Annotated in this window: 54 protein-coding genes and 1 other RNA gene (2 of these 55 cut by a window edge); 31 read left to right on the top strand and 24 right to left on the bottom strand. The window is 71.7% G+C overall.

The window, feature by feature from the left end; all coding sequences use genetic code 11:
• From prfB to ACLJQE_RS36670, 5 genes are all read left to right on the top strand, one after another.
• Positions 1-737, top strand: partial view of a peptide chain release factor 2 gene (gene prfB / locus ACLJQE_RS36690; RefSeq protein ID WP_410644166.1) — the 3' portion only. Its footprint begins 361 nt before the window's first position; only the last 737 of its 1,098 coding nucleotides appear in the window; its start codon lies beyond the left edge, outside the window; its stop codon occupies positions 735-737.
• Between the two features lie 112 nt (positions 738-849).
• A complete protein-coding gene (gene ftsE / locus ACLJQE_RS36685; protein WP_410644165.1) occupies positions 850-1,539 on the top strand; it encodes a cell division ATP-binding protein FtsE in 690 nt (229 codons plus the stop codon).
• A gap of 60 nt (positions 1,540-1,599) precedes the next feature.
• Positions 1,600-2,493: a permease-like cell division protein FtsX gene (gene ftsX / locus ACLJQE_RS36680; protein WP_410644164.1), complete on the top strand. Its 894-nt coding sequence runs from the start codon at positions 1,600-1,602 to the stop codon at positions 2,491-2,493.
• Between the two features lie 61 nt (positions 2,494-2,554).
• On the top strand, positions 2,555-3,037 hold the full coding sequence (gene smpB, locus ACLJQE_RS36675) for an SsrA-binding protein SmpB (protein WP_308673328.1): 483 nt from the start codon (positions 2,555-2,557) through the stop codon (positions 3,035-3,037).
• Positions 3,034-3,933 (top strand): amidohydrolase family protein, encoded by a 900-nt coding sequence (locus tag ACLJQE_RS36670; protein ID WP_410644163.1) that lies wholly within the window; start codon positions 3,034-3,036, stop codon positions 3,931-3,933. Before smpB ends, ACLJQE_RS36670 begins: the two co-directional genes overlap by 4 nt.
• 40 nt (positions 3,934-3,973) lie before the next feature.
• On the opposite strand, the gene ACLJQE_RS36665 is transcribed toward ACLJQE_RS36670, so the two are convergent.
• The 5 genes from ACLJQE_RS36665 to ACLJQE_RS36645 form a co-directional block, all read right to left on the bottom strand.
• Complete coding sequence (locus ACLJQE_RS36665) at positions 3,974-5,278, bottom strand: acyltransferase family protein (RefSeq protein WP_410644162.1); 1,305 nt, start codon at positions 5,276-5,278, stop codon at positions 3,974-3,976.
• Between the two features lie 96 nt (positions 5,279-5,374).
• A complete protein-coding gene (locus ACLJQE_RS36660; RefSeq protein WP_410644161.1) occupies positions 5,375-5,599 on the bottom strand; it encodes a hypothetical protein in 225 nt (74 codons plus the stop codon).
• A 118-nt stretch (positions 5,600-5,717) separates the two neighbouring features.
• Positions 5,718-6,359, bottom strand: a complete 642-nt coding sequence (locus ACLJQE_RS36655) for a response regulator transcription factor (protein ID WP_086849331.1) — start codon at positions 6,357-6,359, stop codon at positions 5,718-5,720.
• Between the two features lie 39 nt (positions 6,360-6,398).
• Positions 6,399-7,529: a sensor histidine kinase gene (locus ACLJQE_RS36650; protein WP_410644160.1), complete on the bottom strand. Its 1,131-nt coding sequence runs from the start codon at positions 7,527-7,529 to the stop codon at positions 6,399-6,401.
• Complete coding sequence (locus ACLJQE_RS36645) at positions 7,526-8,200, bottom strand: sensor domain-containing protein (RefSeq protein WP_410644159.1); 675 nt, start codon at positions 8,198-8,200, stop codon at positions 7,526-7,528. The genes ACLJQE_RS36650 and ACLJQE_RS36645 overlap by 4 nt, the downstream gene beginning before the upstream one ends.
• Before the next feature lie 152 nt (positions 8,201-8,352).
• On the opposite strand from ACLJQE_RS36645, the gene ssrA reads away from it, so the two are divergent.
• Positions 8,353-8,720: a transfer-messenger RNA gene (gene ssrA, locus ACLJQE_RS36640) on the top strand.
• Positions 8,721-9,121: 401 nt separating this feature from the next.
• The gene (locus ACLJQE_RS36635) at positions 9,122-9,334 is read left to right on the top strand and encodes a hypothetical protein (RefSeq protein ID WP_410644158.1); all 213 of its coding nucleotides are present in this window, start codon (positions 9,122-9,124) and stop codon (positions 9,332-9,334) included.
• Positions 9,335-9,338: 4 nt separating this feature from the next.
• Here ACLJQE_RS36635 and ACLJQE_RS36630 read toward each other — a convergent pair whose 3' ends face one another.
• Positions 9,339-10,577, bottom strand: coding sequence for a diguanylate cyclase (locus tag ACLJQE_RS36630; RefSeq protein WP_410644157.1), 1,239 nt, complete (start codon positions 10,575-10,577; stop codon positions 9,339-9,341).
• Positions 10,578-10,716: 139 nt separating this feature from the next.
• Complete coding sequence (locus ACLJQE_RS36625) at positions 10,717-11,934, bottom strand: MFS transporter (RefSeq protein WP_410644156.1); 1,218 nt, start codon at positions 11,932-11,934, stop codon at positions 10,717-10,719.
• 210 nt (positions 11,935-12,144) lie between these two features.
• Here ACLJQE_RS36625 and ACLJQE_RS36620 point away from each other — a divergent pair, with 210 nt between their 5' ends.
• The 3 genes from ACLJQE_RS36620 to ACLJQE_RS36610 all read left to right on the top strand — a co-directional run bounded on the left by ACLJQE_RS36620 (position 12,145) and on the right by ACLJQE_RS36610 (position 13,944).
• Positions 12,145-13,176 carry a type IV toxin-antitoxin system AbiEi family antitoxin gene (locus ACLJQE_RS36620; RefSeq protein WP_410644155.1) on the top strand — a complete coding sequence of 344 codons (1,032 nt, stop codon included), beginning with the start codon at positions 12,145-12,147 and terminating at the stop codon, positions 13,174-13,176.
• Positions 13,142-13,438, top strand: coding sequence for a hypothetical protein (locus ACLJQE_RS36615; RefSeq protein ID WP_410644154.1), 297 nt, complete (start codon positions 13,142-13,144; stop codon positions 13,436-13,438). Before ACLJQE_RS36620 ends, ACLJQE_RS36615 begins: the two co-directional genes overlap by 35 nt.
• A 74-nt stretch (positions 13,439-13,512) precedes the next feature.
• Entirely contained in the window at positions 13,513-13,944 is a 432-nt protein-coding gene (locus ACLJQE_RS36610) for a hypothetical protein (protein ID WP_410644153.1), read from the top strand.
• A gap of 4 nt (positions 13,945-13,948) precedes the next feature.
• Here the strand turns inward: ACLJQE_RS36610 and ACLJQE_RS36605 are convergent, their stop codons facing one another.
• Positions 13,949-14,731 carry an IclR family transcriptional regulator gene (locus ACLJQE_RS36605; RefSeq protein ID WP_410644152.1) on the bottom strand — a complete coding sequence of 261 codons (783 nt, stop codon included), beginning with the start codon at positions 14,729-14,731 and terminating at the stop codon, positions 13,949-13,951.
• Positions 14,732-14,919: 188 nt separating this feature from the next.
• Between ACLJQE_RS36605 and hutH the strand changes: the two genes are divergently transcribed.
• From hutH to hutI, 5 genes are all read left to right on the top strand, one after another.
• Positions 14,920-16,446 carry a histidine ammonia-lyase gene (hutH, locus tag ACLJQE_RS36600; protein ID WP_410644151.1) on the top strand — a complete coding sequence of 509 codons (1,527 nt, stop codon included), beginning with the start codon at positions 14,920-14,922 and terminating at the stop codon, positions 16,444-16,446.
• A gap of 2 nt (positions 16,447-16,448) precedes the next feature.
• Positions 16,449-18,101: a urocanate hydratase gene (hutU, locus tag ACLJQE_RS36595; protein WP_410644150.1), complete on the top strand. Its 1,653-nt coding sequence runs from the start codon at positions 16,449-16,451 to the stop codon at positions 18,099-18,101.
• Positions 18,098-19,294, top strand: a complete 1,197-nt coding sequence (locus ACLJQE_RS36590) for an allantoate amidohydrolase (protein WP_410644148.1) — start codon at positions 18,098-18,100, stop codon at positions 19,292-19,294. The genes hutU and ACLJQE_RS36590 overlap by 4 nt, the downstream gene beginning before the upstream one ends.
• Positions 19,295-19,395: 101 nt before the next feature.
• Positions 19,396-20,646 carry a formimidoylglutamate deiminase gene (locus ACLJQE_RS36585; protein ID WP_410644147.1) on the top strand — a complete coding sequence of 417 codons (1,251 nt, stop codon included), beginning with the start codon at positions 19,396-19,398 and terminating at the stop codon, positions 20,644-20,646.
• Entirely contained in the window at positions 20,634-21,779 is a 1,146-nt protein-coding gene (gene hutI / locus ACLJQE_RS36580; RefSeq protein ID WP_410644145.1) for an imidazolonepropionase, read from the top strand. The genes ACLJQE_RS36585 and hutI overlap by 13 nt, the downstream gene beginning before the upstream one ends.
• Before the next feature lie 6 nt (positions 21,780-21,785).
• Here the strand turns inward: hutI and ACLJQE_RS36575 are convergent, their stop codons facing one another.
• The 4 genes from ACLJQE_RS36575 to ACLJQE_RS36560 form a co-directional block, all read right to left on the bottom strand.
• Positions 21,786-22,652, bottom strand: a complete 867-nt coding sequence (locus ACLJQE_RS36575) for an esterase/lipase family protein (protein ID WP_410644144.1) — start codon at positions 22,650-22,652, stop codon at positions 21,786-21,788.
• A gap of 81 nt (positions 22,653-22,733) precedes the next feature.
• Entirely contained in the window at positions 22,734-24,152 is a 1,419-nt protein-coding gene (locus ACLJQE_RS36570) for an acyltransferase (RefSeq protein WP_410644143.1), read from the bottom strand.
• A 95-nt stretch (positions 24,153-24,247) separates the two neighbouring features.
• Entirely contained in the window at positions 24,248-25,042 is a 795-nt protein-coding gene (locus ACLJQE_RS36565; RefSeq protein ID WP_410644142.1) for a hypothetical protein, read from the bottom strand.
• Positions 25,039-25,248, bottom strand: coding sequence for a hypothetical protein (locus ACLJQE_RS36560; protein ID WP_003082038.1), 210 nt, complete (start codon positions 25,246-25,248; stop codon positions 25,039-25,041). The genes ACLJQE_RS36565 and ACLJQE_RS36560 overlap by 4 nt, the downstream gene beginning before the upstream one ends.
• A 41-nt stretch (positions 25,249-25,289) precedes the next feature.
• Here ACLJQE_RS36560 and ACLJQE_RS36555 point away from each other — a divergent pair, with 41 nt between their 5' ends.
• The 3 genes from ACLJQE_RS36555 to ACLJQE_RS36545 are packed head-to-tail and all read left to right on the top strand — an operon-like array spanning position 25,290 to position 28,284.
• Positions 25,290-25,997, top strand: a complete 708-nt coding sequence (locus ACLJQE_RS36555) for a dienelactone hydrolase family protein (protein WP_410644140.1) — start codon at positions 25,290-25,292, stop codon at positions 25,995-25,997.
• 47 nt (positions 25,998-26,044) lie between these two features.
• The gene (locus ACLJQE_RS36550) at positions 26,045-27,613 is read left to right on the top strand and encodes a sensor histidine kinase (protein WP_410644138.1); all 1,569 of its coding nucleotides are present in this window, start codon (positions 26,045-26,047) and stop codon (positions 27,611-27,613) included.
• A complete protein-coding gene (locus ACLJQE_RS36545; RefSeq protein ID WP_410644136.1) occupies positions 27,610-28,284 on the top strand; it encodes a response regulator in 675 nt (224 codons plus the stop codon). Before ACLJQE_RS36550 ends, ACLJQE_RS36545 begins: the two co-directional genes overlap by 4 nt.
• On the opposite strand, the gene ACLJQE_RS36540 is transcribed toward ACLJQE_RS36545, so the two are convergent.
• On the bottom strand, positions 28,229-29,365 hold the full coding sequence (locus ACLJQE_RS36540) for an FAD-dependent monooxygenase (protein WP_410644134.1): 1,137 nt from the start codon (positions 29,363-29,365) through the stop codon (positions 28,229-28,231). The genes ACLJQE_RS36545 and ACLJQE_RS36540 overlap by 56 nt on opposite strands.
• A 49-nt stretch (positions 29,366-29,414) precedes the next feature.
• Between ACLJQE_RS36540 and ACLJQE_RS36535 the strand changes: the two genes are divergently transcribed.
• Positions 29,415-29,963: a TetR/AcrR family transcriptional regulator gene (locus tag ACLJQE_RS36535; protein WP_410644132.1), complete on the top strand. Its 549-nt coding sequence runs from the start codon at positions 29,415-29,417 to the stop codon at positions 29,961-29,963.
• A gap of 112 nt (positions 29,964-30,075) precedes the next feature.
• Here ACLJQE_RS36535 and ACLJQE_RS36530 read toward each other — a convergent pair whose 3' ends face one another.
• The 4 genes from ACLJQE_RS36530 to ACLJQE_RS36515 form a co-directional block, all read right to left on the bottom strand.
• Entirely contained in the window at positions 30,076-30,861 is a 786-nt protein-coding gene (locus tag ACLJQE_RS36530) for an ABC transporter permease (RefSeq protein WP_410644130.1), read from the bottom strand.
• A complete protein-coding gene (locus ACLJQE_RS36525) occupies positions 30,858-31,772 on the bottom strand; it encodes an ATP-binding cassette domain-containing protein (RefSeq protein ID WP_410644128.1) in 915 nt (304 codons plus the stop codon). Before ACLJQE_RS36525 ends, ACLJQE_RS36530 begins: the two co-directional genes overlap by 4 nt.
• Positions 31,773-31,874: 102 nt before the next feature.
• Entirely contained in the window at positions 31,875-34,292 is a 2,418-nt protein-coding gene (gene hrpB, locus ACLJQE_RS36520) for an ATP-dependent helicase HrpB (protein ID WP_410644126.1), read from the bottom strand.
• Positions 34,289-35,119, bottom strand: coding sequence for a glutamate ABC transporter substrate-binding protein (locus ACLJQE_RS36515; RefSeq protein ID WP_410644124.1), 831 nt, complete (start codon positions 35,117-35,119; stop codon positions 34,289-34,291). Before ACLJQE_RS36515 ends, hrpB begins: the two co-directional genes overlap by 4 nt.
• A gap of 87 nt (positions 35,120-35,206) precedes the next feature.
• Between ACLJQE_RS36515 and ACLJQE_RS36510 the strand changes: the two genes are divergently transcribed.
• The 7 genes from ACLJQE_RS36510 (at position 35,207) to ACLJQE_RS36480 (ending at position 39,955) form a co-directional block, all read left to right on the top strand.
• Positions 35,207-35,713: a MauE/DoxX family redox-associated membrane protein gene (locus tag ACLJQE_RS36510; protein WP_410644174.1), complete on the top strand. Its 507-nt coding sequence runs from the start codon at positions 35,207-35,209 to the stop codon at positions 35,711-35,713.
• 66 nt (positions 35,714-35,779) lie between these two features.
• Entirely contained in the window at positions 35,780-36,526 is a 747-nt protein-coding gene (locus tag ACLJQE_RS36505; RefSeq protein WP_410644122.1) for a DsbA family protein, read from the top strand.
• A gap of 111 nt (positions 36,527-36,637) precedes the next feature.
• Positions 36,638-36,982 carry a hypothetical protein gene (locus tag ACLJQE_RS36500; protein WP_410644121.1) on the top strand — a complete coding sequence of 115 codons (345 nt, stop codon included), beginning with the start codon at positions 36,638-36,640 and terminating at the stop codon, positions 36,980-36,982.
• Positions 36,979-38,088, top strand: a complete 1,110-nt coding sequence (locus ACLJQE_RS36495; RefSeq protein WP_410644120.1) for a C40 family peptidase — start codon at positions 36,979-36,981, stop codon at positions 38,086-38,088. The genes ACLJQE_RS36500 and ACLJQE_RS36495 overlap by 4 nt, the downstream gene beginning before the upstream one ends.
• Before the next feature lie 3 nt (positions 38,089-38,091).
• A complete protein-coding gene (locus tag ACLJQE_RS36490; protein WP_410644119.1) occupies positions 38,092-38,472 on the top strand; it encodes a YbaB/EbfC family DNA-binding protein in 381 nt (126 codons plus the stop codon).
• Between the two features lie 5 nt (positions 38,473-38,477).
• A complete protein-coding gene (locus ACLJQE_RS36485; protein ID WP_410644118.1) occupies positions 38,478-38,984 on the top strand; it encodes a YbaB/EbfC family nucleoid-associated protein in 507 nt (168 codons plus the stop codon).
• A gap of 86 nt (positions 38,985-39,070) precedes the next feature.
• On the top strand, positions 39,071-39,955 hold the full coding sequence (locus ACLJQE_RS36480) for a ThuA domain-containing protein (protein WP_410644117.1): 885 nt from the start codon (positions 39,071-39,073) through the stop codon (positions 39,953-39,955).
• Positions 39,956-40,006: 51 nt separating this feature from the next.
• On the opposite strand, the gene ACLJQE_RS36475 is transcribed toward ACLJQE_RS36480, so the two are convergent.
• From ACLJQE_RS36475 to ACLJQE_RS36465, 3 genes are all read right to left on the bottom strand, one after another.
• Complete coding sequence (locus ACLJQE_RS36475) at positions 40,007-42,490, bottom strand: DNA topoisomerase (ATP-hydrolyzing) subunit A (RefSeq protein WP_410644116.1); 2,484 nt, start codon at positions 42,488-42,490, stop codon at positions 40,007-40,009.
• Between the two features lie 28 nt (positions 42,491-42,518).
• The gene (locus tag ACLJQE_RS36470) at positions 42,519-44,570 is read right to left on the bottom strand and encodes a type IIA DNA topoisomerase subunit B (RefSeq protein WP_410644115.1); all 2,052 of its coding nucleotides are present in this window, start codon (positions 44,568-44,570) and stop codon (positions 42,519-42,521) included.
• A gap of 134 nt (positions 44,571-44,704) precedes the next feature.
• Positions 44,705-46,165, bottom strand: coding sequence for a hypothetical protein (locus ACLJQE_RS36465; RefSeq protein WP_410644114.1), 1,461 nt, complete (start codon positions 46,163-46,165; stop codon positions 44,705-44,707).
• A gap of 107 nt (positions 46,166-46,272) precedes the next feature.
• On the opposite strand from ACLJQE_RS36465, the gene ACLJQE_RS36460 reads away from it, so the two are divergent.
• Positions 46,273-47,388: an LLM class flavin-dependent oxidoreductase gene (locus ACLJQE_RS36460; RefSeq protein ID WP_410644113.1), complete on the top strand. Its 1,116-nt coding sequence runs from the start codon at positions 46,273-46,275 to the stop codon at positions 47,386-47,388.
• A complete protein-coding gene (locus ACLJQE_RS36455; protein WP_410644112.1) occupies positions 47,385-47,972 on the top strand; it encodes a CE1759 family FMN reductase in 588 nt (195 codons plus the stop codon). The genes ACLJQE_RS36460 and ACLJQE_RS36455 overlap by 4 nt, the downstream gene beginning before the upstream one ends.
• Before the next feature lie 76 nt (positions 47,973-48,048).
• Here ACLJQE_RS36455 and ACLJQE_RS36450 read toward each other — a convergent pair whose 3' ends face one another.
• Positions 48,049-49,284, bottom strand: coding sequence for a DUF222 domain-containing protein (locus tag ACLJQE_RS36450; RefSeq protein ID WP_410644111.1), 1,236 nt, complete (start codon positions 49,282-49,284; stop codon positions 48,049-48,051).
• A 210-nt stretch (positions 49,285-49,494) separates the two neighbouring features.
• Between ACLJQE_RS36450 and ACLJQE_RS36445 the strand changes: the two genes are divergently transcribed.
• Genes ACLJQE_RS36445 through ACLJQE_RS36435 form a run of 3 tightly spaced genes read left to right on the top strand, consistent with a single transcriptional unit; the run spans position 49,495 to position 52,018 of the window.
• Positions 49,495-50,937 (top strand): serine hydrolase domain-containing protein, encoded by a 1,443-nt coding sequence (locus tag ACLJQE_RS36445; RefSeq protein ID WP_410644109.1) that lies wholly within the window; start codon positions 49,495-49,497, stop codon positions 50,935-50,937.
• Complete coding sequence (locus ACLJQE_RS36440; RefSeq protein ID WP_410644108.1) at positions 50,904-51,350, top strand: PGPGW domain-containing protein; 447 nt, start codon at positions 50,904-50,906, stop codon at positions 51,348-51,350. The genes ACLJQE_RS36445 and ACLJQE_RS36440 overlap by 34 nt, the downstream gene beginning before the upstream one ends.
• Positions 51,351-51,367: 17 nt before the next feature.
• Complete coding sequence (locus ACLJQE_RS36435) at positions 51,368-52,018, top strand: TetR family transcriptional regulator (protein ID WP_410644107.1); 651 nt, start codon at positions 51,368-51,370, stop codon at positions 52,016-52,018.
• 53 nt (positions 52,019-52,071) lie between these two features.
• On the opposite strand, the gene ACLJQE_RS36430 is transcribed toward ACLJQE_RS36435, so the two are convergent.
• The 3 genes in view from ACLJQE_RS36430 to ACLJQE_RS36420 are tightly spaced (at most 28 nt apart) and all read right to left on the bottom strand, a layout consistent with a single transcriptional unit that may run on beyond the window.
• Positions 52,072-54,531 (bottom strand): LamG-like jellyroll fold domain-containing protein, encoded by a 2,460-nt coding sequence (locus ACLJQE_RS36430; protein WP_410644106.1) that lies wholly within the window; start codon positions 54,529-54,531, stop codon positions 52,072-52,074.
• 28 nt (positions 54,532-54,559) lie between these two features.
• Positions 54,560-55,543, bottom strand: a complete 984-nt coding sequence (locus ACLJQE_RS36425) for an ABC transporter permease (RefSeq protein ID WP_410644105.1) — start codon at positions 55,541-55,543, stop codon at positions 54,560-54,562.
• A protein-coding gene (locus ACLJQE_RS36420) for an ABC transporter permease (protein ID WP_410644104.1) crosses the window boundary here: on the bottom strand, positions 55,540-56,453 show its 3' portion. It continues 37 nt past the right edge of the window; only the last 914 of its 951 coding nucleotides appear in the window; its start codon lies beyond the right edge, outside the window — the gene reads right to left on this strand; it ends in the stop codon at positions 55,540-55,542. Before ACLJQE_RS36420 ends, ACLJQE_RS36425 begins: the two co-directional genes overlap by 4 nt.

Here is a 56,453-nt window from a genome sequence, read left to right as displayed (position 1 = left end):
ACGACGACCGCAACGCCGTCGTCACCATCCGCTCCGAGGCCGGCGGCGTCGACGCGGCCGACTTCGCCGAGATGCTGCTCCGCATGTACCTGCGCTGGGCCGAGCGCCACGGCTACCCGACCGACGTCTACGACATCTCCTACGCCGAAGAGGCGGGCATCAAGTCGGCGACGTTCAAGGTGAGCGCCCCCTACGTCTACGGCACCCTCTCGGTCGAGCAGGGCACCCACCGGCTCGTCCGGATCTCACCGTTCGACAACCAGAGCCGCCGCCAGACGTCGTTCGCGCACGTCGAGGTGCTGCCCGAGGTCGAAGAGGTCGACCACGTCGACATCCCGGAGAAGGACATCCGGGTCGACGTCTACCGCTCGTCGGGCCCCGGCGGGCAGAGCGTCAACACGACCGACTCCGCGGTCCGCATCACGCACATCCCGACGAACATCGTCGTTTCCTGCCAGAACGAGAAGTCGCAGCTGCAGAACAAGGCGGCCGCGATGAAGGTGCTCCAGTCCCGGCTGCTGCAGCGCAAGAAGGAAGAAGAGCGCAAGGAGATGGACGCGCTCAAGGACGGCGGCTCCAGCTGGGGCAACCAGATGCGCTCCTACGTGCTGCACCCGTACCAGATGGTCAAGGACCTGCGGACCGAGTTCGAGGTCGGCAACCCGACCGCGGTGCTCGACGGCGACATCGACGGTTTCCTCGACGCCGGCATCCGCTGGCGGAAGCAGACCGCCTGATCGGCGCAGCGGGTGTTCGGGTGACCGCTCACCGTACGCAAACACCCGCTGCTCCACCCGGGTGGACCGGGCAACCGGGGCTTCACGACACCGGTGGGTAGTATGCCGAATCGTGATCCGGCTCGAAGAGGTTTCCAAGGTCTACAAGACCTCGACGCGGCCCGCGCTCGAGCGGGTGTCCGTCAACATCGAAAAGGGGGAGTTCGTCTTCCTCATCGGTCCCTCGGGATCGGGGAAGTCGACCTTCCTCCGGCTGCTGCTGCGCGAAGAGACGCCCAGCAAGGGCCGCGTGATCGTGTCGAACTTCGACGTCGCCAAGCTGGCCCGCCGCCGGGTCCCCCGCCTGCGGCAGACCATCGGCTGCGTCTTCCAGGACTTCCGCCTGCTGGCGAACAAGACCGTCGCCGAGAACGTCGCCTTCGCCCTCGAGGTCATCGGCAAGCCCGCCCCGACCATCAAGAAGGTCGTCCCCGAGGTGCTGGAGCTCGTCGGCCTCGACGGCAAGGCCGACCGGCTGCCCAACGAGCTCTCCGGCGGTGAGCAGCAGCGCGTTGCGATCGCGCGCGCGTTCGTCAACCGGCCGCTGGTGCTGCTGGCCGACGAGCCGACCGGGAACCTGGACCCCGACACCAGCCAGGACATCATGCTGCTGCTGGAGCGGATCAACCGCACCGGCACGACCGTCCTGATGGCCACCCACGATCACTCCATCGTGGACTCCATGCGGCGCCGCGTCGTCGAGCTGCAGCTCGGCCGGGTGATCCGCGACGACGCCCGCGGCGTCTACGGCATCGGTCGCTGACCCCCGCACCCGCGACCACCCCGCCCGCAACGCCCCCGACCCCAAGGACCTGCACCCGCCATGCGCGCCAGTTTCGTCTTCAGTGAGGTAGTCACCGGCCTGCGCCGGAACGTCACGATGACCATCGCGATGATGCTGACCACGGCCGTGTCGCTCGCCATGCTCGGCGGCGGCCTCCTCGCCGTGCGGACCATCGACAAGATGAAGTCCAACTTCCTCGCCGACGTCGAGGTTTCGGTCTACCTCACCGACGACATCAGCGCGACCGACAAGAACTGCACCCAGTCGCTGTGCCAGTCGCTGCGGACTTCGCTGCAGAGCAACAACGGCGTCGAGTCGGTCGTGTTCGAGAACCGTGACCAGGCCTTCGACCGGTTCAAGAAGATCTTCGAGAGCCAGCCGGAGCTGATCGCGCTCACCGGTCCCGAGTCGCTGCCGGCGTCGCTGCACGTGAAGCTGAAGGACCCGGACCGCAGCGACGCGATCGTGCAGGAGTACGGCAACAAGCCGGGCGTGCGGAAGGTCGACGACCAGAAGAAGTTCCTCGACCGCGTGTTCAACGCCTTCAACGGCGTCCGCAACATGGCCTTCGGTGCCGCGCTCATCATGGCCGTCGCCGCGCTGCTGCTGATCGCCAACACGATCCAGGTGTCCGCGTTCACCCGCCGCACCGAGGTCGGCATCATGCGCCTGGTCGGCGCGACGCGGTGGTACACGCAGCTGCCGTTCCTCCTGGAGGCGGTGGTCGCCGGCGTGGTCGGTGCGGTCCTCGGGATCATCATGCTGGCGCTGACCAAGGCGAGCTTCCTCGACTCGGTGTTCACCGGCGACGTCTTCCCGAAGATCACCATGCTGGAACTGCTGTTCCCGGTCGCACCGATCCTGCTCGGGGTGTCCGTGGTGATCTCCGCCATCACCGGTTACGTCACGCTGCGGCTGTACGTCCGGCACTAGCGTTGCGGTGCCCGTGCAAAACCGGCTGCTTGTCACTGTCGAAATCACGTAGAGTGGTCGTATGCCCAAGGAACGTGGCCAGAAGGTGATCGTGTCGAACCGCAAGGCGCGGCACGATTACGCCATCCTCGACACCTACGAGTGCGGTCTCGTGCTCGTCGGCACCGAGGTCAAGAGCCTGCGCGAGGGCAAGGCGTCACTGGCGGACGCGTTCGCGACGGTCGACGACGGCGAAGTGTGGCTGCGCAACGTGCACATCCCGGAGTACACGCAGGGCACGTGGACCAACCACATGCCGCGGCGCACCCGGAAGCTGCTGCTGCACCGGCGGGAGATCGAGAAGCTCATCGGCAAGACCAAGGAGAGCGGGCTCTCGCTGGTGCCGCTGTCGATGTACTTCAAGGACGGCAAGGTCAAGGTCGAAATCGCACTGGCCCAGGGCAAGAAGGCCTACGACAAGCGGCAGACGCTGGCGAAGCGCGACGCGGAGCGGGACATCCGGAAGGCGATGGGCCGCGCGCTGAAGGGCCGGTTCACGGAGTGACGCCCGGTCCGGCTTCCGACGCGGACGTCGCGCGCTGGACGGCATCGCTGGGTCTGCCGGGCCTGATCGACCTGCACGTCCACTTCCTGCCGAAGCCGGTGATGGACAAGGTCTGGGCCTACTTCGACCGGGCCTCGGCGCACTACGGCACCGAGTGGCCGGTGCACTACCGGACGTCCGAACAGGACCGCCTGGACACCCTGCGGTCGCTGGGCGTGCTGAAGTTCGCGCCGCTGGTCTACCCGCACAAGCCGGGGATGGCGGAGTGGCTGACGGACTGGGCGCTCGAGTTCGCCGCGCGGGTGCCGGACGCGGTGCCGACCGGGACGTTCTACCCCGAGCCCGGCGCCGGGTCCGCTGTGGACGGTGCGCTGCGCGCCGGCGCCCGGGTGTTCAAGGCGCACGTGCAGGTGGGTGCGTACGACCCGCGTGACGACCTGCTGAAACCCGTGTGGGGTGCGCTGGCCGACGCCGGCGTCCCGGTCGTCGTCCACTGTGGACACGGTCCGTTGCGGGGCGACTTCACCGGCCTGGCGGTGTTCGGCGAGGTCCTGGCCCGGCACCCGAGGCTGACGGCGGTGCTCGCGCACGCGGCGATGCCGGAGTTCGGGGCGGCGTTCGACCTGATGGCGAAGTACCCGCGGGTGCACCTGGACACCACGATGGTCGGCGTGCCGTTCGCCGAGGCGATGTCGCCGCTGCCGCCGGACTGGACGGCCCGGCTGGCCGCGTGTGCCGACCGCGTCGTGCTCGGCACGGACTTCCCGAACATCCCGTACCCGTACGTGACGCAGCTGCAGGCGATCGCCGGCTGGGCCGCCGCCGACGATCGCCTGGGGGAGCCGTTCCTGCGCGCGGTCCTGCACGACACCCCGCTGCGGCTGCTCACCGCTTGAGTCTCTTACCGGCCTTGGGTCTTTTACCGGCTTGGGTCTCTTACCGGCGCAGTGCGGCGCGCTCGCTCACGGTGACCGCGCGGCCCAGCAGCTCGACCACCGGGATCTGCTTGCCCGCCAGGAGGAACCCGGCCGTCGCCAGCACCACCCACGGCACCGGGCCGTGGGCGATGCCGTCCGAGAGCGGGGCGAACCCGTGCGCCGCCAGGCCCAGCAGGCCGCCGGAGACCAGCAGCCCGGCCGCGACCAGCTGCGGCACCTTCGCCGTCGCCACCCCGGTGTCCCGCTGCACCTCGAAGTGCGCGAACAGCCGCAGCAGGCCGAACAGCACCATTCCGCAGGCCGCGAACCAGGCCGGCGCCATGATCAGCCAGAACACCGTGCCCGGCGCGGGAGTCCGGTAGCCGAGGCCGTACACCGTCACCCCGGCCACGACGACCAGCGCCGGCATGTGCCAGAGGTAGACGCTCATGAACCGCGCGCCGAGCCAGCCGAGGGCGTCGCCGACGCCGGGGCGCGCCGCGAGCGCGTTGAGCTGCGGGCGGAAGGCGAGCAGCAGGCCGACCTGGCCGACGGCGAGGAAGGCGAGGAGCACGGTCGGCGGGCTCATGTTCGACACCGGCGCGCCCGGCATGCCGATCATGCTGGCCGGGTACGGCCCGAACGCGACCAGCAGCGCGGTGACGCCGAACCCGGCGGCGGACAGCGCCAGCGCGCCGCGGCGGGTGAGTGAACCGAGGCGGCCTTCGACGTAGTGGAAGCCGAGCTGGTGCACGGCGACCCAGACGAAGATCGCGTTGGCGTAACCGATGTAGCCGAAGTCGTTGAAGCGCGCGACGTCGACGAGGATGCCTGCCGCGCCCATGACGAGCGGCACCTTCAGGCCCCAGCGGCGGTGCGCGGCGACCATCAGCGGCGTCAGCAGCACGACGAGCACGTACACCGCGAGGAACCACAGCAGCTGGGCGGCGATCGCGCCGGCGACCTGCACCGGCTCCGGTGGCACGCCCATGCCGCGCAGGAAGTCCGGGACGATCAGCCAGACCGCCATCAGCGGCAGCACCGGCACCATCAGGCGCTTGATGCGCCCGGCGAGCCACTGCCGCGTGGAGGCGGCGCGGCGGAAGGAGATCAGGTTCGCCGCGCCGCCGGCGAAGAAGACCAGGGGCATGACCTGGCTGAGCCAGGTGACGACCCACCAGCCCGGCGTCGCCAGCGCGTTGCCGGTGGCGAGGTGCCCGTCGGAGTAGGAGAGCACCGGCATGGTCCAGTGCTGGACGATGACGGCGAGGATGGCCCCCGCCCGGACGACGTCGAGGAACCTGTCCCGGCCCGCTGTCTGCATGCGTTCAGCCTGGTCGCTTCGACCTGGGAAAACAGCGGTGCTGACCGGCCTGTTCGGGGTCCTGTTCACCCCCGCCGGATACGGGGGTTCTCCCTACTACCGCAGGCCGTCCGGCTCGGGTTCGTGCTGCGCGGCGGCGACGCGGTACTCCCAGCCGTGCTCGGTGAGGCCGAGCTCGTAGCGGGTTTCGATCTTCGGGCCGCCGTGCAGGTGGATGTGCCGGATGACGGTGCCCGGGATCGGCTCGGCGTCCCCGAGCTCCTGGACGCGGCCGTCGAGCGGTCCGCCGAAGAAGCGGACGCAGCGCGTCTCGTCGGACATCTGCGCGCTCCTCTCGCCGGCGGGTCCGCTCATGGTAGGTGAGCGCTCACCCGGGTGCCGCCCGCGGAACGGGTGACCCGTTGTCCACTTTACGGGACTTCCGGTCACTCTCCGTCGCTCATCGGCCCAGGTAGGTCAGCACCGCACGAACGCGGCGGTGCTCCTCCGCGCTGGCTTCGAGGCCGAGTTTCGAGAAGATGTTGCCGATGTGCTTCTCCACCGCGCCGTGCGACACCACCAGCGAGTTCGCGATCGCCGTGTTCGACAGGCCCTGCGCCATCAGGCCGAGGACTTCGGACTCGCGGGCGGTCAGCGCGTCCAGCGGGTTGCGGCGGCCGCGGGCCATCAGCTGGGCGATCACGTCCGGGTCGATCGCCGTGCCGCCGTTCGCCACCCGGCGGACCGCGTCCAGGAAGTCCGCGACGTCCGCCACGCGCTCCTTCAGCAGGTAACCGACCCCGCCGGCGCCGCCCGAGAGCAGCTCCACGGCGTAGGACTCCTCGACGTACTGCGACAGCACCAGCACCGGCAGCCCCGGGATCTCCTTGCGGGCCGCCAGCGCCGCCCGCAGGCCCTCGTCGGTGAACGTCGGCGGCATCCGGACGTCGACGATCGCGAGGTCGGGACGATGTTCCTTGATCGCGCCGAGCAGATCGTCCCCGTTGTCGACGGCCGCGGCCGTCTCGATGCCCTCGTCGGCGAGCAGGCGGGTCACCCCGGCCCGCAGCAGCACGGCGTCCTCGGCGATGACTACCCGCATCCGGCCCCCAAGCTCGTGGATGAACGGGGTCCAGCCTATTCACCACTGGCAGGGCAGGTCAGCCCGGATCACGGTCGGCCCGCCGACCGGACTGACCACGGTGATCACGCCGTCGATCGTCGCGGCGCGGTCGGCCAGGCCGGCCAGCCCGCCGCCGGGGCGCACCTCCGCGCCGCCGTGGCCGTTGTCGGTGATCTCGACGACGACGTGGCCGTCGGTCCGCCAGACCTTCACGCCCGCTTCGGTCGCTCCGGAGTGCTTCGCGATGTTCGTCAGCGTCTCGCCGACGATGAAGTACGCCGTCGTCTCCACCGCGGCCGGCGGACGCGGGTCGACGTCCACCGAGACGTCCACCGGGATCGGCGACTTCGCCGCCTGCGCCGACAACGCCGCGTCCAGCCCCCGGTCGCCGAGGACGGCCGGGTAGATGCCGCGCGCCAGGTCCCGCAGCTCCGACACGGCGAGCTTCGCGTCCGCGTGCGCCTCGTCGATCAGGTCCCGCACCGCCTGCGGGTCCTGGTCGAACTTCGCCTTCGCGCGCCCCAGGCTCATCGCGACGGCCACCAGCCGCTGCTGCGCGCCGTCGTGCAGGTCACGCTCGATGCGACGGCGTTCGGCCTCGGCCGCGTCGACACCGCGTGCCCGCGACGCCTGCAGCCGCTCGGCCTTCTGCTCCAGCCGTTTCGTGCGGTCCGGCCCCAGCAGGGCCAGCGCGAGCTCGCCGTGCAGCCAGCCCAGCCACGGCGTCACCCAGATCGCCATCGGCAGCAGCACGATCGACGCGATCGCGATCGCGAACTCCACGCACGCCAGCGGGAACGCCGCCACCAGGTACGCCAGGTCCCGCCACGTCGTCGGATCGCTCAGCCGGATGACCCACCGCCGCACCAGCGGCTGCCCCTCGACCGGGCGACGCTCCACCGGCGGCAGCGGCACGCTCAGCAGCTTGCCGGCCCAGGACCGCTCGCGGTCGCCCGACCAGCGGATGAAGCTCGTCGTCGCCAGCAGGATCGGGAACCCGACCCAGACCACCGCCGTCGAGACACCCACCGCGATGCCGACCACGGCCAGCACGAACTGCACGAGCCGGAAGACGAAGCTGACGATCATGTAGAGGATCGTGCGAGCCGGGTGCGGCCGCGGGTGTTCCAGCTGTTGCGCCTCGCTCATCCCGCCACCAGGTTCTTCTCTTCCGCGTCTTCCCACCAGCGCTCCATGCGGCGGCGCTGCGCCACCGTCGGCCCCAGCAGCGCGGACGCCAGCCGGGCGTGCGTGCCCGCCAGCGCCTTGGTCAGCGCCACCGACAACGCGACGAACAACACCCCCAGTGCCGCCCACGGTAGCGCCTCCACAGTGGAGTCCACGGTCAGCCACGGCACCTCCCAGGCCGGGAAGTGGTACTCACCGCCCGGCAGCCACCGGAAGTAGACGGGCAGGCCCACGAGCGCCAGGCTCGTCGCCCAGAACGACGTCACCAGCACGAACTCGACCAGACCCACCGGGAAGAGCAGGGCGAAGTAGGTCAGGTCCCGCCACGTCGAAGGGTCCTTCAGCCGCGCCTTCCACCGCGTGGCCTGCTTGCCGGCGGGCAGCGGCAGGTAGGGAAGGTCGATGTGGCGATCCAGCAACGCGTAGACCCGCGCCCGCTCCACCCGCGCGGCCCCCCGCACGGCGAGCACGACGACGGCCAGCAGACCCACCCCGACCCACACCACCGCGGTCCCGGCCCCGGCCGAGACGAACGCCGTCAGGAACCCGAACGCCAACACCCCCAGCGGCAGGTTCATCAGCAAGAACACCACCGAACCACCGAACGGCGGATCCCGCCTCTCGCTCACCATGACCGCACTCCCTTCATCGGATCCCAGCATCGCCGTTCCGTGCGGAGCACGACATGGTGCGAGCGGGCATCCCGGCGGTAGGGCTGACCCCACCCACCCGGACCAAACCGGTGGCGGCAGGCGTTATGATGAACAGGTTGTGATCCCGACAAGGGGGTGAACGGTTTCGACTTTGGACGTTGATTCAGGGGAAGCGTGCCGGTGCAGGCGAGAGACCACCGTAAGCGTCATCGCAAACCAATAAGCGCCGACTCCAGTCAGCGCGAGTTCGCCCTCGCCGCCTGAGCGAGTGCGACTCTGTCGGCCCGGGTTCGCCTCCGGCCCGGGTACCGGCATCAGCTAGGAGGCTCAGCGGCTGTCCCGGCCACGGGGAACAGTCGTGAAGCAAACAGTGGCTGGGCTCGTCACCTCAGCTTGTTCGCGTGATTGAGGGAGCCAAGCAGAGACGTAGCGGACTGCGCACGGAGAAGCCCTGTCGAGACGCCAGAGGACCCGGGTTCAATTCCCGGCACCTCCACGACACGTCGCTGGAAGGCCCACGCCCCTTCGGGGCTGGGCCTTCCCTTCGTTTTGTCGTGTTCTTTGGGGGTCGAACCCCCCAAGCCCCCGCCAAGGGGGCTCCGCCCCCCTGGACCCCCCCGGGTGGTTGCGTTGGGTGGGGATCTCCCGTTGACGTGGGTGGGCCTGCGAGGGCGTGTGTGGGGAGCCGGGCTTTCGGGCGGTGCCGGGTTGGGTCGTGGGTTGGCGTGTTTGTGCTGGTCCGGCGCCTGCTGGGGGTCGGGTGTGACTGGGGTTCACCCGGTTGGCCGCGGGTGGTTTTGGGCTTGTGGTGGGGGCCACTTGTGGGTGAAATTCGTGTCAATGTCATGCTTGGGGTCCGACCATGGCTCCGCACCCGTGGGGTCGGAAGTAGGTGGCCAGATGACCTGGGCCCGACGCAGTGGCAGCTCCCTTGCCAACGACGAAGACAGCCGGATGGGCGTTATCCGCGCTGAAGAGGCCGTGCGACTCGGCGAACAGAACGACCGGGCCGTGATCACCGTGGCCGGGCACTCCTCCGACTCGGAGGAATGTGCCGAACTGCTCGCCATGCTCGGGCTCGACGCCGGGCGACGGCGGCAGCGGACCGCCTGACGCCTCACACCAGGTCCGCCACGTGGACCACCTTGTTCCGGCCCGTCGCCTTCGCGTGGTACAACGCCGTGTCCGCCGCATCCAGCAGGCGCTGCAATGACGCACCCGCCGTCGGGTACACCGCGATGCCTATCGAGACCGTCAGGCCGGAGATCGACAACTGGCCCGCCGGGACCTTCAGCGCGCTGATCGCCCGGCGGATCCGCTCGGCCACCGCCCCGATGTCCGGCTGGGCGATGCCCGGGAGCAGCACCACGAACTCTTCGCCCCCGAACCGGCCCACCGCGTCCCCCCGGCCGCGGACCGCCGAGATGATCGACTGGGCCACCGCCTTCAGGACCGCATCGCCCGCCAGGTGCCCGTACGTGTCGTTCACCTGCTTGAAGTGGTCCAGATCCAGCATCAACAACCCGAACGTGCCGCCCTGACGAGCGGTCGACGCCAGGGTTCGTTCGGCCAGGGCGTGCCAGCCGCTCGTGTTGTACAGGCCCGTCTTCTCGTCGCGGTGGGCCGCCACCTCCAGCTGCTTCACCAGCACCGTCCGGTGCAACAGCAGCAACGGCGGGAACACCAGCACCACCAGCCCCGGCAACGTCGCCACGGCCACCGCGTTCAGCGCCCCCAGGCAGAGCGTCGCCACCTCGAGGCCGTTGTCCGACCACGTGCCGAACAGCGCCTCCGGAGTCCGGCCGACTTCGCGGCGGGCCGGCAGGACCAAGAGGGCGTTCACCGCGAAGAACGTCACTCCCGCGGCCACGATCGCGAACGTTCCGGCCCAGCCGTGGGGCAGCACCGAGCGGACGTCGGAGAAGCCCGCAAGCCGCAGCACGGACTGGGCCGCGTAACACGACAGCACGATGATGGCCGCGTTGCTGACCGTGCGGGAGACCGGTACCCGCTGCAGGCGGTACCAGCTGCGGATCGCCAGGTGCGCGTACAGGCCGGCGACCAGGACCGCCAGCAGGAGCGGGGGCAGCAGGAGGACCCCGGCGAACGTCCAGACCGACGTCATGTTGATGTGCGGTGTCCCCGACACGCGACGGCGGATCCGCTCCACGCGCCGGCCCGTCTCCGACTGCAGCACCCCCAGGACCAGCAGCACCAGCAGGATCGACAGCGTCCGGCGGTCCACCGCGGTCGGCGACGGGCGCAGCGTCAGCACCACCGCCACCACCTCGCTCACCAGGCAGTAGCCGATCACCCGCGGACCCTGGCGCCACAGCACCCAGCGGCGCGGTGCCACGAGGACGTCACGAATCCGCGGCCCAGTGCGCGGAAGCCGGCCCCCGGTCCGCATACTCATGGTGTCCGGCCGGTGACGGAGCCGGTTCGGCCCGAGGTCGTGAAGGGAGGCGCACCATGTGCGGACGCGACAACTGAGGTCATCGATCCTCCGCCCCGACCCGGCGCCACGCCCTCGCGATCGGCACGGCCACCACGGCACCCGCCGCCCCGGCCGCGGCGATGGTGTGCGCCGGGCCCAGCACTTCGGCCAGCGTGCCCGCCGCGGCCGCGCCGACGCCCTGCACCGTGATCAGGCCGGCCGAGTTCACGCCGGCGCACTGCGCGCGGTGCTCGTCCGGCACCCGTCGCATGAACGAGACCGTGCCCTGGATGTTGTATCCCGTCGCCAGTAGCCCGGACGCCGCCAGCAGCACCACCGACGTCACCAGGCCCGGCCGGCAGACGAACACCACCAGGGGCAGCCCGGCCGCGATCCCGAGCAGCCCGAGCGCACGGACCTGGACGCGTTCCGGGATCCACTTGCCGAACACGACGCCGCCGAGCACGCTGCCCGCCGGGTCGGCCGCCATCAGCAGACCGACCAGCGTCGCGCCCGCGCCGATCCCGGCCGCGTACGGCGCGGCCAGCGCCTCCGGCACGACGTAGAAGCCGGCCAGCCAGTTGAGCGCGACCAGCGTCCGCAACGCCGGGTCGCGCCAGATCAGCCGGATGCCCGCGCCGGTCGTGGACAGCCAGGCGGCCCGGACCGCGGATGCGATCACCGCCCGCCGCCGGACGCCGGTGACCAGGAACAACGCCGAGAGCAGGAACGTCGCCGAGTCCAGGGCCAGCGCCGCGAACGGGGTGAGCGCGGCGATCAGGGCGCCGCCCCCGGCGAAGCCGGCCAGCTGCGCGCCCTGCATCGTCACGTTGCGCAGGGCCATCCCGACGAGGTACCGCTCGCCTTCGAGGACCGACGGCAGCAGCGCCTGCTGCGCCGCCTTGAACGGCCCGCCGAGCGCCGCCATCACCGCGACCAGCACGCACAGCACCCACAGCGGGACACCGGGGATCGCGATGACGGCGACCAGGGCGGCCCGCGCCAGATCGGCCGCGACCATCACGTCCCGCCGCGGCCACCGGTCGCCCGCGCCGGCCAGCAGGATGCCGCCGAACAGGGAAGGCACGTACGTCAGGGCGTAGGTGAGGCCGGTCAGCGCGGCCGACGACGTGCGCTGGAAGACGAGCACCGCGAGCGCGACCCTGGCGAGCTGGTCCCCGCAAACGGACAGCAGCTCGGCGGTCCACATCGCCCGGAATTCGGCGACGGCGAGCACCGCACCGAAACCGACCTTCTCAACGCGTGCGTCATCCATCGGCGCCCCTCGAAACCCCAGCCCATAACGGTAATCACCCACCGGAGTGGAATCGAGCCGTTCGGTGACAGTTGCTCCGATCGCACCAGCTCCGACCCCCGGACGGCTCGCGACGGCCGTCAGGCCGGGTGGCCGCCGATCTCTGTTGCGGGTGAGAGGCATAGCGTTCAATATGAGAGCATGTTCAATGAAAATGAACATGCTCGCTCGATGAACGAGCTGAGCTTGACGAGAGCGGCACTCGAGCGACTGGGCGAGTACGGGCTTCGTGGTGAGGTGCTCGCGGCGGAGTACACCCACCCCGGTGAGACACGCCGGCCCGACGCAGTGGTGCGCCTTACGGCGAGGTCAGGGGCTACCCGGACCTACGGTACCGACGTCAAACACCGGTTGACGCCTGAACTGGCAACCAGCCTCGCCCTGCCCACGCAGCTCCCGGCGTTGCTGGTCACGACCTATGTCAGCGAGCCGATCGCCGAGCGGCTGCGCGCCCGAGGGATCGATTACCTGGACACCGCGGGTAATGCCCACTTGGCCTGGGACGATGTCCTTGTCGACGTCCGCGGGCGGCGCAATCCGGCGGTTCCGCGTTCGAGGACCTCGCCTCGCGCTGCCGGGGCTTTCGGCCGGTCGGGTCTTCGCGTTGTGTTCGTCCTGCTCAGCTGGCCCGACATGGCCTCCCGGCCCTATCGGGTCCTGGCCGAAGCGAGCGGAGCTTCGCTGGGGACCGTGAAGGCGGTGATCGACGAACTCGCCAGGGCGGGTTACCTCTACACGGGGGCGGAGGGCCGCCGGATGGCCCGCGGCGGCGAGTTGCTCGACCGCTGGTCGGAGGCGTACTCGATCACCTTGCACACCGCGCTCGCGCTCGGCGAATTCTCCGTGAACGACCTGTCGTGGTGGCCGGACGCGGAAACCGAGATGCGTTCGATGGGTATCCAGGTGGGGGGAGAAGCCGGAGCCAGTCTCATCGACTCGCACCTGCGGCCCGCTTCGCTCACGCTTTACGCCGAACAGCTGCCGGCCCGGTTCATCGGCCGGCATCGCCTGGCCAGGGCCGAAGGCGGAGGGAACGTCCACATCCGGGAACGGTTCTGGCGCGCGCCCGAACCCGAGTCGTGGATCGTGCCGTCCCCGTTGATCTATGCCGACCTGCTGGCTTCGGGAGATCCGCGCCAGCGCGAACACGGAGACCGGATCCGGACCGATGACGATCGACTTGTCCACCTCGACCGAACCTGAAATCCTCCTCGCGGCCCGGGCACTGTCCCGGGTGGACGTCGCTGCCAAGGCGGCGCAAGTGAGCTACCTCGTGGTCGGCGCGACGGCGCGCACGATCCTTTCCCTCGACCTGATCGGCCGGCTGCCCGAGCGGGCCACCCGCGACGTCGACATCGCCGCCGAGGTGTGCACTTGGGACGATTTCAACCGGCTTGTCGGCACGCTCGAAAAGGTCACCGCGGTGAACACTCGTTCCTCGTCGAGGGAATCGAAGTCGACGTGATTCCCTATGGCGGGATCGAGCGCGGAGACCGCACGATCCGGTGGCCCGACGACCATCGGATGAACGTCCGTGGCATGCGGGAGGCGGTGGCTTCCGCGGAGACCGTGCTCCTGCCCGGCGGTCTGACCGTGCGGGTTCCCGCGGTGCCCGCGCTGGCCCTGCTCAAGCTGTTGACCTGGTGGGAACGCCGAACGGTCACCACTCGCGACGCGGTCGATCTCGCCACGATGATCTCCTGGTACTCGACGGGGAGTTACCTCGATCTTCTGTACGAAGAGGAGCTGGACCTGCTCGCCCGGCACGATTACGACCCGGCACTCGCCGGTGCCTGGCGATTGGGCTCGCAGCTGCCCGGGCTGCTCGACGAGACCGGAAAGCACGCACTTCTCCCCATCGTCGAGGACGACGACGTGCTGGGGCGCCTGGCGAACGACGCAGGCGGGGCTCGGGCGCCGGAACTGATGCGGGCGATGGGAGCAGGGATCCGGCACGCAATCGGGTCTTGAGGGTTCAGGCCGGGTGGCCGCCGATCCGGGTGGTCAGGTCGGCGGCCGTGGCCGCCACCTCGGCGGCGAGGTCGGGCCACGTCTCCGGGCAGGGCTCCGCCGTGCAGTGGTGGCGCAGGGTGACGCTGATCGCGGCCAGCGGGCGGGCGCCGTGGTCGAAGACCGGGCTGGCCACCGAAGCGAAACCTTCGGTGACGTGGCCGTCCTCGACGGACCAGCCGAGGCGGCGCTCCGCGGTGAGGGTGCGGCGCAGCTCGGCCAGCGTGCGTGGGCCGCGGCCGGTGCGGAGCACGAAGGCCGATGCCGTGGGGAACAGGGCGCGGACGTGGGCGGGCGGGAGGTGCCGCAGCACCGCCCGGCCGGACGCGGTCAGCTGGGCCGGCAGCCGGACGCCGACCTCCGTCACCAGTGTTTCCGGCCGGGCCGGGCGTTCCTTGATCAGGTACAGCGACTCGTTGCCGTGCAGGACGCCGAGGTGGGCGGTGTGCCCGACGCGGTCGACGAGCTTGCGCAGCAGGGGCCCGGCCAGGCGTTCCAGGGGGTCGTGGCGCAGGTAGGCCGAGCCGAGTTCGAACGCGGCGATGCCCAGGCCGTAGCGGCGTTCCGCGGGCAGGTGCACGACGAAACCGGCCGCTTCGAGCTCGTTGAGCAGGTGGTAGGTGGTCGAGCGGGGGAGCCCCGCCTCCCGGGCGATCGCTGTCGCGGTGACCGGGCCCGGACGCGTGGCCAGCAGGCGCAGCACCGCCAGCCCGCGGCGCAGCGCCGGAACCTCACTGCTCTCGCCCACGGCTCCCCTCCCAGCGCCCCAATGTGGCCTTGGTTGCGTTGAACGCACCGAAGGCCGCCTTGGGTGCGTTGAACGCACCGAAGGCCACATTGGGGCGCTGGGGGCCAGGGTAACCCGTGTCTGGGATACCAGACAGAACCACCCGGTGGGGCATCCCACCAGCGGTTCCGAAGGGGTGCAATGGGCCCATGCCGGAAAAAGTGCTCCTGGGCCCGGAGCCCCTGACCGCCGCCCAGGTCGTCGACGTCGTCCGCGGCCACGCGCCGGTCGGGCTCGCGGACGCCGCCGAGCAGAACCTCGCCGCGACGCGCCTGCACATCGAGAACCTCGCCCACGCCGTCACGCCCACCTACGGCGTCTCGACCGGCTTCGGCGCGCTCGCCACCCGGCACATCCCGGTGGAGAGCCGGACCGCGCTGCAGCGCAGCCTGATCCGCTCGCACGCCGCCGGCGCCGGGCCCGCCGTCGAGCCCGAGGTCGTCCGCGCGCTGATGCTGCTGCGGCTGCGCACCCTCGCCAGCGGCTACACCGGCGTCCGGCCGGGCACCGCGCACGCGCTGGCCGCCCTGCTCAACGCCGACATCACCCCGGTCGTCCACGAGTACGGCTCGCTCGGCTGCTCCGGCGACCTCGCCCCCCTGGCCGCCGTCGCGCTGGCACTCATGGGTGAAGGCGAAGTGATCCACGCCGGTCAGCCGAAGCCCGCCGCGGAGGCGTTGCGGCAGACCGGGATCGAGCCCGTCGTGCTCGCCGAGAAGGAGGGCCTCGCCCTCACCAACGGCACCGACGGCATGCTCGGCATGCTCCTGCTCGCCGCCGCCGACCTGCACCGGCTCTTCGACATCGCCGACCTCACCGCCGCGATGAGCGTCGAGGCCCTGCTCGGGACCGATCGCGCGTTCGCGGCCGACCTCCAGGCCCTGCGCCCGCACCCCGGGCAGGCGAAGTCCGCGGCCCGGATGTGGCAGGCGCTGCAGGGCTCGAAGATCGTCGAGAGCCACCGCGGCCCGGACTGCAACCGCGTCCAGGACGCCTATTCGCTGCGCTGCGCCCCGCAGGTCCACGGCGCCGCGCGGGACAGCCTCACCCACGCCGAGCTCGTCGGCGAGCGCGAACTGATGTCCGCTGTGGACAATCCGGTCGTGCTGGCCGACGGCCGGGTCGAGTCCAACGGCAACTTCCACGGCGCGCCCGTCGCGTACGTGCTGGACTTCCTGGCCATCCCGATCGCCGACGTCGCGAGCATCGCGGAGCGCCGCACCGACCGGATGCTCGACAAGGCCCGTTCGCACGGCCTGCCGCCGTTCCTCGCCGACGACCCCGGCGTCGACTCCGGCCACATGATCGCGCAGTACACGCAGGCCGCGATCGTCAGCGAGCTCAAGCGGCTCGCCGTCCCGGCGTCGGTCGACTCGATCCCGAGCAGCGCCATGCAGGAGGACCACGTCTCCATGGGCTGGTCGGCCGCGCGGAAGCTGCGCAAGGCCGTCGACGGCCTGACCACCGTGCTGGCCATCGAGCTGCTGACGGCGGCCCGTGCGCTGGACTTCCGCGCGCCGCTGGCACCGTCGCCGGTCACCGGCGCCGTCCGCGACCTGCTCCGCACGAAGGTCGCGGGCCCCGGCCCCGACCGGCACCTGGCGCCTGAAATCGCGGCCGCCGAAGAACTCGTCCGCTCCGGCGCCGTCCTCGGCGCCGCCCGTCTGGAGGTCTGAGAATGTCCCGCGTCGTCCGTGCCGCCCGCGGCACCCAGCTCACCGCCAAGTCCTGGCAGACCGAAGCCGCGCTGCGGATGTTCCACAACAACCTCGACCCCGACGTCGCCGAGCGGCCCGAGGACCTGGTCGTCTACGGCGGCACCGGCAAGGCCGCCCGCAACTGGGCCAGCTTCGACGCGATCACCCGCGAACTGACCACTTTGGACGTCGACGAGACGCTGCTGGTGCAGTCGGGCAAGCCGGTCGGCGTGTTCCGCACGCACGAGTGGGCGCCGCGCGTGCTGATCGCCAACTCGAACCTGGTCGGCGACTGGGCGACCTGGCCGGAGTTCCGCCGTCTCGAGCAGCAGGGCCTGACCATGTACGGCCAGATGACCGCGGGCTCGTGGATCTACATCGGCACCCAGGGCATCCTCCAGGGCACCTACGAGACGTTCGCCGCCGTCGCGAAGAAGAAGTTCGGTGGCAGTCTCAAGGGCACCTTGACCGTCACCGCGGGCCTCGGCGGCATGGGCGGCGCGCAGCCCCTCGCCGTGACGATGAACGACGGTGTCGCGCTGGTCATCGAGTGCGACCCGCAGCGCGCGCACCGCCGCGTCGAGACCCGCTACCTCGACGAGGTCGCCGACGACCTGGACGACGCCATCGCCCGCGTCACCACGGCGAAGCGGGAGCGGCGCGCGCTGTCGGTCGGCGTCGTCGGCAACGCCGCCGAGGTGCTGCCGGAGCTGCTGCGCCGCGGCGTCGAGGTCGACATCGTCACCGACCAGACGTCCGCGCACGACCCGCTTTCGTACCTGCCCAAGGGTGTCGACGTCGCCGATTGGCACGACTACGCGGCGAAGAAGCCCGACGAGTTCACCGACCGTTCGCGCGAGTCGATGGCCGATCACGTCGAGGCCATGCTCGGCTTCCTCGATCGCGGCGCCGAGGTGTTCGACTACGGGAACTCCCTGCGGGGCGAGGCCAAGCTCGGCGGCTGCGAGCGCGCGTTCGACTTCCCCGGCTTCGTGCCCGCCTACATCCGCCCGCTGTTCTGCGAGGGCAACGGCCCGTTCCGCTGGGCGGCCCTGTCCGGCGACCCGGAGGACATCGCCGCGACCGACCGCGCGATGCTGGACCTGTTCCCGGAGAACGAATCCCTCGCGCGCTGGATCAAGCTGGCCGGCGAGCGCGTGGCGTTCCAGGGCCTGCCCGCCCGCATCTGCTGGCTCGGCTACGGCGAACGCCACCTGGCCGGCCTGCGGTTCAACGAGATGGTCGCGAGCGGCGAGCTGAAGGCGCCGGTCGTCATCGGCCGTGACCACCTCGACTCCGGCAGCGTGGCCTCGCCGTACCGCGAGACCGAAGGCATGGCCGACGGCTCCGACGCGATCGCCGACTGGCCGCTGCTCAACGCGCTGGTCAACACGTCCTCCGGCGCCAGCTGGGTGTCGATCCACCACGGCGGCGGCGTCGGCATGGGCCGGTCCATCCACGCGGGCCAGGTCAGCGTGGCCGACGGGACGCTGCTGGCCGCGCAGAAGCTGGAGCGGGTGCTCACCAACGACCCGGGCATGGGCGTCATCCGGCACGTCGACGCGGGCTACGACCGCGCGGCCGACGTCGCCGCCGAGCGGGGCGTGCGGGTGCCGATGCGGGAGGCCGAGTGAGCGCCTCCGTGCTCCTCGGCGAGATCGCCGACGTCGGGCGTGACCCGAAGCGCGGCGGCTACTCGCGGCACGCCTTCGACGGGCCCGAGCACGACCTGCGCACGTGGTTCGTCGAGCGCGCGCTGGGACTCGGACTGGACGTCGAGACCGACCGCAACGGCAACACCTGGGCGTGGTGGGGGCCGCCGGGACGCAACGCCGTGGTCACCGGCAGTCACCTCGACTCGGTTCCCGGCGGCGGCGCGTTCGACGGCCCGCTCGGGGTCGTGAGCGGACTGGCCGCGGTCGAGTCCTTGCAGGCCAACGGGTTCCGGCCGCGCAGGCCGCTGGCCGTCGTGGTGTTCGCCGAGGAGGAGGGTGGTCGATTCGGGGTTCCCTGCCTGGGCTCGCGGCTGCTCACCGGCACCATCGACGCCGGCAAGGCGCGTGGTCTGCGGGACGCCGACGGCGTGACGTTCGCCGAGGCGGCCGCGAAGGCGGGCGTCGACCCGGCGCGGATCGGCCCGGACCCCGAGCGGCTCGGCCGCATCGGGCAGTTCCTCGAACTACACGTCGAGCAGGGCCGCGGGCTGATCGACCTCGGAGCGCCGGTGGCCGTCGGCAGCACGGTGATCGCCCACGGGCGGTGGCGGTTTTCCTTCGCGGGACAGGGGAACCACGCCGGGGCGACGCTGCTCGCCGATCGCGCGGACCCGATGCTGCCCGCCGCCGCGACGGTCACGGCCGTCCGGCGGCTGGCCACGAAGGTGCCGGACGCACGGGCGACCGTCGGACGGCTCGTGCCGACCCCCGGCGGGACCAACGTCATCGCGTCCACAGTGGACCTGTGGCTGGACGCGCGGGTACCCGGCGAGGGCACGCCGGGGCTGGTCGCCGAGATCAGCCGGGCGGCCTCGGACGCGGCGAAGGAGGAGGGCTGCCAGGTGAGCGTGACGCGAGAGTCCTACTCCGGCGACGTCGTGTTCGACGACGCACTCCGGCGTGACCTCGGCGGGTGGCTCGGCGGGCCGCCGGAGCTGCCGACCGGCGCCGGGCACGACGCGGCGATCCTCGCCGGGTTCGTCCCGGCCGGCATGCTCTACGTGCGCAACCCGACCGGGATCAGCCACTCGCCGGAGGAGTTCGCCGAGGCCGGCGACGTCGAAGCCGGCGCCGCGGCACTGGCCACGGTCCTGGAGCGGCTGGCGCGATGACCTTCAGCACGCGGGGGCGCCCCCCGTTTCCAGCCTATCGCTCGGCACCGACAGTTTTCTGGTGCGAACAGGCCTGGCTGCCGGACGGGATCGCCTCCGCGGTGCGGATCGACGTCGCCGACGGCCGGATCACGGCGGTGACGGCGGGCGCGCCCCGCGGCGGCGTGGTGCTCCCCGGGCTGACGCTGCCGGGCTTCGCGAACGGGCACTCGCACGCCTTCCACCGGGCGTTGCGGGGCCGGACGCACCACGAGCGCGGCACGTTCTGGACGTGGCGCGAGCGGATGTACGCGCTGGCCGCGCGGCTCGACCCCGACGCGTACTACCGGCTGGCCCGCGGGGTGTACGCGGAAATGGTGCTCGGCGGGTACACCAGTGTCGGCGAGTTCCACTACCTGCACCACGCGCCCGGCGGGAAGGCCTACGCCGACCCGAACGCGATGGGCGCGGCCCTGCGGCAGGCCGCGGCCGACGCCGGGATCCGGCTGACGCTGCTCGACACGTGCTACCTGACCGGCGGGATCGGCGTCGAGCCCGACGAGGTCCAACGGCGGTTCTCCGACGGCTCGGCCGCCTCCTGGGCGGAGCGCGTGGCCGCGTTGGCGGAAGGCGAGCTGTTCCGGGTGGGCGGCGCGATCCACTCCGTCCGCGCGGTTCCCGCGGACCAGCTGTCCGAAGTGGACAACGGCGTGCCGGGGGACCGGCCGCTGCACATCCACCTGTCCGAGCAACGGGCGGAGAACGCGCAGTGCGAGGCGGCCACCGGGTTCACCCCGACCGGGCTGCTGCAGGACCACGGCGTGCTCGACGAACGGCTCACCGTGGTCCACGCCACCCACCTCACCGACCGGGACGTGCGGTGGCTCGGCGAGTTCCGGGTCGGGGCGTGCTTCTGCCCGACCACCGAGCGCGACCTCGGCGACGGCATCGGCCCGGCTCGCGCCCTGCGGGACGCCGGGGTGCGGCTGAGCATCGGCAGCGACAGCAATGCCGTCGTCGACGCGTTCGAAGAGACCCGGGCGCTCGAACTGGACGACCGGCTGGCCAGCGAGGAACGCGGCCGGTTCAGCGCCGCCGAACTCCTCGAAGCGGGCACCGGCCACAACGCGGTCGGCTGGCCCGAGGTCGGCTCGCTGGCCGAGGGCGCGGGTGCGGACTTCGTCACCGTGGGCCTGGATTCCGTGCGGACGGCCGGGATCGAGCCGTCCGGGGTCCTGTTCGCGGCCGGCGCGGCCGACGTCCGGCACGTCGTCGTCGCGGGCCGCGAAGTCGTGCGGGACGGCGTGCACCTGCTCATCGAACGACCGGAAACCCTGCTGGCGAAGGAGATCGAGGCACTGTGGCAGTCCTGATCACGGGGATCGGCGAGCTCACCACGAACGATCCCGAGCTGGGCCGGCTTTCCGACGCGGCGCTGGTCCTGGACGGCACGCGCGTCGCCTGGGTGGGTCCCGCCGCGCAGGCCCCGGCCGCCGGCGAACGCGTCGACGTCGGCGGCCGCGCGGTGCTGCCCGGCTGGGTCGACAGCCACACGCACCTCGTCTTCGCCGGCGACCGCACCGCCGAGTTCGAGGCGCGGATGGCCGGGAAGCCCTACACCGCGGGCGGGATCGCGACCACGGTCGGCGCGACACGCGAGGCGTCCGACGAGCAGCTGGCGGCGAACCTGCGCCGGCACGTCGACGAGGCGGCCCGGCAGGGGACGACCTGCCTGGAGACGAAGACGGGCTACGGGCTGACCGTCGCGGACGAGGCCCGGAGCGCCCGGATCGCCGGCGAGGTGGCCGACGAGGTCACGTTCCTCGGCGCGCACCTCGTGCCGCCCGGCGCCGACGCCGAGTCCTATGTGGACCTGGTCTGCGGCGAGATGCTCGACGCGGTGGCGGAAAGCGTGCGCTGGGCGGACGTGTTCTGCGAGACGGGCGCGTTCGACGAGGCCCAGTCGGCGCGGGTGCTGAAGGCCGCCGCCGGGCGCGGGCTGGGCTTGCGGGTGCACGGCAACCAGCTCGGCGAAGGTCCCGGCGTGCGGCTGGCCGTGGAGGTCGGCGCCGCGAGCGTCGACCACTGCACGTACCTGAGCGACGCCGACGTCGAAGCACTGGCGGCTTCCGAGACGGTCGCGACCTTGCTGCCCGCCTGCGACCTGTCGACCCGCCAGCCCCTCGCCCCGGCGCGCCGGCTGCTCGACGCGGGCGCGACGGTGGCACTGGCCAGCAACGCCAACCCGGGCAGCTCGTACACGACGTCGATGGCGTTCTGCGTCGCGACGGCGGTGCTCCAGATGCGGATGACGATCGAGGAAGCCGTCTGGGCCGCGACGGCGGGCGGCGCGAAGGCCCTGCGGCGCGAGGACGTGGGCGTCCTGCGCCCGGGCGCGCGGGCGGACGTCCACGTGCTCGACGCGCCTTCGGTCACGCACCTGGCTTACCGGCCGGGGGTACCGCTGACGAACACGGTGTGGCGCGCCGGGGAGCGCGTGCGGTAGCGGCGATCACAGCGGCACCGTGAACGGCGTGCACGCCGGCGCGTAGGACGGGTCGAGGGCGTGCAGGATCAAGCCGGTGACGTTCGGGTCGGCCGCCTGGCTCAGGTGGCCCGAAGCGTCGGAGGCGCAGAAGTCCTGCAGCACGATGTCCGTCGTGCCCGGCTCGTCGAGGATTCCGCTCGTGTACGGGGTCACCACCTCGTCGTACTTGCTCACGATGCTCGTGTAGGCGGGGCCGTCGACGTGCACGCCGCCGCGGGCGAGGTCGTCGAGGAACGCCGACGGGGCCAGGTACTCCGAGCACGCGCCGCACGCCGTGCGCAGGACCGTGCCGAGGCCGGGCACGGTCGTCAGGAGGGCCTTGGCCAGCGCGTCGAGGCCGCCGAGCGTCGTTCCGCGGTAGTTGGCGCCGAAGCCGACGAAGCGGGCGACCTTGGCGGCGCCACCGCCGTACTTGAGGTAGTACGCCGGCATCGTGCTGCCCTCGGAGTGGCCCACGATGTCGACCTTCGCCGCCGCGGTCGTGGACCGGACCCGGTCGACGAACCGGCCGAGCTGCGCCGCGCTGTCGCGCATGGACGCGAGCCCGCCGACGCCCGGGCCCAGGACGCCCGTGCCGTAGGTCAGCGAGAAGACGCAGTAGCCCTGGGCGGCGATCTTCGGTGCGTGGAAGAACCAGTTGACGGTGCCGTTCGCGCCGAGACCGTGCACCAGCACGACGGGCTCCGGGTGCGCGGCCGACGGACGGCAGCCCCAGTCGTTCCAGCCGCTGCTCGGTGCCGCCTCCGCGACCGACGGCGCGACCGCGCCGAAGGTGAGCGCCGCGGCGAGCACGGCCAGGGTTCGCTTGACACCGCCGTTGGTGACCCGCATTCCGTTGCCTCCAGTTACCCGTCAGTACGTGACGCAGATCATGATCGGTCACATACAGCTGGAGGCGAGCTGGGAAAACGCTCAGAGTTGCCCGGCGTTCGTTGTGACGGGTGACAACGACGCCCGGCGGGCGCCGACCACCAGGCCGGTCAGCGCGACCAGGCCGCAGAGCCACGCGAACCAGTCGCCGAAGCGGGCGTACGGCGTCTTTCCCGGTCCGATCGGGACGTCGGCGACGACCACCGTGAACGGGCTGCCGCCGGTGCGGGCTTCGGCCAGCACGTGCCCCTGCGCGTCCGAGAGCATCGGCGTCCCGCGGACCGCGCTCCACGCCACCGAGAAGCCGTTCTCGACGCCGCGGATCAGCGCCGTGCGGCTGTGCACCCAGCCGTCGACGTCCTCGTCGGACGCCGGGATGAGGACCAGGCCGGTGCCCGCCTCGCCGTATTCGCTGCTCGGATCGGCGAAGTTGACGTCCATGCACACCATGAGCCCGATCCCGGCGAGGTGCGCGAGCTGGGTGCCGGAGGAGAAGTTCGGCGAATCCCCGTTGTGCCACTTGCGGTATTCGACCGGCGGGCCGGACGGCGAAATCGCCAGCGCGGAGTTGAACCGGCCGTCCGGAGTGGTGTCGACGACGCCGGTGACGACGTCGAGGCTCCGCGTGCGGGCGACCTCCGTGAACGCCTCGACGAGCCGCGGGCGGGCGGCCTGGTCCACCGCGAAGGCGGCCTCCGGGAGCACGACCGCCTGGACCCCGTCCGGCAGCCGGCCGATCTGGTCCACATAGGACCGGAGCAGGGCCTGGCCCGCCGGCGTGGCGACGTCGGCCGCCCAGCGGCTCTCGCCGGGTGCGACCAGCGCGACCCGCGTCGACGGCCCGGCCGGCACCGGGGTGCTCCAGAAGACGAGCCCGCCCACGGCGGCCGCGACGCCGACCAGGCCGGCGAGCCGGGAGAGGCCGCGGACACCGGGGGCGAGTGCCGCGGCGACGGCGGCCGGGACGAACAGCACGAGGAACTCGACCCCCCAGCCGCCGGTCAGCGCGGCGAGGCGCAGCACGGACGGCCGGTCGGCCTGGGTCGTCATCAGGGTGCCCATCACGCCGGTCGGGTTGAGCAGCGAAACGCCGTAGAGCGCGACGGTCCACAACGCGGGGGCGGCGAGCGCCGCCAGGAAGCCGTGCCCGCGCCGGACGAGCAACCGGAACAGCCCCGTCGCGAGCGCGAACAACAGCGCACTGCCGCCCAGGATCGCGATGGCCGCGGGCCGCGGGACCGCGAGGGAATGCCAGAAGTAGCTCCAGCTGCCGGCGCTGCCCGCGAGGTAGGCCACGAACGCGGCCGCCATCGCGGCCACCCCGGGGACCCGCGGTGCGAGCAGCAGGACCGGCAGTGGCGCCACCCAGGCCAGTTCGGGCACCGGATCCAGTCCCGTGCCGAAGAAGAACAACACCGCCGACCCGGCCGTCGCGACGACCGCCCACCCCAGTTTGTTCATCGTGGCCCCTTTCGCCCGGTTCGACGGTTCCAGGCGGGGCGGGCGGACACACTGGGCTGAACCACCGGATGGTGGTGGGGTTCACCCCACCTCGGTTACCCGATCGTCGCCTGAACGCGTTCCCGGAACCCGGCGGGCAGGCCGGACAGCATCGGTTTCAGCGTGGCGCGCCGCGCCTCGCCCAGGTGGGTCAGCAGGTCGAGCGCCGGTGCCCAGAGGTCTTCGTCGGCGCTCGCGGCCGTCACCAGCCGGCCGAGCCGGTGGGCCGGGAGCAGGCCGACGACGTGGTCGATCCGGCGCTTGTCGTCGAGCACGAAGGCGATCCGCAGCAGTGCCGGGTCGTCGATCCGCTCCAGTGCCCGCCGCACGGTGAGGTCGGGCAGGTGCCCGACGAACCGGCCGAGGGTGATCCAGTCCTCCTGGCGCGTCAGTTCGGCCGCGACCGCGAGGACGGTGTCCAGGGGGATGCGGGTGATGATCGCGCTCGCCCGCCGCGGGTCGAGTTCCGCGGCCACCTCGGCGAGGAACCGGGGGGTCAGCCGCTTGGCGACGTCGACGCCGCGCGAGACGTCGACCAGCCCGGCGATCCGGGCGCACAGCAGCGGGCCGAACACCTTCTCGGCGATCTTGGCGAGCACCCCGACCGGCACGACCCGCGCGGCCAGCGCCATCCGCTGCAGCGCGGCGGCGTTGGCGTCGAACAGCGTGTCGGTGACCTGCTCGCGGAAGGCCTGCAGGTCGTCGGCGTCGACGCGGGCGAGGTACTCCAGGCGCGCGGGCTCGACGCCGAGGACGCGGGCGAGCTTCAGGATCTCCGCTTCGGCCGCGTAGTGCTCCGCGGCTCGCTTTTTTGATGTCCGCTTTTCCGATGTCCGCTTTTCCGATGTCACAGGCCGACCGCCTTCCGGACCGCGCCGCGCAGCAGCGCGGGTACGTACCGAAGGCCTTCTTCGCCCGCTTCGGCGAGCGCTTTCGCCTGCCGCCTGCGCGCGTCGCGCAGCGCGTCGGCGAGGTCCTGCCGCTCGTGCTCTTCGAGGGCCTCGATGCCTTCGGGGAGGTAGCCGCCCAACTGGTCGGCGAGTGTGCGCTCGGCCATGGTGGATCATCATGCAACACCGCGGGCACTACCGTGCGGATATGCGCATCGAGACGTCCACCGTCCGTGTCGGCGAACTCTCCGCCTACCTGGCCCGCCCGGACGGCGGGTCGGCGTCCGGCATGCTGCTGCTGCCGATGATCACCGGGATCGGCGAGCAGGTCCGGGCCTGGGCCGACGAGCTCGCCGGCCGCGGGATCACGGCGCTGGCCTGGGACGTCTTCCACGGCGCCAGCACCGACAACACCTCCCGCGAAGACCTCGGCGCGAAGCTCGGCGAGCTGCGTGACGAAGCCGCGCTCGCCGAGCAGACGGCGTTGCTCGACCACCTGCTCGGCGACCTCGGCTGCACGTCGGCCGGGGTGCTGGGCTGGTGCCTCGGCGGCCGGTTCGCGCTCCTGCTCGCCGCCCGTGACCAGCGGCTTTCCGGTGTGGTCGCGTACCACCCGACGGTCCGGGACCCGGCGCCGCCGAACCACGACCTCGACGCGGTCGCCTTGTCGGCAAGGATCACCGCGCCGGTGCTCGTCGCCTACCCCGAGGCGGACGCCGTCGTCTCGCACGGGACGTTCGCCCGGCTGCAGACGGCGTTGCAGTCCCGGCCGCGCGGCGCGACGTTCACCCAGCACTTCCCCGGCGCCGAGCACGGCTTCAGCGACTCGGCGCGGCACGGCACCGAGGTCAACGCCGAGGCGTTCGCCCTGTCCTGGCCGCAGACCCTGGCGTTCGTGGACACGCTGAAAGGGTGACTTTCGGCAGTGGCCGGCCCGCTGTCACGGCTTGTAGCTTCTAGCCCGTGCGGACGGTGACGAAACGCAGGTGGCAGGGGGCGCTCGACGTCGCCATCGGGTTGTTCCTCGCGTTCACCGTCGTCGTGGGCACGCTGGAGAGCCGGTCGTACTGGGAGCTGGCCGGCGGCCTCGCGGTGGTGGCGGGCTCGGTCGCCACGGCCCGGCGGTACCCGGCCGTCTCGCTCGGCATCGCGCTGGCCGGGGCGCTGGCCGTGCCGTTCCCCTACGGCAACCACGTGCCCGTGTGGGTGGTCTTCGTGCTGGTCGCGATGAGCTACCAGGCCGGGTTGCGGATGCCGCGTGCCCGCCCCGGGATCCTGATCGGAACGGCGGTCGCGGTACTGGGCCTGCCGATCGCGCTCGTGTTCGGACCGGACGGCCTCGGCGACTGGGCGGCGATGGTCGCGATCCTCGTCTTCGCCGGGCTGTCGCCGTGGCTGCTCGGCCGGTACGTCCGGGTCCGCGGCGAGCTCGCTCGCACGGGCTGGCGCCGGGCCGAGGAGATGGAGAGCAGGCAGCGGCTGGTCGCCGAGCAGGCGCGGCTGCGCGAGCGCGCGCGGATCGCCAGCGACATGCACGACTCGCTGGGGCACGAGCTGACCCTGATCGCCGTCCGCGCCGCGGCGCTGGAGCTCGCGGGCGGGCTCGACGCCACCCAGCGCGACGCGGCCGCGCAGCTGCGGACCAGCGCCGCGACGGCGACCGAGCGGCTGCGCGAGATCATCGGCGTGCTGCGCGAGGACGCCGCGCCGGTGGAACCGGTGCAGGGCGACCTCGGCGAGCTGATCGCCCGGGCGCGCGCGTCGGGCCTGCTCATCGAGTCCACAGTGGATGCGGACGGGGCGCCCCCGATGGTGGCTCGTGCCGCCTACCGCGTCGTGCAGGAGGCACTGACGAACGTGGCGAAGCACGCGCCCGGCGCCGCCGTCACGGTCCGGGTGACCAGTACCGGCGCGCGGACCGACGTCAGCGTGGTCAACGCGCCACCGCCCGCCGGGCCGCTGCCCGGGGCCGCGTCCGGGCAGGTCGGGCTGATCGGCCTGCGCGAGCGCGTCCGGCTCGTCGGCGGCACGCTGCGGGCCGGGCCCGGTGACGGCGGGTTCGCCGTCACCGCGACGCTGCCGCACGGCGCCGCGCCCGGCGAGCACTCGGAGGACGCCGACGACGAGGCCGAGCCGTCGACGTCGGCCCGTGCCCTCGAACTGGCCCGGCGCGACGTGCGGCGCAGCCTGCTCCAGGCCGTCGCCATCCCGCTCGCCCTGTTCGCGATGGTCCTGGCGGTCGCCGGGATCACGTTCCTCTACCAGTGGAACTCCTCGGAGCTGCCCGCCGAGGTCTACGAGCGGCTGCGGATCGGGCAGCCGCGGGCCGAGGTGGCACCGCAGCTGCCCGAACGCGAGCGTGTCGCCCGCCCGGTGCGGGGCGAGCCGCCGCTGCCGGCGGTGCCCGGGGTCGGGTGCGAGTACTACGGCACCGGGCGGTCGTGGCTCGACAACGACTACGCCGCCTACCGGCTGTGTTTCGCCGATGGGAAACTGGTGGCCAAGGACAGGTTCGCCGAGGGGGCACCGTGATCAGGGTCGTACTGGCCGATGACGAAGCGATGATGCGCGCGGGTGTGGCGGCGATCCTAGCCGCGGACTCCGGGATCGAGGTGGTCGCCGAAGCCGCCGACGGCCGTTCGGCTGTCTCGCAGGTCCTCGCCACGCACCCGGACGTCGTGCTGCTGGACATCCGGATGCCGGGGCTGGACGGCCTCGGCGCGGCCGCCGAGATCCGGCGGCTGCTGCCCGCGACCGGCGTGATCATGCTGACCACGTTCGGCGAGGACGACTACATCGAGCGTGCGCTCAGCCTCGGCGCGGGCGGGTTCCTGCTGAAGTCGGGCGACCCGCGCGAGCTGCTGGCCGGCATCCACGCCGTCGCCGGCGGGGCCGCGTTCCTCTCGCCGAAGGTGGCGCAGCGGGTGATCGCCCGGCTTTCCGGCGGGCAGCTGGCGCGGGCCGCCGCGGCCCGTGAGCGGATCGCCGCGCTGACCCCGCGCGAGCGGGAAGTGCTGACCCTGCTGGGCTCCGGACTGTCCAATGCGGACATCGCGGCGAAGATGTTCGTCGTCGAGGGCACGGTGAAGGCGCACGTGAGCACGATCCTGACCCGGCTCGGCGCGAAGAACCGGGTGCAGGCGGCGATCACGGCTTACGAGGCGGGACTGGTCGGGGGAGACGCGGCGGCGTCCACCCCGTGATCCCCGCGCCGACCCGGGCCGTCGCCTTGGCCGGCAGGCGTTTCAGCACGGCGGTGCGCAGTGCGGTCGCGACCGGGTTCGTCAGCTGCGGGCCGAGCCTGCCCATCCGGACGGACTCGCGGACGACCCGCTGGCTGCGTGGCCGCCGCTGCCGGTCGTAGCTTTCCAGCGCGGCTTCGACGCTGTCCTCTGTGGACACCGCGTGGGCGAGCACGACGGCGTCCTCGATGGCCTGGCAGCCGCCCTGGCCGAGGAACGGCGGCATGGCGTGGGCGGCGTCGCCGAGCAGCGCGATCCGGCCCCGGGTGTAGGTCGGCAGCGGCGTGTCCAGGTGGTGGAGGTCGTGGTGCAACACGGCCTCCGGCGGGGTGGCGGCCAGCAGGGCCGGGATCGGGTCGTGCCAGTTCTCGAAGGCCTGCCGAAGGCCGGCTCGGCCGGTGTCCGGCGCGGTGACGGACGAGATCCACCAGTAGACGTCGCCGCCGGTCAGCGGCAGGACGCCGACCTCGGTACCGCGGTCGAAACTGGTGCTCAGCCCGGTGCCGGGCAGGTGCGCGACGCCGCGGTACGCCGTGCTGCCCGAGTACACCGGTTCCGGGTGGTGCGGGAAGAGCGCGTGCCGGGCCCAGCTGTGGATGCCGTCGGCCGCGACGACGAGGTCGGCGCGCAGTTCTTCGCTGTCTACGCGGACCAGGCCGTCTTCGCGGACTTCGGTGACTTCTTGGCCGGTGCGCAGGCTTTCGGCCGGGACGGCGGCCCGGAGGGCGGCGATCAGGTCCCGCCGGTGGATCGCGCCGAGCGGCCGCCCGTGCCGCCGGGCGAACTCGGCGCCGTCGAAGCGCGTGATCCGGCGGCCGCGCCGGTCGCGGAAGCCGCCGTCGGTCTGGACGGCCAGGCGGTCGCCGAGGTCGACGCCGAGTTCGTCGAGGCTGTGCAGGGCGTTCGGCCAGAGCGAGATCCCGGCACCGACGTCGCCGAACGCGGGGGCTTTCTCGAGGACGGTGACCGTCCAGCCGACCCGGTGCAGCCCCGCGGCCGCCGCCAGCCCGCCGATGCCGCCTCCGACCACTGTCGCGTGCATGTCGCCTCCTCTACATCTGTAGAGGACTCTACACCTGTAGAGTGCCCTTGTGGAACGGGTGGACGTGATCGCCGACGCGGCGATCGAAGTGATCGCGGCGGAGGGCATGCGCGGCCTGACCCACCGCGCGGTCGACCGCGCGGCGGGCCTGCCGGTGGGATCGACGTCGTACTACGCACGCACCCGGGCGGCGCTGCTGGAGCTGACGATCGCCCGGATCGTGGTCCTGGACCAGGTCCCGCTGTCCGCCGGCGGCGGTGGCGGGCTGGCCGAGTTCGTTGCGGGCTACGCGTTCGAGGCGATCACCGCGGGCCGCACCCGGATGCTGGCCCGGTACGAGTTCGCGTTGGAGGCAACCCGGCGCCCGGAGCTGCGCGCGGCGTACGACGAGGGCGGCCTGCAGATCCGCCACCAGGCGGCGGCGGTGCTGAAGGCCGCCGGTTCGACGGACCCTTCCCGGCACGCGAGGATCGTCGTGGACTGGATGGAGGGCACGATCTTCGGGGCCTTGGCGGGGACCGGATCGCTGGCCCCGCCGACGTTCGAGTCACTGCTGACGAGCGCACAGGAGATCCTGGCGGGGATCGGCGTGGAGTGATTCCGCGCCGACCCCCTCAGCGTCGATCCCCTGCGCCGACCCCGCGCGGGGGCGCCCCCCGAATTCCACGCTACCGGGAGGCACCGACAATTCCGGTGCCTCGCCGCGGACGTCAGGCGTCCCGGCGGCGCAACACGGCCGCGCCGGTCAGCAACGCCGCTGCTGCCCAGGCCGCGCAGATCAGCAAGCCCACCCACGGCGCGTACGGGGCCACCGCCATCGTGATCGGGTTCGGCTGCCCCGCCTCGACCATCGCGTTCACGCCCGCGATGCCCGGGAAGTACGGCATTGCCTCCGGCAGGCCCAGGGACGCCACGATCAGCGGCAGCGGGATCAGCAGCACGATCACCGACACCAGCGTTCCGGCCGCGCTGCGCAACGCCCAGCCGATGCCCGTGCACAGCAAGCCGAGCAGTGCGAAGTAACCGCCCATGCCCGACGCCGTCGTGAAGCCCGCTTCGAGGCTCGTCGGCAGGCCGTGGCCGTCCATCACCGCGGTGGCCAGACCCATTCCCGCGCACGACAGCAGCACGCCGTACGCGAACAGCACCGGGGCCAGCACCGCCGCCTTCGCCAGGACCACCCGGGAGCGGACCGGCGTCCACAGCAGCGTCGACCGGATGCCGCCGCCGGTGTACTCGCTCGTCACGAACAGCGTGGCCAGGGCGATCACCGCGAACTGGGCCAGGTAGAAACCGCCGCCGAGGGCGATCGTGTGGGCGCCCAGCGGCTCGTCGCCGATGCGCTGGGCGATCGCCGACAGCGTGCCGTAGAACAGCATCAGCGCCGTGCCGCCCACCAGGCACCACCAGGTCGCCCGGACCGACCAGAACTTCGTCCACTCCGAAGCCACCGCACCCGGCAGGCCGCCGCCGCGCACCTCGACCGAAGCAGTCATGCCGACACCCCGTATTCCACCGAAGAAGCGGTCAGTTCCATGTAGGCCTGCTCGAGCGACGCGGTCCGCTCGGCGAGCCCGTGCACGCGGATCCCGAGCTCGTGCACGAGGTCGCCGATGCGGGTGACGCCGACGCCGTCCACCACCAGCTCGCCCGGCTCACCCGGGTGCGTCAGGCCGCCTTCGGCGCGCAGCCGCCGGTCCAGCGCGTCGCGCTCGCCGCCGTCCGGGACGCGCACCGAGACCGTCGTGCGGGAATTGCCCGCGATGAAGTCCGGCACCGGCGCGTCGGCCAGCAGCTTGCCCCGGCCGATCACGATCAGGTGGTCGGCGGTCAGCTGCATCTCGCTCATCAGGTGGCTGGAGACGAACACCGTCCGCCCCTCGGCCGCCAGTGACCGCATCAGCTGCCGGACCCAGCGGACGCCGTCCGGGTCGAGGCCGTTGACCGGCTCGTCGAACAGCAGCACCCCGGGGTCGCCGAGCAGCGCGCCGGCAATGCCCAGCCGTTGCCCCATGCCGAGGGAGAACTGGCCGGCCCGTTTGCCGGCGACGTCGGACAGCCCGACGGTCGCCAGGACCTCCTCGACGCGGCTCGCCGCGATGCCGTTGCTGCGCGCCATGGCCAGCAGGTGCTTCCCGGCGCTGCGCCCGGGGTGCAGGGCCTTGGCGTCGAGCAGGGCGCCGACCTCGCGCAGCGGGTGCCGCAGCTCGGCGTAGTGCCGTCCGCCGACCAGGGCTTCGCCCGCCTGCGGGTGGTCGAGCCCGACGGTCATCCGCATGGTCGTCGACTTCCCGGCGCCGTTGGGGCCGAGAAACCCGGTCACCTGGCCCGCGGCGACGTCGCACGTGAGCGCGTCGACGACGGTTTTCTCCCCGTAGCGCTTCGTGAGTCCTCGAAGCGTGATCATCGTTCCTCCCGGTTTTCGCCTGTACCGGGAGTCTGCGGTTTCCGGGGTGCCGGGGACATCGGACGACGGTCGTGGGCGACCCCCGACTTTCGGCGGGGTTGCTCAGCCGCGGCGGCGGGTGTGGCGGGTCGGGACGGCGCCGGCCGGGTCCTCCGGCCAGGGGTGCTTGGGGTAGCGGCCACGCAGGTCGGCGCGCACGGCCGGGTAGCCGGACGTCCAGAAGGACGCGAGGTCGGCGGTGATCGCGGCCGGTCGGCCGGCGGGGGAGAGCAGGTGCAGCACCACCGGGACGCCCGCGACCACCGGGGTTTCGGTCCAGCCGAAGGTCTCCTGGAGCTTGACGGCGAGGACCGGCTGGTCGCCGCGGTAGTCGACGCGCAGGTGCGAGCCCGACGGCACCTCGAGCCGGTCCGGGGCGAGGTCGTCGAGTTTCGCCGCTTCCGGCCAGGGCAGGAGGGCTTTCAGGGCGGTGCCCGCGTTGACGGCCGCCAGGTCGGCCTTCCGGCGGGCGGTGCCGAGGTCCAGCCACCTGTCCACATCGGACAGCAGGGCGGCGTCGTCGACCGGCGGCCACGGCGGGCCGAGGACGCGGTGGAGGAAGGCCATCCGTTCGCGCAGGCGGGTCGCGTCCTGGCTCCACTTGAGCAGGCCCAGTCCTTCGGCGCGGAGGCCGGCGACGAGGGCGTCGTGGACGTCGGCGTTCTTGAGCGGCTTCTCGGACAGGACGATGGCGCCGAGCTTGCGGACGCGCCGGGCGACCACGTCGCCGTCCCAGGCGACTTCGTCTGCTTCGGACACTTCGCCGGCGCGGACGGCGAGGTTTTCGTCGGCGGCCGCGGCGAGGCGGATGGTGCCGTGGACGCGGCCGGGGTCGCGGGTGGCTTCGGCGATGGCCAGCCATTCGGCGTCGAGGCCGCTGCCGGGCGGGAGTTCGGCGGCGGTGCCGCCGGCCATGAGGTAGACGGGCGCCCCACCGGGCCGCCGCCGGGCGAGCCGTTCCGGGTGGGCGAGGGCGACGACCAGCGCGGGATCGGGCCGCGGGCCGCCGGTGGTGGCCGCGGGACGGGCCGATCGCTCCGAGACCAGGCCCTCCAGCCGCCGGGCTTCGCGCTTCCAGCGTCGCGCGGGCTCATCGCTTGCCGAGCGCAGGCGGCGCAGCTCGGCGTCCACGTCCGTCAGCGTCGCGCCCGCGTCGAGCAGCGCCACCACCTCCGCGGCGTTGCGCGGCCCCACGGACGAGGCGCCGTCCAGCAGCGCGCGGGCCAGCCGCGGGTGCAGCCCCAGCTCCGCCATCCGCCGTCCGCGCGGGGTCACCGTGCCCGCGGCGTCCGTTGCGCCCAGCGTCACCAGCAGCGCCCGGCCCGCGGAGAGGGCTCCTTCGCCCGGCGGGTCCCACCAGGCGAGCCCGCTGCCGTCGGGGGTCGACCAGCACGCCAGCTCCAGCGCCAGCCGGGCCAGCTCGGCCGTGCGGATCTCCGGCTCGGGGTACGCCGGCAGCGTCGCCTGCTCGTGCTCGGCCCAGCAGCGGTAGGCCCGCCCGGGTGCCTCGCGGCCCGCGCGGCCGGAACGCTGCGTGGCCACCGCCGCCGACACGCGGACCGTCGCCAGCCCCGGCAACCCGCGGCGGTGGTCGACGCGCGGCACGCGCGCCAGCCCCGAGTCCACCACCGCACGCACGCCCGGCACCGTCAGGCTCGACTCCGCCACCGCCGTCGCGAGCACCACCCGCCGCCGGTCACGCGGCCGCAGCGCGTCGTCCTGCTGCGCCGCCGACAGCCGCCCGTGCAGCGGGAGAACGTCCACAGCGTCCAATTCGGACAGTCGCAACAGTCCCGCCGTCCTCGCGATTTCACCCGCCCCCGGCAGAAAAGCGAGCACGTCGCCGTCCCCCTCGGACAACGCCGTCCGCACCGCCCGCGCGACACAGGCCTCGACGCGCTCACCGCGAGCGGGCGGGAGGTGGGAAAAGGCCACCGGGTAGGTCCGCGCCGTGGCCGTCACCACCGGGGCGTCGCCGAGCAGGGCCGCGAGCCGCCCGGACGCGACCGTCGCCGACGTCGCCAGCAGCCGCAGGTCTTCGCGCAGCCCGGCGCGGACGTCCAGGAGCAGCGCCAGCAGCAGGTCGGCGTCCAGGTGCCGCTCGTGGCACTCGTCGAGCAGCACCGTCGAGACGCCCGGCAGCTCCGGGTCGCCCTGCACGCGCCGCACCAGCAACCCCGACGTCACGACTTCGATCCGGGTCCGCGCGGACACCTTCCGGTCGCCGCGCACGGCGTACCCGACGGTCTCGCCGACCGGCTCCCCCAGGATCGCCGCCATCCGCGCCGCCGCGGCGCGCGCCGCCAGCCGCCGCGGCTCGGCGACCACGACCCGGCCCTCGGCGGCCGCCGCCAAGGCGAGCGGGACCAGCGTCGTCTTCCCCGTGCCGGGTGGCGCGACGAGCACCGCGGTCCCGCGTTCGGCCAGCGCGGCGACGACGTCGGGCAGCACGGACCGGACCGGCAGATCGGGGAGCTTCACTTCGGCGTGACCTCGGGGGGCGGGGGCAGCTGGTAACCGGACGGGCCGATGTTCGCGTTGAGCGAGCGCAGCCATTCGCCGGAGGAGATCATCTTCCGGATCGCGTCGTCGACCGCGGCCACCCCCTGGGTGTCGCCCTTGCGCAGGCCGATGCCGTAGTTCTCCTTCGAGAACGGCTTCCCGACGATCTTCAGCAGCTCCGGGTCGCGCGCGACGTAGCCGGCCAGGATCACCGCGTCCGTGGTCACCGCGTCGATCTGCCCGGCGAGCAGCGCGGTCACGCAGTCGGAGTACCGCGGGTACTCGGCCAGCTGGACGGCCTGGGCGAACTTGTCCTTCACCTGCTGCGCCGGCGTCGACCCGGTGACCGAGCACAGCCGCCGCCCGTTGAGCGCCTCCGGGCCGGCGATGTCGGCCGACGTCCGCCGCACCAGCAGGTCCTGGCCGGTGGTGAAGTACGGACCCGCGAACGACACGACCTGCTTGCGCTTGTCGGTGATCGAGTAGGTCGCCACGACCAGGTCGACGGCGCCGGAGGTGAGGTCGGTCTCCCGCGTCGCCGACGTCGTCTCGCGCCACGTGATGTCCTTCGCGGAGACGCCGAGCTCACTCGCGACGAAAGTCGCGACATCGACGTCGAACCCGACGAACCGGCCGTCGATGGTGTGCTCCGAAAGCCCCGGCGCGTCGAACCGGATGCCGATGGTCAGGTGATCCGTGGCACTCGCCCGGGTGACGAGCGAATCCGTGGGCGAAACCTTCGCCGGGCCGCACGCCGACGCGGTGACCAGGAGCAACGCCGAACCGAGGAGCGTGCGCCACCGCATCCAGCCGCTCCCTCCGCCACTGTCCTGCCTCACGAAGTTCTCAGGTCGCCCCGTTAGCCTAAGCGCGTGGTGCGACCGTCCCAACCCGTGCTGAACACCGTCGGCACGCTCGCCCGGCTCGGGCTGGCGGCCGTCTGGCTCGTTTCCGGTGCGCTCAAGCTCGCGGATCCCGGCCAGACGCTGATCGCCGTGCAGGCGTACGAGGTGCTGCCGGACGCACTCGAAGACGTGGTGGCCATCGCGCTGCCGCTCGTGGAACTCGTGCTCGGGCTCCTGCTGCTCGCCGGCCTGGCGACCCGGTGGGCCGCCGCGGCCACGCTGGGACTGCTGCTCGTGCTCATCGCCGGCATCGCCCAATCGTGGGCGCGCGGCTTGAGCATCGACTGCGGGTGCTTCGGCGGCGGCGGCCACGTGGCGGCGGGGCAGACCGAGTACCCGCAGGAGATCCTCCGGGACACGGGGTTCGCGCTGCTCGCCGTCTGGCTGGTGGTGCGCCCGCGCACCTGGCTGTCGCTCGACGGCTGGCTGGCGCGAGGTCGCGGGAACTCCGGCGAGCCCGGACACGACTACTCGGGTATCGCGGAAGGGAACTGATACACAGTGGGTGGAGCTGAGCGGACCGCTCGGAAACGTCGTCAGGCGGCGCAGGCCGGTCCGAAGGTGGTCGCGCAGGCCCGGGGGGCCTCCGGCGACCGGCGGAAGTGGATCATCGGGATCGGGGCGGTGGTCGTCGTGGCCGCGCTCGTGGTCGGTGGCGTGCTCTGGACGATCGCGGACCGGAACAAGACCGAGGGGAAGGTCATCAGCCCGGGCGAGTCGACGAGCGCGCTGGCGGGCGATGTCATCCAGAAGCGTGACGGCGTGGCCGTCACCGTGGGCAAGGCGGGCGCCAAGGCGACGATCGACGTCTACGCCGACTTCCTCTGCCCGATCTGCGGCGAGTTCGAGAAGCAGTACAAGGGGCAGATCGAGCAGGCCGTCAACGACGGCAAGCTGCAGGTGCGCTACCACATGGTGCCGCTGCTCACCCAGCGGTCCAGCCCGCCGGGCTACTCGCTCGACTCGGCGAACGCGGCGCTCGCCGCGGCCGACGCCGGCAAGTTCCTCCAGTACCACGACGCGCTGTTCGCCAACCAGCCCGAGGAGGGCAAGCGCGGCTACGACAAGGCGCAGCTGATCGAGCTCGGCAAGAACGTCGGGATCACCGACCCGGCGTTCGCCCAGACGGTCAACGCCGGCACCTACGACCAGCAGCTGAACACCGCGTTCCAGCAGATCGAGAACGACCCGAAGCTGGCGCAGGACTTCGGCGGCGGCCAGACCGGCTTCGGCACGCCGACGGTCACCGCGAACGGCTCGATCGTCTCCTGGCAGGACCCGGACTGGCTCAAGAAGGTCACCGGCTGACTCGGGGCAATTCGCCCACCCGGGTACGGACCGTCGACTAGGCTGATTCCCGCATCAGGGGAACCGGGGGTGCCGTGCGCACGTCGCACCCCCGGTGCACAGGGAGGGCCAGTGGACGGTTCGGGGTTTCACGTCGATGACGGCGCGTACACGCGGTACGCGCGCGAGGTCGACCCGCTTGGGGAAGACGTCAAGGGTGCGGCCGAGAAGCACGTCGGACCGCACGTGACGCTCGGCGGCCACGGCTTCTCGGAGATGGGCGGCGAAGCCGGCTTCTCCGATGCCTACAGCGGCCGGATGCGCGCGTTGCAGGAGAAGATGCACCGCGTCGGCGGCGGCTGGCGGCAGGTCGGCGAAGCCGCCCGGCAGACCGATCGCAACTACGCGGCGGTCGAGGGCGAGCACGGCGACGTCGTCCGGCGGCTCGGCGGCGACCTCGGGCAGGACCGCGCGTGACCGAGCAGCACACCGACCAGCTCGTCCGGCACGGCCTGGACACCACGAACCAGTTCGCGCAGAAGCTGCGCCACGACCCGGCCGCCATCGGCGGCGCCCGTGACGCGCACTACGCCCTGCAGACGTCGGTCGGCACGACCCGCGACCACGCCTCCGCCCAGCGCGTCAACCTCACTTCCGCCAGCTCGGGTTCGACCACCGACCGGGCCACGGCGACGTCGCAGAGCCTGGAGAAGGAAGTCCAGGACCTCCTCGACGAGAGCGCCGAGATCGAGAAGGCCGTCGCGGAGGCGGCCGAGACGCTGCACGTCGGCGAGATCAAGAACGACCAGGTCCGCGACCAGATCATCAAGGAGATCGCGGCGTCGATGAAGGCGCTGGAAGCGGTGAAGAGCATCCAGCCGCCGGAGAGCCGCGGTGCCGCTTCGCGCGACATCCTGATGAAGCTGCAGACGAAGATCAGCCAGCTCACCGGCCAGGCCGCCACCTTCAGCGAGCAGACGATCAACGAGCTGACCGCCATCGGCACCCGGCTCGGCGGTGAGGAGCAGTCGACGTCGGCGTCTTCGTCGTCTTCCGCCACGAAGGTCGGGTCTTCGTTCAACAGCAACAGCGGGTATTCCGGCGGTTCGGACGGCGGGGGCGGTGGTGGTGGCGGTGCTGTCCACAAGCCGCGGCTGCCGGTGGCGATCCCGCCGCAGCCCGGCTCCGGCGTCGCGATCAACCTGCCCGGCGGCAAGCAGGTCATGGCGCCGAACGAGACGGCCGCGAAGGCCGTGCGCGCGGCGCTTTCGCAGCTCGGCGTGCCCTACGTCTGGGGCGGGACCGCACGGGGTGTCGGCCTCGACTGCAGCGGCCTCGTCATGACGTCGTACCAGGACGCGGGCATGCAGCTGCCGCGGACGGCGGCGCAGCAGACGGTCGGGGCCGAGGTCCCCTCGATCGACCAGCTGCTGCCCGGCGACCTCGTCGTGTGGTCCGGGCACGTGGCGATGGTGATCGGCGACGGCCAGATGGTCGAGGCGGGCGACCCGGTGCAGATCAGCAAGATCCGCACCACGAACGCGGGACAGTCGTTCATCGGCTTCTACCGGCCAACGGGGTGAGTTGTGGCTGAATTCGACATCGACCTGGCGACCGTCCGCGTTGCCGAGCAGGCAGCGCGAGCGGGTGAAGAGGCCTCCGCGCGCTTCGCGCGTTCGGGCCCGGTGGTGGGCAAGGCGTCGTCCCCGGACAGCACCATCGAAGTCCAGGTGGCGCCCGGCGGGTTGCTGACCGGGCTCACGATCCACCGTTCGGCACTGCGGCACGGGTCGTCGGTGCTCGCCGGGGAGATCCTCGAGCTGGCCCAGCGCGCCACCCGGCGGGCGGGCGACCGCATGTACCACGCGCTCGCCCCGGTGGTGGACGCGGCGCAGCTGGAAACCCTGGGCTACGAACCGATCCCGGACGACGACCCGGACGCCGACACCTACACGTACGGAAGGTGACCGCGGTGATCACGACCCGCCAGCTGATCGCCCAGGCCCGGGCCCGCGAAGAGGCGATGGCCCGCGTGGAGGAACTCCTGGCGTCGGCTTCCGGCACGGCGCACGACGTCGACGGCCAGGTCGAGGTGACGGTCGACGCCCGCGGGAAGCTGCTGAGGCTGTGGCTCGCGCCGTCGGCGGTGAACATCGGCGAGCAGCTGGGATCGCGGATCGTGGAGGTCGCCCAGGCGGCGATGCGCGAGGCCACCCAGGACGGCTACAACAAGGTCGCCCTGCTGCTCGGCGAGGACATGACGTCCATGATCGAGCAGATGACGGGAATGCCCGCGCCCGCCAGGGCCGAGGACGACGACCCGGGCATGACGGTCGAGGAGTTCCAGCGGCAGCGAGCCGAGCGGCTGGGCTCGGCATCACCGGAGCCGGCTGGGGCTTCGGCCGGGGCCCCGGCTGCGAGCGACGAGGATTCCTACTGGGAGTCCTTCGACCCGGCTTCGCTGCGTTCGGACCGCTGACCTCGAGAGCCCGTTCCCGCTGAGCGGTACCCGAGTTCGGGTAGAGGTCTGGACCAACCGCGGAAGCCTGTGCATTAATTCAAGGTGTGAATTTTCGCCTCTCGACGGCAAGCTCGGCCGGCTGCCTCCGGATCCTGGCGTTCTTCGCCGCTTGCCTGGGGTTGAGCCTCGGCGCTCCGCCCGTGCAGGCCGCGGCCCCGTTCAAGGTGCTGGCCTTCTTCAGCGGCACCTACGACGCCGCGCACATCAGCTTCGAGAAGGAAGCGAACGTCTGGTTCCCGCAGCAGGCGGCGGCCAACGGGTTCACCTACACGGCGACGACCGACTGGAACCGGCTCACGACGATCACGCCGGACCAGTACCAGGTCGTGCTGTTCCTCGACGACCAGCCGCAGTCGCCGGCGCAGTTCCAGGGCTTCCAGCGGTACATGCAGGCCGGCGGCGGGTTCTTCGGCTTCCACGTCACCGCCTACAACGACAGCTCGACGCCGTCGTACGCCGGCTGGTTCCACAACGACTTCCTCGGCACCGGCCGGTTCACGTCGAACACGTGGGGCCCGACGCCGGAGACACTGCGGATCGAGAACCGCTCCCACCCGTCGACGGTGAACCTGCCGTCGACGATCCGGTCGTCGACGTCGGAGTGGTACGCCTGGCAGAACGACCTGCGCCAGAACGGCAACATCACCGTCCTGGCGTCGATGGACCAGGCCACCTTCCCGATCGGCACCGACCCGAACCAGACCTGGTACAGCGGCTACTACCCGATCGCGTGGACGAACAAGAACTACAAGATGCTCTACGCCAACTTCGGCCACAACGCGATGAACTACGACACGAACACGGCGTTGTCGTCGACGTTCGAGAGCGCCGACCAGAACCGGTTCGTTCTCGACGGCCTGAAGTGGCTCGGCGGCGGCTCGACCGGGCCGGCCGGCGGCGGCGCTGCTCAGTCGTTCAAGGTCGGCTAGCGGGTCGTGGGTGTTCAGGCGGGTTCCCGCCCGCCTGAACACCCACGACCGTCAGTCGCGTTCGATGAGGTGACCGACCACGTCCGGGCCGGGGTGGGCGTGGCCCGAGCCGTCGCGGCGGACGTCGATCTCCGGGAGCTCCACCGGGTCGCCGTTGCGTGCCGCACCTGCCGGGCGGGGGCCGATCCACGCCACCCGCAGCTCGGTTTCGCCCTTGAGGAACCGCTGGGCCCGGACGCCGCCCGTCGCGCGGCCCTTGGCCGGGTACTCGCTGAACGGCGTCACCTTCACGCTCTGGCCCGTCGAGGTGATCACCATCGGTTCGCCGTGCTCGTCGTCGTCCGTGCGGACCGCGCCGAAGAACACCACCGACCCCGCACCCACGTTCATGCCCGCCATGCCGCCGCCCTTGAGCCCCTGCGGGCGGACCAGCGACGCCGCGTACTTAAGCAGCGACGCCTCCGACGACACGAACGCCAGCGTCTCCGTGCCGTCCGCCAGCCACGTCGCGCCGACGACCTCGTCGCCGTCCTTGAGGCTGATCACCTCGAACTCGTCCGAGCGGACCGGCCACTCCGGCGAACAGATCTTCACCACACCGGCCTTCGTGCCCAGCGCCAGGCCCGGGGAGCCCGCCGCCTGCTCGCCCAGCGGCGCGATCCCGACGACCGTCTCGCCCTTCTCCAGCGGCACCAGTTCCTTCGCCGCCATGCCGCCGCGCAGCGACACCGTGCCGGCCTGCTCGGGCAGCACCGGCAGCGGCAGCACGTCGGTCTTGAACGCCCGGCCGCGGCTGGTCACCAGCAGCACCTGCCCGCGCGCGGTCGTGTGGACCAGGGCCGCCACCGCGTCGTGCTTCACCCGGCCGTTGCGGCGGCGCGTCTCCGTCGCTTCTTCGGACTCGGCCGCGGTGCGTGCCACCAGCCCGGTGGCCGACAGGATCACCTGGCACGGGTCGTCCGCGACCTCCAAGGGCCCGGACGGCTTCGACGCGGCCAGGACCTCCTTCAGGTCGCCGTCGATCAGCGCGGTGCGGCGCTCGGTCGTGAAGTCCTTCGCGACCTTCGCCAGCTCGGACGAGACGAGCTTCTTCAGCACCGACTCGTCGTCGAGGATCTTGGTCAGCTCCGCGATCTCCTCGCGCAGCCGCTCCTGCTCGGACTCCAGCTCCAGCCGGTCGTACTTGGTCAGCCGGCGCAGCGGCGTGTCCAGGATGTACGTCGCCTGGATCTCCGAGAGCTTGAAGCGCGTCATCAGGCCGTCCTTCGCGGCCTGCGCGTTCTCGCTCTCGCGGATGAGCTTGATCACCTTGTCGATGTTCAGCAGCGCGATCAGCAGGCCGTCGACCAGGTGCAGGCGCTCTTCGCGCTTGCGGCGCCGGTACTTCGTCCGCCGCGTGACGACGTCGTAGCGGTGGCGGAGGAAGACCTCCAGGAGTTCCTTCAGGCCCAGGGTCTGCGGCTGGCCGTCGACGAGGACCAGGTTGTTGATGCCGAACGACTGCTCCAGCGGCGTGAGCCGGTAGAGGTCGGCGAGCAGGGCCTGCGGGTTGACGCCGACCTTGCACTCGATGACCAGCCGCGTGCCGTTCTCGCGGTCGGTGAGGTCCTTGACGTCGGCGATGCCGGTGAGCCGCTTGGACTTGTTGACCTCGTCGGTGATCTTCTCGATCACCTTCTCCGGGCCGACACCGTAGGGCAGCTCGGTGACGGTGATCGCCTGCCGCCCGCGGCTGCCCTCCAGCGGCCCGGTCTCGACGCTCGCGCGCATCCGGACCACGCCGCGGCCGGTCTCGTAGGCGCGGCGCACCTCGTCGAGGCCCAGCAGCTTCCCGCCGGTCGGCAGGTCGGGGCCGGGGACGAACTCCATCAGCTTGTCGAGCGTCGCGGACGGGTGCGTGATCAGCCACCGCGCCGCGGCGATGACCTCGCCGAGGTTGTGCGGGATCATGTTGGTCGCCATCCCGACCGCGATCCCGGACGTGCCGTTGACCAGCAGGTTCGGGAACGCCGCCGGCAGCACGGACGGCTCTTCGAGCGAGCCGTCGTAGTTCGGCCGGAAGTCGACGGTGTCCTCGCCGAGCTCGCCGACCAGCTGCATCGCCTCGGGCGACATCCGCGCTTCGGTGTACCGCGAGGCGGCCGGGCCGTCGTCGGGGGAGCCGAAGTTGCCGTGGCCGTCGATCAGCGGGACGTTCAGCGAGAAGTCCTGCGCCAGCCGCACCATCGCGTCGTAGATCGCGACGTCACCGTGCGGGTGGTACTTGCCCATCACGTCGCCGACCACGCGCGACGACTTCACGTACGCGTGCGTCGGGCGGTAGCCGTTCTCGTTCATCGAGTACAGGATCCGGCGGTGCACCGGCTTCAGCCCGTCCCGCGCGTCCGGCAGGGCGCGCGAGTGGATGACCGAGTACGCGTACTCCAGGTAGGAGTCTTCGATCTCGGTCTTCAGCGGGTTCTCGAAGACCTGCGCCCCGGCGGCGTCGAACGCGCTCGGATCGACCTTGGTGGTGGTGCCCTTGCGGCGTGCCACGGCAGAACTCCTTGGTAGCTACGAAAACTTAAGCGTCGATGGCTTCGCGGTCGACCCGGTCGGACGAGGCGACCAGCCAGTTCCGCCGGGGCTCGACCTTCTCGCCCATCAGCAGCTCCAGCGCGCCCTCGGCGGCTTCGGCGTCGTCCATGGTGATGCGGCGGACCGAGCGGGTCGCCGGGTTCATCGTGGTCTCCCACAGCTCGTCGGCGTCCATCTCGCCGAGGCCCTTGAACCGCGGCACCGGGGTGACGATGCTCTTGCCCGCCTTCTCCAGCTCGGCGAACTTCTGCTCCATCTCCCTCTGCGTGAAGGTGAAGTGCGTCTCCGGGTTGCGGCCCTTCGTGACGAGCTTGTGCAACGGCGGCATCGCCGCGTACAGCCGGCCGTCCTCGATCACCGGGCGCATGTACTTCGCGAACAGCGTGATCAGCAGCGTCCGGATGTGCGAGCCGTCGACGTCCGCGTCGGCCATCAGGATCACCCGCCCGTAGCGCATGGTCGACAGGTCGAACGTGCGCCCGGTGCCCGCGCCGAGCACCTGGACGATCGACGCGATCTCGGCGTTCTTCAGCGTGTCGCCCAGCGACGCCTTCTGGACGTTCAGGATCTTGCCGCGCAGGGGGAGCAGCGCCTGGTACTCCGAGACACGCGCCATCCGCGCCGACCCCAGCGCGCTGTCGCCCTCGACCAGGAACAGCTCGCTGCGGGCGACGCCGGTGGTGCGGCAGTCGACCAGCTTCGGCGGCATCGCCGCGCCTTCCAGCGCGGTCTTGCGCCGGGCGGCGTCCTTCTGCTGCTTCTGGGTGAGCCGGACGCGGGAGGCGTCGACCACCTTCTGCAGCACGACCTTGGCCTCGGACTTCGTCTTGCGATCCTCGGTCCAGGCCTTGACGTGCCGGTCGACGATGCCCTGCAGGACGCGGGTGATCCCGGCGGTGGACAGCTCGTCCTTGGTCTGCGACGTGAACTGCGGCTCCGGCAGCCGGACGTGCACCACGGCCGTCATGCCCTCGAGGACGTCCTCGATCGTCGGCATGTCCTCCTTGGGCTTGAGCAGCCCCCGGGTCTTGGAGATGGCCTCCTGCAACGCCTTCGCCACGGCGCGGTCGAAGCCGCGGCGGTGGGTGCCGCCGTGCACGTTGCGAATCGTGTTGGTGAAGCATTCGACGGTGCGCTCGTAGCCGGTGCCCCAGCGCAGCGCCACCTCGACCTCGGCGTGACGCTCCACATTGGACTGCATGACGCCGGCGGCGTCGGCCGCGTTCTCCTTGTACGTGCCTTCGCCGGTGATCAGCAGGGTGCCGCAGACCGGCTTCTCGCCCGACGGCGAGAGGAAGTCGACCATGTCGACCAGGCCGTGCGGGAAGTGGAAGGTCTCCTCGTTGATCGTGTCTTCGATCGCGGTGCGCAGCACGTACGTGACGCCCGGGACGAGGAACGCGGTGTTGCGCAGCTTCGCCCGGACGCCTTCGACGTCGAGCGCCGCGCCGGACTCGAAGTAGCGGGCGTCGTACCAGTAGCGGATGGACGTGCCGCTGCGCTCGCCGCGCTTCATCTTGCCGACGAGGTTCAGCCCGGACCGGCGGGTGAACTTCGCCTTCGGGCCCGGCCCGTCGAACGTGCCGGGGACGCCGTGCTTGAACGACATCTGGTGGACCTTGCCGTCCTGCTTCACCGTGACGTCGAAGCGGTGCGACAGCGCGTTGACCGCCGAAGCGCCGACGCCGTGCAGGCCGCCGGAGGTCTTGTAGCCGGAGCCGCCGAACTTGCCGCCGGCGTGCAACCGCGTCAGCACCAGTTCGACGCCGGACAAACCGGACTTGGCGTGGGTGCCGGTCGGGATGCCGCGGCCGTCGTCGTCCACCTGGACGCTGCCGTCGGCGTGCAGCGTGACGACGATCTTCGTCGCGTGGCCGGCGACGCCTTCGTCCGTGGAGTTGTCCACCACCTCCGCGAAGAGGTGGTTGATGCCCCGGCTGTCGGTGGAGCCGATGTACATCCCGGGTCGTTTGCGGACGGCTTCGAGACCCTCGAGATGCGTCAGGTCGTCGGCCCCGTACAAGGTCTCGGCAGTCACAGGGTCGTTCTCCCGGATCGTGGCTCGCGAAAGTGCTGGTGGTGGTGCGGACTCGCCTGCACCGTAGTGCAGGATATCCGCCGACCCCGACAACTTTCGCGCGCTGCCCTTCCCGGGGTGGCGCGCGCCGCCCTCTAGCGGGGGTCGTAGCCCAGGTCGGGCCACAGGGCGAGCAGGGCTTCGATCTTCCGCGGGACCTGGAAACTGTTCCGGAAGTTCGGCTTCTCGCCGATCGCGGCGAGGGCCTTCCGGAGTTCCCCGAAGGCCGGTTTGGCGGTCGACTGCCGGGTCAGGACGTAGCAGTAGGTCCGGCGGGGGTAGGCGAATTCGTCGATGTACGCCTGCAGGACGAGACCGGGGGCCTCGATCCGCGACCCGACGAGGGGACGGCCCTGCTTCTGGCTGTAGACGGGGATCAGGTGCACGCCCGCGCGGAGCGTGCGCGGCGGGTCCTGGCCCTGGCCGTCGTCGGCCCAGAGCAGCTCGACCCGGAACGGCGACTCGCCGTCCTCGCCCGGGTGGGTGTACTCGCGCTGCAGTTCTTCGAGCCGGTACGCGGCCTCGGCGTTCGGTTCGCCGCCTTCGACGAGGCTGAGCAGGTACAGCTCGGCCGGCCGCGGCCAGGCCGGCCGGGGCACGTCGGTGGCTTCGGGGGTTTCGGCGGCTTCCGGCTCGGCCGCGGCCGGTTCCCCGGTGCCGGCCGGGGACGCGGTGCCGGCCGGGGCGCCGGGCTCCGCGGGCGTGGTGCCCGCGGCGGCGGGCTGCTCCGGCTGCGCGGCAGCGTCCGGCTGGGCCGGGGTGGCCTCGGCGGGGCGGTCCGGGAGGCCCGCGGCAGCCGGTGACGTGGCCGCCTCCGGCTGCGCCGGCGAGGCCGGCGGGGTGACTGCGGCCGGTTGCGCCGGGCGGACCGGCGAGGGCGCGGGAGCGGCCGGGCGGACGGGGGAGGGTGCGGGAGCGGCCGGGCGGACCGGCGAGGGCGGCGGGGTCGCGGCCGCGGGCCGGACCGGCGTCACCTGGCGGCTGGTCACCACCGGCCGGGTGGCCGCGGCGGGCCGGGACGGCGCGGAGCGGGCCGTGACCAGCTTGCCGGCGCCGTACTGCTCCAGCAGCGGCTCCAGGTCACCGGCGGTCAGCGAGGGGCCCGCGAGGTCGCACCACTCGAGCCAGGCCTCCTGGGCCTCCTCGACGGTCTGCCGCTCGTGGGAGAGCGTGACCGCCTCGAACAGCTGCCGCGGTCCGGCGGCGGTGACGTCGGCCGAGCCGACCACGACGAAGGACGGGTCGTCCTCGGCGATCACCAGTTTCGCGTTCAGCCCCCGCAGCGAGTGCACGATCACGCCCGCCTTGACCCAGTGCAGCAGCGCGTGCGGGCTCGTCGCGCCGGACAGCACGGTGTCCAGGCTCGCGTCCGTGATCAGCGTGTCGCCGGGTTGCAAGGGCAGCAAGGCCGCCGCGCCGGGGCCGACGTGGCCGAAGGCGGCCACCAGGTTCCGGCGCGGGGCGAGCAAGGGGGTGATCGAGGCCCAGATGTCGCGACCGGCGAGTAGTCGTACCGAACGTTCTGCCAAACCCAGCCGAGCGAGCTCCGCGTCCATGCCCCCGACCTTAGCCGGTGCCTCTCGGGCACCTGACGGCCGGAATATCTCTTGCTTGGAAGTAGTTGAACGCGCATGTAAGATGGTGCTCGCGAAGGGAGCAGGTCATGCAGTTCGGAATCTTCACGGTGGGCGACGTCACGACCGATCCCACGAACGGAACCACCCCGACGGAACACGAGCGGATCAAGGCGATGGTCCGCATCGCGCTGAAGGCGGAAGAGGTCGGCCTCGACGTCTTCGCGACCGGCGAGCACCACAACCCGCCGTTCGTCCCGTCGTCGCCCACGACGATGCTGGGCCACATCGCGGCGCAGACGTCCCGGCTGATCCTGTCGACCTCGACGACGCTGATCACCACGAACGACCCGGTGAAGATCGCCGAGGACTTCGCGATGCTGCAGCACCTCGCCGACGGCCGCGTCGACCTGATGATGGGCCGCGGCAACACCGGCCCGGTGTACCCGTGGTTCGGCCAGGACATCCGCCAGGGCATTCCCCTGGCGATCGAGAACTACGCGCTGCTGCGCCGGCTCTGGCGCGAGGACGTCGTCGACTGGTCCGGCAAGTTCCGCACCCCGCTGCAGGGCTTCACGTCGACCCCGCGGCCCCTGGACGGCGTCCCGCCGTTCGTCTGGCACGGGTCCATCCGCAGCCCGGAGATCGCCGAGCAGGCGGCGTACTACGGCGACGGGTTCTTCGCCAACCACATCTTCTGGCCGACTTCGCACTTCCAGCAGCTGATCGCGTTCTACCGGCAGCGGTTCGAGCACTACGGCCACGGCTCGGCGGACCAGGCGATCGTCGGCCTTGGTGGGCAGGCGTTCATCCGCCCCAAGTCCCAGGACGCGTGGAACGAGTTCCGGCCGTACTTCGACAACGCACCGGTGTACGGGCACGGCCCGTCCCTGGAGGAGTTCACCGAGCAGACGCCGCTGACGGTCGGCAGCCCGCAGGAGGTCATCGACAAGACGCTGACCTTCCGCGAGCACTTCGGCGACTACCAGCGCCAGCTGTTCTTGATGGACCACGCGGGCCTGCCGCTGAAGACGGTGCTGGAGCAGCTCGACCTGCTCGGCGAGCACGTGATCCCGGTCCTGCGCAAGGAACTGGACGCCATGCGCCCGGCCCACGTCCCGGACGCGCCGACGCACGCGTCCCTGAAGGCTGCGTCCCTGAAGGCTGCTTCGTCGGAGGCTGCGTCGTTGGAGGCAACGGTATGAAGCTCGCAGTGGTGACGGCGGGCCTGTCGGTCCCGTCATCGACCCGTCTCCTGGCCGACCGCCTGGCCGCGGCCACCGCCGCCGCGGCCGGGGAACCGGTCTCGGTTTCCGTGGTGGAGCTGCGGGACATCGCCTTGGACGTCACGAAGAACCTCCTGACGGGCTTCCCGAGCCCGGCGCTGCGCACGGCGATCGAGACGGTGACCGGCGCGGACGCCCTGATCGCGGTGACCCCGGTGTTCACGGCGGGGTACAGCGGGCTGTTCAAGTCGTTCTTCGACGTCCTGGACGCGGATTCGCTGGTGGGCAAACCGGTGTTGCTCGCGGCCACGGGCGGAACGGAACGGCATTCCCTGGTCCTGGACTACCAGCTCCGGCCGCTGTTCGGGTATTTGAAGGCGGATCCGGTGGCCACGGGCGTTTACGCGGCTTCCTCCGACTGGGGCAGTGGCGAGGCCTCGGGGGCGTTGCAGCGACGGATCGAGAAGGCGGGAGCGGAGCTGGCTTCGTTGGCAGCGGGACGGCCCGCTGCTTCGAGGGAGCCGGATTTCGTTCCGTTCGAACAGTTGCTGGCGGCCGAGTGAGGTTGCCGGGCGAGCCGGATTCTGGGCTCGCGTGGGTGTAGGCCCGTAGCCGTGTGGCTGCGGGCCTTTCCCGTGTTCAGGCTGCGAACGGCAGCGGTTCGTGCAGGTTGTTTCGCCTGGGTTTTCGGCGCCTGTCGATGAACACCGGTGGAAGGAACTCGGGCAGGCCGTCGGCGGCGATCCGGACCTCCCATCCCGAGCGGTGCAACAACCGGTGGTGGTGAGCACACATCAGCACCAGATTGCCGAGATCGGTCGGACCACCGTCAGCCCAATGGCGGATGTGGTGGCCTTGGCAGTGCCGGGGTGGCCGATGACAGCCAGGGAACGCGCACCCACGGTCCCGTAAGAACAGGGCCCGGCGGAGCCCGGCGGAGATCAACCGGCGGAGCCGCCCGAGGTTGAGAGGTTCACTCTTCTCACCCAAGACGGCGGGGATGATCATGGCGTCGCAGGCGTGCACGCGGGCTTCGGCGGCCGAGATGGTGCCGGTGTCGCCGAGGGTCGCCTGACCGATCCCAGACTTCAGGTCTTCGAGGGCTACGGCGACCATGACGTGGGCTCGTTCCCCGGCCTGCATTGGCAGCTCTGGGGAGTTGAGGGCGAGGTCGATGGCGTCGGAGAAGGCGTCGCCGTAGCGCTGGGGGTGGGTGCGGTGGTCGGGGCCGTCGTCGCTGGTGCGGCGTTCGGCCAGGGCATCCAGGAGGGCGCTGGCGCGGGTGCCGGTCTCGTCATCGAACCGGGCGTTCAGCTCCCAAGTGCCGGACCGTCGGCGCCGCAGGAACAGCTCCCGCGGCGGGATCACCGGGTCGGCGACGGCGGGTTCCTCGCCGTCAGGGGCCAGGTGGGCAAGGATGCGGGCCCCCAGCGCGGCGACCTGCTTGTGCCCGGCCTCGGCGGCGAAAGCCAGCAGGTCGGCCTCGGCGCTGTCGTGGTGCTCGGGCGGAACCTGGCCGAGGACATCGGTGATCACATCGATCATGGGGTTGCTCAACCGCCCAGCCCGGGCAGCCGCGCCGGTGGCGGGGGCCAAGGCGGGAATCGGGCTCCCGTCGAGGGTGCGTCCCGGGTTCACCAGGCGGGCCCGTTTCACGAGGCGTTCAGCGGCGGACTTGGGGATATCGGCCAGGTGTTCCAGCAGCCGGGCGGCAGAGCGGTAGCCGAACAGCTCCATCACTCCACGCTGCTCGATCTCCACCAGCACAGCCCCGAGTTCGGCTTCGGCAGACCGCATACACGCCACCAGCTCACCGATGCGATCGGCCAAAGCCACCGCATCAGAAGAGGAGGAAAGTACTGCGTTGCTGGTCATACCTCCAAACTACCGGCCATCGAACACGCGTTCATCACACGATCAGGTGGTGTCCAATCGGGATCAGTGGTGGTGAACCCGATACCGCAGATGCGTAACTCCTTGTCCTGCAATAACTTCGTCGAACAGTCAAGGCCTGCCGAAAGTAGGGGGTCGGACCAACCGTCCGACAGCAGTGCCGGCCACCTCGCGCTGCCTACGTTTACAGCCATGAAAAGGCTCCTTCTCGTCCTGGCCGCCCTGCTGCTGGCCACGGCGACACCGGCCGACGCGGCCCTGCCCCAGGACGCCCTGCCCCAGGACATCGACGGCTACGTCCGCGCCTACCTGGACCACACCGGCCTGCCCGGCGCGACGGTCGCCGTCACCCACGACGACGACGTCGTCCGCGTCGCCGGGTACGGCCACGACGCCGCGGGTCACCCGCTCAGCGCGTCGAGCCGGCTCCCGATCGCGTCGGTGAGCAAGTCCATGACGGCCTTCGCGGTCCTGCAGCTCGCCGAAAACGGCCGGCTCGGGCTGGACGAGCCGGTGACGCGGTACCTGCCCGATTTCCGGCTCGCCGATCCCCGCGGCGCCGGGATCACCGTCCGGATGCTGCTGGACCAGACGTCCGGGATGGCCGATGAAACCTTCCCCGACCTGACGCTGCCGCAGCCGCACACGCTCGCCGAGGCCGTCACCCGGCTGACGGACGCCGGGCTCGCCGGTGAGCCCGGCGCGCAGTTCCGCTACCACAACCCGAACTACCAGGTCGCCGCCCGGATCGTCGAGGTCGTGGCCGGGCAGCCGTTCGCGGACTACCTCACCGGCCACGTCTTCCGGCCGCTGGGCATGACCGGCAGCACCTCGGTGGACGCGCCGCCGTCCGGGACCGAGGGGTACGTCCGGGCCTTCGGGATCGAGGTCCCGGTGTCCGAACCGGACTGGTTCACCGGTGGCAGCCACGGCGTGCTGACCACCGCGGCCGACCTCGCGCGCTGGCTGATCGCGCAGCGGACCGGTGGCGGCGCGCTGTCCCCGGAGTCGGTCCGGCAGGCGCACACGCCCGCACCCGGGCGCACCTACGCGCTGGGCTGGCGTGTCCGGGACGGCCGCGTTTCGCACACCGGCGACTGGTTCTCCCACACCGCGGCGCAGGTGCTGCTGCCCGGCGGGTACGGCATCGCCGTGATGGCGAACACCGGGATGGCGCTGGACAACGAGGCGGAACTGCTGGCCGAGGGCCTCGCGAGCCTGCTGGAGGGCGGTGCGCCGGAGCCCGCGTCACCCGGCGGGGTGGTCGCCGACCGGGTGCTCGGCGCACTGGCACTGGTCGCGGTGGCCCTCGCGGTACTGGGTGTCCGCCGAGCCGGGCGGAAGCCCCGGTGGTGGCGGCTCGTGCCGCCGCTGCTGCCGCTGTTGCCCCTGGTGTTCCTGCCGCAGCTGCTCGGATGGGTATTCGCCGGGCGCCGGGGTACCTACAGCCAGGTGCTCTACGTCTGGCCGGGGCTCGTGGTCGTGCTCGGCGTGGTCGCGCTGGCGGGCCTGACCGTGGCCGCGGCCAGGGCGCGCGCCCTCGTGAGTGGCACGCGAGGCGTCGACCAGGAACAATCGGACCGGACGAGGGGAGACGCCCAATGGGCATCGGCAAGCAGACGAAGCGGATCCTGATCGCGGTGGCCGGTGCCCTGCTGCTGGTGGTCGGGGCGCTGATGCTCGTTCTGCCCGGCCCCGGGCTGCTGGTGGTGCTCGCCGGGTTGCTGCTGCTGGCGTCGGAGTTCCCGGCGCTCGATCGGTACGTCGACCCGGTGCGCGACCGCGCGATGAAGGCGGCCGAGGACAGCGTGTCGTCGCCGCTGCGGATCGCCGGCTCGGTGCTGGCCGGGCTGGCGCTGCTGGCCGCCGGGATCGTCTGGGGCACCGTGCGGTCGCTGCCGTTCAGCGGCTGGAGCACCGGGTCGAGCCTGATCCTGTCGTCGGTGATCCTGTTCGCGCTGCTGGTCTGGAGCTACCGCCGGGTCAAGTCGCGCCGGGAAAGCCGGGGAAGCCGGGAAACCGGAACGAAGGCTCCGGCAGGCGACTGACGGGTAGCCTCGGCGCCATGAGCGCCGGATTCCAGCGCGCCCGCCGTCCCGAGCAGGTCGAGGCGCGCCGTCGGGCCATCCTCGCCGTCGCGGGCGAGCTGCTCGCCGAGCGCCCGGTCGCCGACATCAGCCTGCGGGAGCTCAGCTGCCGGGTCGGGCTGGCGAAGTCCAACGTGATCCGGTACTTCGACAGCCGCGAGGCGATCTTCCTGGAGGTCCTCGACAGCGCCTGGACGGCGTGGCTCGACGACCTGGAAGAGGCACTCGGCGAGCCGGGCCCGGCGGAGCCCGGCTTCGCGCGCGAAGAGCGGATCGCCGGGACGATCGCGGCGACGCTCACCGGCCGGCGGGTGCTGTGCGAGCTGCTGAGTTCGATGGCGCCGGTGCTGGAGCGCAACATCCCGGAGGAGTTCGCCCGCAGCTTCAAACGCCGGGCCACCGCGAACACCGAGCGGCTGGGCGAGCTGGTGCGGGCCCGGGTGCCGGAGCTGCCGCCGAGCGCGGCCCGGCACTTCGCCCGCGGGGTGGTGGTCCTGGTGTCGGGTTCGTGGCCCGCGGCCAACCCGACGGCGGCCGTGGCGGCCGCCGAGCCGGGGGCGGCGCCGGAGTTCGGGCTGGCGGAGGGGCTCACGAACCTGCTGGCGGGGCTGGTCGCCCGGCAGGGATGACGAACGCCGAGCCGGCCCGGGGACCGCGATCGTGGTCCCGGGCCGGCGCCGGCCTACTTCCCGCCGGTGTACAACGTGCTCACGTCCGCGTCGGACAGGGCCCGGTCGTAGACGTGGACCTGGTCGACGGCCCCGTCGAGGAAGTCGACCGGGCTGCCGCCGTACTTGCCGCGGCCGATCACCGTGTGGCCGGTCGACGCCTCGCCGAGGCAGACGCTCTTCGTGGCGGCCAGCCGGCCGTCGACGTACAGCTTGAGCGTGCCCGAGGCCGTGTCACGGACGCCGGCGACGTGGTACCAGCGGTTCGGCTCCGGTGCGGTGGGCGCCAGGGCCCGCGTGCCCACGAAGCTCATCGCCAGCCGGTGGTCCGCGCCCGAGTACTGCAGGAAGAACGCGCTGTTGCTGTCGCCGTCCTGGCTCACCACGGTCTGGAAGCCGTCACCCACGGCGTTGAACTTCACCCACGCCGCCGCGCTGTAGCTGCCTTCGGTGTTCACCAGTGCCGCGCCGGTGTCGGCGTACTGGCCGGAACCGCTGGTGGCCAACGCCGAACCGGTCTTCCCGGCCGTCCAGGACGCGCCGCCGACGAGCGTCGCGTCGTGGCTGCCCACGACGTCCTCGGCGACCGTGCCCGCGTTCTCGTCGAACGGGTACGCGGCGATGCCGTCGATCCCGGGCGTCCCGGCGGGCACCGACGGCCCGGAAACGGGTGCGCCGGTGGCACCCTTGATCACCGCGAGGTTCGCCGCGCGGACCGCCGCGAAGTCCATCTTCTTCACCTGCCGGTCGTAGGTGAAGAAGCCGTTGACCTCCTTCTCGACGTCGGTGGTCTGCGTGTAGACGCCCGCGGACAAGCCGCACCGCTGGGCGACCAGCAGCAGGCGTTGCTGGAGTTCGCCGTAGCGCCGGGTGAGCGTCGCGCTGTCGGGCTCCATCTCGTAGGCGAAGCTGCCCGCCGGGTCGAACTCGTGCCCGGCGACCTTGAGGCCGAGGCCGCCGTACTCGCCGTCGACCGCCGCGCGCGTGCCGGTCTGCATCGGCGTGCCCGGGCCCGTGTAGCTGTGGTCGTCGTAGATGTCGCCCTTGCCGCTGTCCGGTTCGGACCGGCAGCAGTTGACGCCGGACTCGGCGTTCACGAGCCGCGAGGGATCCCAGGACTTGACCAGGTCGGCGATCCGGCCGACCTCGTAGTCGCCCCAGCCCTCGTTGAACGGCACCCAGCTGACGATCGACGGGAAGCTGCGGTGCTGGTCGATCATCCGCTTCATCTCGGACTCGTAGTTGACGCGGGCCGCCGCGGACGGCTCGACGTCGTCCTTCATCGACGGCATGTCCTGCCACACCAGCAGCCCGAGCTTGTCGGCGTGGTAGTACCAGCGGTCGGGCTCGACCTTGATGTGCTTGCGCACCATGTTGAAGCCGAGCGCCTTCTCCTGCTCCAGGTCGAACTTGAGCGCCGCGTCGGTCGGCGCGGTGTAGATGCCGTCCGGCCAGAAGCCCTGGTCGAGCGGGCCGACCTGCATGACGAACTTGCCGTTGAGCAGCATCCGCTGCTTGCCGTCGGCGGTCTTGCCGAGGCCGATCGTGCGCAGCCCGAAGTACGAGCCGACCTCGTCGCCCGAGGGGACGAGCTTGACCCGCAGGTCGTAGAGGAACGGGTCGTCCGGTGACCACAGGTGCGGCCGGTCCACCTTGAGCTTCAACGGCTTGTTCGCGTCGCCGCTCACCCGCCCGACCGGGCGGCCGCGGTCGTAGGCGACGGCTTCGACGCGCTGCCGCGCCGGCCCGCCGACGATCGCGTTCACCGTCACCGAACCCAGATCCGGCGTGATGTCGAGGCGGTCGATGTGCGCGGCGGCCACCGGCTCCATCCAGACGGTCTGCCAGATGCCGGACGACGGCGTGTAGAAGATGCCGTCACCGGGTTTGCGCTGTTTGCCGATCGGCTGCCCGCCGGTGTCGTTCGGGTCGGCGACGCCGACGATCAGCTCCTGGTCCTTGCCCGTGGTCAAGGCGTCCGTGACGTCGACGGAGAAGGCGTCGTAGCCGCCGGTGTGGCGGCTGACGGTCTTGCCGTTGACGAGCACCGTGGCGTCGTAGTCGACGGCCTGGAAGTGCAGCAGGATCCGCTGGCCCCGCCAGTCGCGCGGCAGCTGGAACGTCCGCCGGTACCACATCTGCGTTTCGTGGCGCATGATCCCGGACAGCGCGGACTCCACCGGGTACGGCACGAGGATGCGCTCGCCGAGCGTCCTGCCCACCGGCGCGGCCTCGCCCGGGGTCGCCTTGGCGAATTCCCAGACGCCGTTGAGGTTCTGCCACTTCGAGCGGGTCAGTTGCGGTCTCGGGTAGTCCGGCAGGGCGTTGGCAGGGGAGACGTCGTTCGTCCACGGGGTGGACAGTGGCGGGGTGAGCCGTTGCCACTGCGGTGGGGACTCGGCGTGCGCGGCGGGGACCGCGAGTCCGGTGAGGGCCAGTGCCAGCACGGCGGCCAGTCGAACAGGGCGGAACATCGTTGAACCTCCTGGTAGGGGACAGGGTTCAGCGGGTACGGGAGCGCGCGAGCAGGCGCTGGACCACCACCACGACGAGCAGGAAGGCCCCGCTCACCACGGTCTGGTAGTTGGAGTCGAGGGTGCCGATCTGGTTGATGACGTTCTGGATGAGCGTGCGCAGCAGCACGCCGACGAGCGTGCCGATGAGGGTTCCGGCGCCGCCGGTGAGCAGCGTGCCGCCGATGACGACGACGGAGATCGCGTCGAGTTCGGTGCCGACGCCGATCACCGTGACGCCGGACTGCAGGTACGCGGCGGTGAGGACGCCCGCGACGCCGGCGAGCGCGCCGCTGAGCGTGTAGAGGCTGATCTTGGTGCGGGCCACCGGAAGTCCCATCAGCAGGGCCGACTGCTCGGCGCCGCCGATGGCGAACACGGACTGGCCGAAGCGCGTGCGGCGCAACAGCAACCCGCCGAGGGCGAACAGGACGAGCGTCAGGTAGACCGGGACGCCGACGCCGAAGATCGTGCCCTGGCCCAGCCAGAGGAACGCCGAGCCGGGGTCCACCTTGTACGTCGTCGCGCCCTCGGACGTCAGTGCCAGCAAAAGCCCGCGGGCGAACAGCAACGACGCCAGGGTGACGATGAACGGCGCCATCCCGGTGCGGGCGATGAGCAGGCCGTTGACGAACCCGATCAGCGAACACACGGCCAAGGGCAGCAGGATCGCGACGACCAGGCCGTACTGCGCGCCGTACGCGGCGAGGACGCCGCCGAGCGCGTAGTTCGAGCCGACCGAAAGGTCGATGCCGCCGGAGATGATCACGAACGTCATGCCCAGCGCGATCACCGCGAGGAACGAACTCTGCAGGGCCAGGTCGCGCAGGTTGCCGGCGGATCCGAAGCGGGGAAAGGCGAACCACGCGGCGGCCATGCCGAGCACGAGGACGACGGCGGCGCCTTGGCGTTGCAGGACCCCGGCGAACGCGGCGTTGCGCGCGGTGATCGGAGTCGCGGACTGGGTTGTCACTGGCTGCTCCGCTCACGCGCGACGTAGACCGCGCCGACGATGATGGCCGCCTGGACCATCTGCGCGGTCGAGTCGGGCAGGTTGTGCTTGATCAGGGTGGCGTGCACGAGCTGCATGAGCAGCGCGCCGAACACGGTGCCGAGCACGCGGACCCGGCCGCCGGTCAGCGGCGTGCCGCCGACGACGACCGCGGTGATCGCGGACAGCTCCATCAGCAGCCCGACGTCGCTCGGATCGCCGGCGCCCAGCCGCGACGTCGCCAGCACGCCGGCCACCGCGGCCAGTGCCCCGGAGATGACGTAGACGCCGACGAGCACGCGTTTCACCGGCAGCCCGGCCAGGGTGCTCGCGGCGCGGTTGCCGCCGACGGCGACCAGGTGCCGCCCGAACGTGGTGCGCTGGACGACCAGCCCCGCCAGGACGGCGAGCACGCCCGCGACGATCACCATGATCGGCACGCCGAGGACGTCGCCGGTGCCGAGGGCCAGGAAGTCCTGGTTGTGCAGCTGGACGAGCCGGCCGTCCGCGATGACCAGGGCGAGCCCGCGGCCGCCGACCAGCAGCGCGAGGGTCGCGATGATCGGCTGGATGCCCAGGTGGGCGACCAGGTAACCGCTGAACAGGCCCGAAACCACGCCCGCGATGACGGCGACGATGATCGCCATCAGCGGGCCCGCGCCCAGGTAGAGCGGGATGAGCGCGGCGGCGATCGACATCACCGAGCCGACCGACAGGTCGATGCCTTCGGTGCCGATCACCAGCGCCATGCCGAGCGCGACGATGCAGACCGGGGCGGCCTGCACCAGCTGGGTGCGGAAGTTGGCCGCGCTCAGGAAGTTCTCGGTGAACGCGACGTTGAACAGCAGCAGCACGACGACGGCCAGGTAGACGCCGTAGTTCTGCAGCCACG

This window comes from Amycolatopsis sp. lyj-346 (genome assembly GCF_046548975.1).
Taxonomy (GTDB): domain Bacteria; phylum Actinomycetota; class Actinomycetes; order Mycobacteriales; family Pseudonocardiaceae; genus Amycolatopsis.
This window is presented reverse-complemented; position numbering and strand designations above follow the sequence as displayed.

What these genes read in the sequence shown, in the direction of transcription:
- smpB (WP_308673328.1), top strand. Translation starts at nt 2,555, where the DNA reads ATGCCCAAGGAACGTGGCCAGAAGGTGATCGTGTCGAACCGCAAGGCG.
- ACLJQE_RS36660 (WP_410644161.1), bottom strand. Translation starts at nt 5,599, where the DNA reads ATGTCCGACGAGACGCGCTGCGTCCGCTTCTTCGGCGGACCGCTCGAC.
- ACLJQE_RS36610 (WP_410644153.1), top strand. Translation starts at nt 13,513, where the DNA reads ATGCGGGAGGCGGTGGCTTCCGCGGAGACCGTGCTCCTGCCCGGCGGT.
- ACLJQE_RS36455 (WP_410644112.1), top strand. Translation starts at nt 47,385, where the DNA reads ATGAAGCTCGCAGTGGTGACGGCGGGCCTGTCGGTCCCGTCATCGACC.
- ACLJQE_RS36650 (WP_410644160.1), bottom strand. Translation starts at nt 7,529, where the DNA reads ATGAGCGAGGCGCAACAGCTGGAACACCCGCGGCCGCACCCGGCTCGC.
- ACLJQE_RS36450 (WP_410644111.1), bottom strand. Translation starts at nt 49,284, where the DNA reads ATGACCAGCAACGCAGTACTTTCCTCCTCTTCTGATGCGGTGGCTTTG.
- ACLJQE_RS36465 (WP_410644114.1), bottom strand. Translation starts at nt 46,165, where the DNA reads ATGGACGCGGAGCTCGCTCGGCTGGGTTTGGCAGAACGTTCGGTACGA.
- ACLJQE_RS36430 (WP_410644106.1), bottom strand. Translation starts at nt 54,531, where the DNA reads ATGTTCCGCCCTGTTCGACTGGCCGCCGTGCTGGCACTGGCCCTCACC.
- ACLJQE_RS36555 (WP_410644140.1), top strand. Translation starts at nt 25,290, where the DNA reads ATGCGCATCGAGACGTCCACCGTCCGTGTCGGCGAACTCTCCGCCTAC.
- ACLJQE_RS36570 (WP_410644143.1), bottom strand. Translation starts at nt 24,152, where the DNA reads ATGAACAAACTGGGGTGGGCGGTCGTCGCGACGGCCGGGTCGGCGGTG.
- ACLJQE_RS36440 (WP_410644108.1), top strand. Translation starts at nt 50,904, where the DNA reads ATGGGCATCGGCAAGCAGACGAAGCGGATCCTGATCGCGGTGGCCGGT.
- ACLJQE_RS36445 (WP_410644109.1), top strand. Translation starts at nt 49,495, where the DNA reads ATGAAAAGGCTCCTTCTCGTCCTGGCCGCCCTGCTGCTGGCCACGGCG.
- ACLJQE_RS36530 (WP_410644130.1), bottom strand. Translation starts at nt 30,861, where the DNA reads ATGACTGCTTCGGTCGAGGTGCGCGGCGGCGGCCTGCCGGGTGCGGTG.
- ACLJQE_RS36435 (WP_410644107.1), top strand. Translation starts at nt 51,368, where the DNA reads ATGAGCGCCGGATTCCAGCGCGCCCGCCGTCCCGAGCAGGTCGAGGCG.
- ACLJQE_RS36655 (WP_086849331.1), bottom strand. Translation starts at nt 6,359, where the DNA reads ATGCGGGTAGTCATCGCCGAGGACGCCGTGCTGCTGCGGGCCGGGGTG.
- ACLJQE_RS36665 (WP_410644162.1), bottom strand. Translation starts at nt 5,278, where the DNA reads ATGCAGACAGCGGGCCGGGACAGGTTCCTCGACGTCGTCCGGGCGGGG.
- ACLJQE_RS36560 (WP_003082038.1), bottom strand. Translation starts at nt 25,248, where the DNA reads ATGGCCGAGCGCACACTCGCCGACCAGTTGGGCGGCTACCTCCCCGAA.
- hutU (WP_410644150.1), top strand. Translation starts at nt 16,449, where the DNA reads ATGTCCCGCGTCGTCCGTGCCGCCCGCGGCACCCAGCTCACCGCCAAG.
- ACLJQE_RS36525 (WP_410644128.1), bottom strand. Translation starts at nt 31,772, where the DNA reads ATGATCACGCTTCGAGGACTCACGAAGCGCTACGGGGAGAAAACCGTC.
- ACLJQE_RS36625 (WP_410644156.1), bottom strand. Translation starts at nt 11,934, where the DNA reads ATGGATGACGCACGCGTTGAGAAGGTCGGTTTCGGTGCGGTGCTCGCC.
- ACLJQE_RS36620 (WP_410644155.1), top strand. Translation starts at nt 12,145, where the DNA reads ATGAACGAGCTGAGCTTGACGAGAGCGGCACTCGAGCGACTGGGCGAG.
- ftsX (WP_410644164.1), top strand. Translation starts at nt 1,600, where the DNA reads ATGCGCGCCAGTTTCGTCTTCAGTGAGGTAGTCACCGGCCTGCGCCGG.
- ACLJQE_RS36460 (WP_410644113.1), top strand. Translation starts at nt 46,273, where the DNA reads ATGCAGTTCGGAATCTTCACGGTGGGCGACGTCACGACCGATCCCACG.
- hutH (WP_410644151.1), top strand. Translation starts at nt 14,920, where the DNA reads ATGCCGGAAAAAGTGCTCCTGGGCCCGGAGCCCCTGACCGCCGCCCAG.
- ACLJQE_RS36540 (WP_410644134.1), bottom strand. Translation starts at nt 29,365, where the DNA reads ATGCACGCGACAGTGGTCGGAGGCGGCATCGGCGGGCTGGCGGCGGCC.
- ACLJQE_RS36615 (WP_410644154.1), top strand. Translation starts at nt 13,142, where the DNA reads ATGACGATCGACTTGTCCACCTCGACCGAACCTGAAATCCTCCTCGCG.
- ACLJQE_RS36575 (WP_410644144.1), bottom strand. Translation starts at nt 22,652, where the DNA reads ATGCGGGTCACCAACGGCGGTGTCAAGCGAACCCTGGCCGTGCTCGCC.
- ACLJQE_RS36635 (WP_410644158.1), top strand. Translation starts at nt 9,122, where the DNA reads ATGACCTGGGCCCGACGCAGTGGCAGCTCCCTTGCCAACGACGAAGAC.
- ACLJQE_RS36645 (WP_410644159.1), bottom strand. Translation starts at nt 8,200, where the DNA reads ATGGTGAGCGAGAGGCGGGATCCGCCGTTCGGTGGTTCGGTGGTGTTC.
- ACLJQE_RS36515 (WP_410644124.1), bottom strand. Translation starts at nt 35,119, where the DNA reads ATGCGGTGGCGCACGCTCCTCGGTTCGGCGTTGCTCCTGGTCACCGCG.